The organism is Phaeodactylibacter sp., from assembly GCF_040219495.1.
GTDB lineage: Bacteria > Bacteroidota > Bacteroidia > Chitinophagales > Saprospiraceae > Phaeodactylibacter.
In genome coordinates this window covers 1-52,697 of sequence record NZ_JAVJSK010000059.1, presented here as the reverse complement: position 1 = coordinate 52,697, position 52,697 = coordinate 1, and the positions used below count along the sequence as shown (strand labels likewise).

General features: G+C 50.9%; 35 protein-coding genes and 2 tRNA genes. 14 read left to right on the top strand and 23 right to left on the bottom strand.

Translation table 11 applies throughout. The annotated features are described in order from the left end of the window. Positions 1 to 652 precede the first annotated feature (652 nt). Genes lepB through RIC19_RS08910 form a run of 3 tightly spaced genes read left to right on the top strand, consistent with a single transcriptional unit; the run spans position 653 to position 4,675 of the window. Complete coding sequence (gene lepB, locus RIC19_RS08920) at positions 653 to 2,263, top strand: signal peptidase I (protein ID WP_350177958.1); 1,611 nt, start codon at positions 653 to 655, stop codon at positions 2,261 to 2,263. Between the two features lie 9 nt (positions 2,264 to 2,272). Then, positions 2,273 to 3,907, top strand: a complete 1,635-nt coding sequence (locus RIC19_RS08915) for an aspartate:alanine exchanger family transporter (protein ID WP_350177957.1) — start codon at positions 2,273 to 2,275, stop codon at positions 3,905 to 3,907. Positions 3,908 to 3,919: 12 nt separating this feature from the next. Next, positions 3,920 to 4,675 carry an SDR family NAD(P)-dependent oxidoreductase gene (locus RIC19_RS08910; RefSeq protein ID WP_350177956.1) on the top strand — a complete coding sequence of 252 codons (756 nt, stop codon included), beginning with the start codon at positions 3,920 to 3,922 and terminating at the stop codon, positions 4,673 to 4,675. A 67-nt stretch (positions 4,676 to 4,742) separates the two neighbouring features. On the opposite strand, the gene RIC19_RS08905 is transcribed toward RIC19_RS08910, so the two are convergent. Beyond that, positions 4,743 to 6,020 carry a hypothetical protein gene (locus RIC19_RS08905; RefSeq protein WP_350177955.1) on the bottom strand — a complete coding sequence of 426 codons (1,278 nt, stop codon included), beginning with the start codon at positions 6,018 to 6,020 and terminating at the stop codon, positions 4,743 to 4,745. Positions 6,021 to 6,392: 372 nt separating this feature from the next. Between RIC19_RS08905 and RIC19_RS08900 the strand changes: the two genes are divergently transcribed. Beyond that, a complete protein-coding gene (locus RIC19_RS08900) occupies positions 6,393 to 8,537 on the top strand; it encodes a beta-helix domain-containing protein (protein ID WP_350177954.1) in 2,145 nt (714 codons plus the stop codon). Positions 8,538 to 8,638: 101 nt separating this feature from the next. Here RIC19_RS08900 and RIC19_RS08895 read toward each other — a convergent pair whose 3' ends face one another. The 6 genes from RIC19_RS08895 to RIC19_RS08870 all read right to left on the bottom strand — a co-directional run bounded on the left by RIC19_RS08895 (position 8,639) and on the right by RIC19_RS08870 (position 15,801). Beyond that, positions 8,639 to 9,316 carry a DNA alkylation repair protein gene (locus RIC19_RS08895; RefSeq protein ID WP_350177953.1) on the bottom strand — a complete coding sequence of 226 codons (678 nt, stop codon included), beginning with the start codon at positions 9,314 to 9,316 and terminating at the stop codon, positions 8,639 to 8,641. Beyond that, positions 9,313 to 10,200: a hypothetical protein gene (locus tag RIC19_RS08890; protein ID WP_350177952.1), complete on the bottom strand. Its 888-nt coding sequence runs from the start codon at positions 10,198 to 10,200 to the stop codon at positions 9,313 to 9,315. Before RIC19_RS08890 ends, RIC19_RS08895 begins: the two co-directional genes overlap by 4 nt. 427 nt (positions 10,201 to 10,627) lie before the next feature. Next, positions 10,628 to 11,770: a PKD domain-containing protein gene (locus RIC19_RS08885; protein WP_350177951.1), complete on the bottom strand. Its 1,143-nt coding sequence runs from the start codon at positions 11,768 to 11,770 to the stop codon at positions 10,628 to 10,630. Further along, the gene (locus tag RIC19_RS08880; RefSeq protein WP_350177950.1) at positions 11,764 to 13,032 is read right to left on the bottom strand and encodes a hypothetical protein; all 1,269 of its coding nucleotides are present in this window, start codon (positions 13,030 to 13,032) and stop codon (positions 11,764 to 11,766) included. Before RIC19_RS08880 ends, RIC19_RS08885 begins: the two co-directional genes overlap by 7 nt. After that, the gene (locus tag RIC19_RS08875; protein ID WP_350177949.1) at positions 13,029 to 13,592 is read right to left on the bottom strand and encodes an RNA polymerase sigma factor; all 564 of its coding nucleotides are present in this window, start codon (positions 13,590 to 13,592) and stop codon (positions 13,029 to 13,031) included. Before RIC19_RS08875 ends, RIC19_RS08880 begins: the two co-directional genes overlap by 4 nt. Positions 13,593 to 13,680: 88 nt before the next feature. Beyond that, positions 13,681 to 15,801, bottom strand: a complete 2,121-nt coding sequence (locus RIC19_RS08870) for a T9SS type A sorting domain-containing protein (RefSeq protein ID WP_350177948.1) — start codon at positions 15,799 to 15,801, stop codon at positions 13,681 to 13,683. A 116-nt stretch (positions 15,802 to 15,917) separates the two neighbouring features. On the opposite strand from RIC19_RS08870, the gene RIC19_RS08865 reads away from it, so the two are divergent. Both RIC19_RS08865 and RIC19_RS08860 read left to right on the top strand, forming a co-directional pair. Then, positions 15,918 to 17,192 (top strand): replication-associated recombination protein A, encoded by a 1,275-nt coding sequence (locus RIC19_RS08865; protein ID WP_350177947.1) that lies wholly within the window; start codon positions 15,918 to 15,920, stop codon positions 17,190 to 17,192. Between the two features lie 328 nt (positions 17,193 to 17,520). Further along, entirely contained in the window at positions 17,521 to 17,733 is a 213-nt protein-coding gene (locus RIC19_RS08860) for a hypothetical protein (RefSeq protein WP_350177946.1), read from the top strand. 115 nt (positions 17,734 to 17,848) lie between these two features. Here RIC19_RS08860 and RIC19_RS08855 read toward each other — a convergent pair whose 3' ends face one another. Continuing rightward, positions 17,849 to 20,362 carry an Ig-like domain-containing protein gene (locus tag RIC19_RS08855; RefSeq protein ID WP_350177945.1) on the bottom strand — a complete coding sequence of 838 codons (2,514 nt, stop codon included), beginning with the start codon at positions 20,360 to 20,362 and terminating at the stop codon, positions 17,849 to 17,851. A gap of 304 nt (positions 20,363 to 20,666) precedes the next feature. Between RIC19_RS08855 and RIC19_RS08850 the strand changes: the two genes are divergently transcribed. After that, positions 20,667 to 22,091 (top strand): hypothetical protein, encoded by a 1,425-nt coding sequence (locus RIC19_RS08850; RefSeq protein ID WP_350177944.1) that lies wholly within the window; start codon positions 20,667 to 20,669, stop codon positions 22,089 to 22,091. On the opposite strand, the gene RIC19_RS08845 is transcribed toward RIC19_RS08850, so the two are convergent. The 3 genes from RIC19_RS08845 to RIC19_RS08835 form a co-directional block, all read right to left on the bottom strand. Then, entirely contained in the window at positions 22,088 to 22,975 is an 888-nt protein-coding gene (locus RIC19_RS08845; protein ID WP_350177943.1) for a dimethylarginine dimethylaminohydrolase family protein, read from the bottom strand. The genes RIC19_RS08850 and RIC19_RS08845 overlap by 4 nt on opposite strands. Beyond that, complete coding sequence (locus RIC19_RS08840; RefSeq protein ID WP_350177942.1) at positions 22,972 to 24,438, bottom strand: pyridoxal-phosphate dependent enzyme; 1,467 nt, start codon at positions 24,436 to 24,438, stop codon at positions 22,972 to 22,974. The genes RIC19_RS08845 and RIC19_RS08840 overlap by 4 nt, the downstream gene beginning before the upstream one ends. Before the next feature lie 284 nt (positions 24,439 to 24,722). Further along, a tRNA-Met gene (locus RIC19_RS08835) sits at positions 24,723 to 24,795 on the bottom strand. A 369-nt stretch (positions 24,796 to 25,164) separates the two neighbouring features. On the opposite strand from RIC19_RS08835, the gene RIC19_RS08830 reads away from it, so the two are divergent. Then, the gene (locus tag RIC19_RS08830; RefSeq protein WP_350177941.1) at positions 25,165 to 27,549 is read left to right on the top strand and encodes a lysyl oxidase family protein; all 2,385 of its coding nucleotides are present in this window, start codon (positions 25,165 to 25,167) and stop codon (positions 27,547 to 27,549) included. A gap of 90 nt (positions 27,550 to 27,639) precedes the next feature. Here RIC19_RS08830 and RIC19_RS08825 read toward each other — a convergent pair whose 3' ends face one another. Then, complete coding sequence (locus RIC19_RS08825; protein ID WP_350177940.1) at positions 27,640 to 30,852, bottom strand: M4 family metallopeptidase; 3,213 nt, start codon at positions 30,850 to 30,852, stop codon at positions 27,640 to 27,642. 183 nt (positions 30,853 to 31,035) lie between these two features. Between RIC19_RS08825 and RIC19_RS08820 the strand changes: the two genes are divergently transcribed. Beyond that, complete coding sequence (locus RIC19_RS08820; protein ID WP_350177939.1) at positions 31,036 to 34,104, top strand: response regulator; 3,069 nt, start codon at positions 31,036 to 31,038, stop codon at positions 34,102 to 34,104. Between the two features lie 207 nt (positions 34,105 to 34,311). On the opposite strand, the gene RIC19_RS08815 is transcribed toward RIC19_RS08820, so the two are convergent. The 3 genes from RIC19_RS08815 to RIC19_RS08805 form a co-directional block, all read right to left on the bottom strand. Beyond that, positions 34,312 to 36,879 carry an adenosylcobalamin-dependent ribonucleoside-diphosphate reductase gene (locus RIC19_RS08815; RefSeq protein WP_350177938.1) on the bottom strand — a complete coding sequence of 856 codons (2,568 nt, stop codon included), beginning with the start codon at positions 36,877 to 36,879 and terminating at the stop codon, positions 34,312 to 34,314. 320 nt (positions 36,880 to 37,199) lie between these two features. Continuing rightward, a complete protein-coding gene (locus RIC19_RS08810; RefSeq protein ID WP_350177937.1) occupies positions 37,200 to 37,421 on the bottom strand; it encodes a DUF2905 domain-containing protein in 222 nt (73 codons plus the stop codon). A 57-nt stretch (positions 37,422 to 37,478) separates the two neighbouring features. Beyond that, positions 37,479 to 37,553, bottom strand: a tRNA-Val gene (locus tag RIC19_RS08805). 131 nt (positions 37,554 to 37,684) lie between these two features. Between RIC19_RS08805 and RIC19_RS08800 the strand changes: the two genes are divergently transcribed. After that, complete coding sequence (locus RIC19_RS08800; protein ID WP_350177936.1) at positions 37,685 to 38,233, top strand: SPOR domain-containing protein; 549 nt, start codon at positions 37,685 to 37,687, stop codon at positions 38,231 to 38,233. Between the two features lie 71 nt (positions 38,234 to 38,304). Here the strand turns inward: RIC19_RS08800 and RIC19_RS08795 are convergent, their stop codons facing one another. The 4 genes from RIC19_RS08795 to RIC19_RS08780 form a co-directional block, all read right to left on the bottom strand. Beyond that, the gene (locus tag RIC19_RS08795) at positions 38,305 to 39,447 is read right to left on the bottom strand and encodes a cysteine desulfurase family protein (RefSeq protein ID WP_350177935.1); all 1,143 of its coding nucleotides are present in this window, start codon (positions 39,445 to 39,447) and stop codon (positions 38,305 to 38,307) included. A gap of 4 nt (positions 39,448 to 39,451) precedes the next feature. Then, positions 39,452 to 40,948 (bottom strand): aminotransferase class V-fold PLP-dependent enzyme, encoded by a 1,497-nt coding sequence (locus tag RIC19_RS08790; RefSeq protein WP_350177934.1) that lies wholly within the window; start codon positions 40,946 to 40,948, stop codon positions 39,452 to 39,454. An 8-nt stretch (positions 40,949 to 40,956) separates the two neighbouring features. Further along, positions 40,957 to 42,339: a phosphoglucosamine mutase gene (glmM, locus tag RIC19_RS08785; protein WP_350177933.1), complete on the bottom strand. Its 1,383-nt coding sequence runs from the start codon at positions 42,337 to 42,339 to the stop codon at positions 40,957 to 40,959. A gap of 270 nt (positions 42,340 to 42,609) precedes the next feature. Beyond that, on the bottom strand, positions 42,610 to 44,100 hold the full coding sequence (locus RIC19_RS08780) for a glycosyltransferase family 39 protein (protein WP_350177932.1): 1,491 nt from the start codon (positions 44,098 to 44,100) through the stop codon (positions 42,610 to 42,612). A 120-nt stretch (positions 44,101 to 44,220) separates the two neighbouring features. On the opposite strand from RIC19_RS08780, the gene RIC19_RS08775 reads away from it, so the two are divergent. Then, entirely contained in the window at positions 44,221 to 44,862 is a 642-nt protein-coding gene (locus RIC19_RS08775; RefSeq protein WP_350177931.1) for a WbqC family protein, read from the top strand. Then, positions 44,859 to 46,613, top strand: a complete 1,755-nt coding sequence (locus tag RIC19_RS08770) for a dynamin family protein (RefSeq protein ID WP_350177930.1) — start codon at positions 44,859 to 44,861, stop codon at positions 46,611 to 46,613. Before RIC19_RS08775 ends, RIC19_RS08770 begins: the two co-directional genes overlap by 4 nt. 2 nt (positions 46,614 to 46,615) lie before the next feature. Here the strand turns inward: RIC19_RS08770 and RIC19_RS08765 are convergent, their stop codons facing one another. From RIC19_RS08765 to RIC19_RS08755, 3 genes are all read right to left on the bottom strand, one after another. Then, on the bottom strand, positions 46,616 to 47,191 hold the full coding sequence (locus tag RIC19_RS08765; protein WP_350177929.1) for a Maf family protein: 576 nt from the start codon (positions 47,189 to 47,191) through the stop codon (positions 46,616 to 46,618). A gap of 115 nt (positions 47,192 to 47,306) precedes the next feature. Further along, on the bottom strand, positions 47,307 to 48,245 hold the full coding sequence (locus RIC19_RS08760; protein ID WP_350177928.1) for a geranylgeranylglycerol-phosphate geranylgeranyltransferase: 939 nt from the start codon (positions 48,243 to 48,245) through the stop codon (positions 47,307 to 47,309). A gap of 3 nt (positions 48,246 to 48,248) precedes the next feature. Further along, entirely contained in the window at positions 48,249 to 48,752 is a 504-nt protein-coding gene (locus RIC19_RS08755; RefSeq protein WP_350177927.1) for a KdsC family phosphatase, read from the bottom strand. Positions 48,753 to 48,891: 139 nt separating this feature from the next. Here RIC19_RS08755 and RIC19_RS08750 point away from each other — a divergent pair, with 139 nt between their 5' ends. Beyond that, a complete protein-coding gene (locus RIC19_RS08750) occupies positions 48,892 to 50,277 on the top strand; it encodes an aminopeptidase P family protein (RefSeq protein ID WP_350177926.1) in 1,386 nt (461 codons plus the stop codon). A gap of 73 nt (positions 50,278 to 50,350) precedes the next feature. Here RIC19_RS08750 and RIC19_RS08745 read toward each other — a convergent pair whose 3' ends face one another. Continuing rightward, positions 50,351 to 50,758 (bottom strand): hypothetical protein, encoded by a 408-nt coding sequence (locus tag RIC19_RS08745; protein WP_350177925.1) that lies wholly within the window; start codon positions 50,756 to 50,758, stop codon positions 50,351 to 50,353. Between the two features lie 152 nt (positions 50,759 to 50,910). Here RIC19_RS08745 and RIC19_RS08740 point away from each other — a divergent pair, with 152 nt between their 5' ends. Further along, positions 50,911 to 52,476 (top strand): M28 family peptidase, encoded by a 1,566-nt coding sequence (locus RIC19_RS08740; protein ID WP_350177924.1) that lies wholly within the window; start codon positions 50,911 to 50,913, stop codon positions 52,474 to 52,476. Positions 52,477 to 52,697 lie beyond the last annotated feature (221 nt).

The following is a 52,697-nucleotide window of genomic DNA, read 5'->3' as shown; positions in this document are numbered from 1 at the left end:
GTCGAAAACTAACAATTTTTTGGTTAGACGAGGCACGAAAACCGGAGTTTAGCCTTAGCTAAATGAGGATTTTCGGGACGAAGTATAAGCAAAAAAGTGTAGTTTGCAGGCCGATTACTAAAGTCCCAACACGCTCTTAGTAGCTACACAAAGAAAGGGCATTAAAGCCCCCCCTTTCTGAAGTCTCGGTTCCGGGCGCTCTTGGATCTGACAAAAAACCTTGATCCATGACCTATACAAAACCTACATTCCTAAATTCTAGTTCAAATTGATACGATACCCATAATAAACACTTTTGCGCTAAGCGGCTACTTTTTTCGACTACCAATAGCTATTTAGCGATTGGCGTAAGCGTAAGCTGACCCGGGGGGCAGTAGCCACTCCTTAATTATAGTCTGACAACCTTCTGCAAGTTGGAGGTCTTCCCGTTTATCTGAATACCCGGCAGATTGGCCCTAAAGAAAACGACCATTCATCCAATTGGTGGCAATGACGGGTGCAGGAATGCGTTTTTCAAAACGGAACGCTCCGGCAATTGCACTGCAAGACCATTAGCAGGGTACTGCACAGCGCCCGATTAGACCATTAATTGGTGTTGCAAACCAAAGCATAAGGAGTATATTTGCGCGTTACCAAAAGTAAATCAACATCCATGGGTTTCTTTCTCTTTTTATTGATTAGCTATATCCTGCTCAGCATCAGCCTTTACTTTCTGTTTCCGAAGGCAGGTGTAGACGGCTGGAAGGGGCTGGTGCCCGGTCTTAATTTCGTTGAGTGGTGCAAGCTCATCGGCCGCAAGGGCAGCCACGCCGCATGGCTGTTGTTCCCGATCGTCAATATTTTCATCTACGCAGGTATGGCGATTGATATGGTGCGGTCTTTCCGGCACTACGGCTTTCTCGACAGCGTGCTGGCCGTGCTTTTTGCGCCTTTTTACTTTTTCTACCTGGCCTTTAAGGAAGGGGAAGCCTACGACGGGCCTACCCTGGTGAAGGAAGCGGAGTATAAACATCAGTTGGCAGAGGCACAGGAAGACAAACAAACCCGCAAGCTGAAAAAGCTACAAAGCAACAATCCTTACCATAAATCTCAGGTCCGGGAATGGGCAGAGGCAGTCATTTTTGCCGTTTTTGCGGCAGCCTTTATCCGTATGTTCCTGATTGAGGCCTATGTAATCCCGACTTCATCGATGGAGGGCTCACTGCTGGTGGGGGATTTCCTCTTTGTGAGCAAAGCCCACTATGGTATCCGTACACCGGAAACGATAGCGATGATCCCGCTGCTGCACAACCGTGCTCCGGTGATCAATTCAGAGTCTTACCTTAAGAAGCCCAAGCTCCCTTATTACCGGCTGCCGGCCCTGGAAAGCATTGACCGCAAGGACCCGATTGTGTTCAACTACCCGGAGGGCGACAGCGTCTACATCTTCCCTGGCCGGACCTGGAGTATCCATGACTACGAGCGGGGCGCCATCCCGCCACAGTACGCCCGGCAAATCAAGAGTGGCAACAAAAAGCTCATCGTCCGCCCAATGGACAAAAAAGACCACTACATCAAACGGGCGATTGCCGTGGGCGGGGACAGCCTGGAAATCAGGGACCGGCAGGTCTATATCAACGGGCAACCGGCAGAAAACCCGGAGTACCTGCAGTACATGTACCAGGTCAACTTCCCCAATACGGCCATCAATACCCGGCAGTTTTCTGACTGGGGTATTTCGGGTGAAGACATCATAGCCCAGCAGGGCAACACCACGTTCATCATTGTGCTCTCCAATGAGCAGAAAGCGAAAATACAGGCCCTGGACGAAAATATCACCATCGAGCCTATGGACATGGGGCAGCTCGACACCAACCCTGAGAAGCTATTCCCCCATGACCCGAAGCATTTCCCTGGCTGGACGGTAGACAACTACGGGCCCGTCTATGTACCACAAAAAGGTGCCACAATAAAAGTAAGCCCAGAGAACATTAGCCTCTACAAACGCATTATTGGGGTGTACGAAGGGAATGACCTGGCCATCCGGGATGGAAAAATCTTCATCAATGGTGAAGCCACTGACGAGTATACCTTCAAAATGAATTATTACTGGGCCATGGGCGACAACCGGCACAACTCGGAAGACAGCCGGGTTTGGGGGTTCGTCCCCGAAGACCATATCGTCGGGAAGCCCATCATCATCTGGTTCTCTACAAAAGAAGGATCTATCGGCAATGGCATCAACTGGAGCCGGATCTTCAAATACGTAGGCAATCTGAAATAAAACAACTCTATGGTTGACGCCTTCATCGAGAACCCTCTATTGCTATTATTCGTAGTAGCTGGCCTGGGCTATGGTGTGGGCAGTATACGCATCAGGGGGAGCAACCTGGGTGTGGCAGCTGTGCTCTTCGTGGGCCTGGGCGTAGGCGGGCTTAGCCCTGACCTTCACATTCCTGACATCATCATTTTTTTGGGGTTGGCCATGTTTGTGTACACCATCGGTTTGAGCAGCGGGCCGAGCTTTTTCGCGACCTTCAGACAGCGGGGATCGAGAGATATTATTTTCGTTATTGTCATGCTCACGCTCTCAGCTTCTATTGCTTTTGGGCTGCACTTTGTGTTTGGTTTTGATGCCAGCACTACCTCCGGGCTTTATGCCGGCAGCACCACCAATACACCGGCCCTTGCCGGTCTTTTAGATGCCATCAGCAATGCTAATTTGGATACTCTGGCTTCTAAATCCATGAGTGAAAAAGCGGTGATCGGCTACTCCCTCTCCTACCCTATGGGCGTGATCGGAGTGATGATCGCCATTAACGTCATGCAGCGGCTGCTCAAGATTGATTACCTCGCAGAAGAACGTGAACTCAAGCAGGAATACCCTGTCCGGCAAACGGTGACCAGTAAGACAGTGGAAATTACCCAGCCTGATGTTACAGGCATCCCGCTCCGGGATTTGAAACGGCAACTCAGTGCAAATGTGGTTTTTGGCCGCTTGGTCCGGGGAGACGAGACCCTGCTGACCAATTACGATACCACCTTGCAGGTTGGTGATCAGGTGGCCCTGGTAGCCGATGAAGAGGAAATCGAGCGGGTCACTCAGCTGCTTGGTAAAAATGTGCCGTTCCGCCTGTCCTCCGATCGGTCAGAATACGACACCCGAAGGATATTTGTCTCCAATCCGGATATTGCCGGCGAGCGCTTATCTACCCTGAACCTGAATGAACGTTTTGCCGCCATCATTACCCGCGTTAGAAGAGGCGATATTGATTTGCTGGCTAACTCCAAGCTCGTTCTGGAATTAGGCGACCGGGTCCGCTTTGTGGCCCGGCGGCAGGATATCCCAAGGATTTCTAAGCTCTTCGGTGACTCTTATGATGCCCTCAGCCGTATTAATCTGCTGAGTTTTGGCCTGGGCATGGCGCTTGGGCTGCTCTTGGGCATGATCACCTTTCAGTTGCCCGGAGATGCTTCGTTTAAGCTGGGGTTTGCAGGCGGCCCCATCATCGTGGCACTCATTTTAGGCGCACTGCGGCGCACCGGCCCCATTGTATGGACGTTGCCCTACAGCGCTAACCTTACGCTACGGCAAATCGGGCTGATCCTTCTGCTGGCAGGTGTGGGTGTGAATTCAGGGCATACCTTTGTGGATACGGTAGCGCAGGGCGGTGGTGGTATTATTTTCCTGGCCGGAACGATCATCAGTTTCATCACAGCCATTGCCACTTTGTTTATTGGCTACAAGCTCCTGAAAATACCGTTCAGTTTTCTGACCGGCATGGTCGCAAGCCAACCAGCAGTCCTCGATTTTGCCCTGGAAAAAGCAGGCAACAAGCTCCCAAATATTGGCTTCACGCTAATGCTGCCGGTCTCCCTGATCACCAAGATTGTCTACGTTCAATTCCTTTTTGCACTATTGCGGTAAACCCTCCAGTCTATGAATTTCTCAGGCAAACGTGTTTTGATTACAGGTGGATCCAGAGGCATTGGCAAAGCTGCTGCCCAGGCATTTGCAGCAGCAGGCGCACGCGTCGCTATCAACTTCAACAGCAACAAAGCTGCTGCCGGGGCCACCATCGACAGCCTCACCGGTGAAGGCCACTTTGCCGTGAAAGCCAACATCAGCCACCCGGAAGCCGTTGCCGGGATGGTCGACGCCGTTTCTGCGGAAATGGGCGGTATTGACATCCTGGTTAACAATGCCGGCATCTTCATCCCCCATCCGCTCGCCGAAGTAGACTACGAAGAATGGCAGGCTGCCTGGCAACAGACGATGGATACCAACCTCACCGGGGCGGCCAACGTGACGTACTGTGTGGCCCGGCGAATGATTGAACAGGGCGGCGGGCGTATCGTTTTTGTTTCTTCCCGTGGTGCCTTTCGCGGAGAACCCACTCACCCGGCCTATGGTGCTTCCAAGGCGGGGATGAATGCACTGGCGCAGTCGCTGGCGCAAGCCCTGGCTCCGCACAACATCTTCATCGGCACCCTGGCTCCCGGCTTTGTCGAAACAGACATGACCGCCGGGCATCTGCAAGGCGAAAGTGGTGCGGCTATCCGGGGGCAGGTCCCCAACGGCCGGGTCGCCCAACCGGAGGAAATGGCACATTGTATTCTCTTTCTGGCTTCAGAGCAGGCGGCGTATACGACTGGCTGCATTCTAGATGCAAATGGAGGGTCTTACCTGAGGTAAAGGGATCGTCTGCAAGGGATAAGCAGGATGCAGATTTGATTGGGTTCCCTCCCCAAAGCTCAGTAGATCAATTCCCTTGAGCTAGTTTCCCCAGTTCTTGTTGCAGCCACCATTGGTCAAAAAGTGGCCTGACTGTTGTCATTTGCTGCTCAATTTTTTGGTGGCGCCGCTGGTACTGAGCGGTACTAAGATAAGGGCTCCGCTCTTGCAGGTCAGCAATTCGTTTACAGATTTTGAGGAAATTAATGATCGACTTTCGATAGTCTGCCGCCACCTCGCGATTGCGTTGCATTCTGATCTTGCAGGCGTCCAGGAAGTAATGAAAGGAAAAATAGTCTTTTTGGGCCAGGTAGATTTTCAGGAGCATAATACTTCCATTAATATCATAGTATCGGTCAGTAAACTGGACTTCGCGCAAGAGGTCCACCGCCTTGTCATAAGTCTTTGTGGTGTAATAAAACTGTGCTAAGGAGTAATTATAGATATTGTCGGCTTGGACAGGAGACAGGTACTGTCGATAATCCTCCAGAAACTCACGTATCCATGGAAAAGCTTCTAGCTGTAGCCCGAGAGTGATGATATTCTTAAAATCATTAGCAGGAAAAATACCGTCCAGTAAGAATAAGCCACGGTCCAGCTGATGCTGGTAGAGCTTCAACAGGTGTTGTGAAAAATCTCGCTGCCCCCCGTTGATCTGACGAATACAGTAATTCTGTGCATAGCGGTAAATCTCACGCATTTCTTCAGGAGGGAAAGTGGAAGGATGTACCAACAGCAAGTCGACAAATTCCTGGTAATCTTCCATCGAAAAATCCGCTTGTAAACTGCGCCAAACCTGCCAGTAAATCGCAATAGCGGGAACCTCCCGGAATCGGGTTTCCTGTTTAATGACCTTTAATATTTCGGGTAATAAATGCGGCGCATAATCGGCTTGAATAATTCGGTTGCGATTGAGCATTTCGCAGGCAAGCCGTAGTTTTTGTATAATAAAATAATGATCCAACGCATCCGATTGTCGTTGCAAGGCAGGATCATAGCGGCGTTCCTGCTGCCGGCCGAAAAAGCGGTCCTGCTCCTGAGCCAGTAGATAAGTTCTTTCAAAGTATTCCGCATCGCGATAAGGGTACTGCTCCAGGGATTCTTTTGCTGGGTTAAGGAACAATTGAAAATCATGATCAGATTTCCGCTCCTGCAATTGCCTGAGAAACAGCAATTCCTCCCATTGCCGATTAGCTTGTTGCTGCACCAGCCAGTCCTGCAAAGCCACGTAAAGGGCGTTGCACTGTTTGCGCAGATAATTGCCCGAATAGCCTCTGCCCCGAAAGCTTTTTTTAAAAACTGCCATTTTTTCAAGCGCTACTGCGGGAAAATCCGGATGGTACGACAACAGCACAGCCAACAACTTTTGAGGCGCACTGTTACCCGATGGGGATCGGGAAGTTAGCCACTGCGCAAAATCTTTCGCTTCTTTGGGTGAAAGGCTTTGAAGCAAACGTACAACCTTGGTATTATTCAAAGAATTATTTCCCACTAACAATCACTTTATATCACTGATATTCAACTCCTAAGAAAAATATCTTTTCTAAAGATAAGGAATAATTATCAATCAATGTATTTTATTGAATCCTAATAAACCTGCATGTTTGTAATCGTCGATAGAAGGCTCCTCCAACAATGAGCAGCCACCATGACTTTCTAACATCAAAAAATGTGCATTATGCGTTGTAAACTATTCTCCATTCTCTTTACCCTACTGAGCTATTCGTTTCTGCAAGCACAAACGGAAGTCAGTGGTGGCATTTTCGATCCTGTTGTCTGGTCTCAGGCAGGAAGTCCATACCTCGTCACCGGAGATGTAGTGGTCTTCCCGGGTGCAAGCTTAACTATTGAGCCTGGCGTTGAGGTTCAGTTTACTGAAAATACAGGTATTGAACTTCGATCGGGTTCTATATTCGCCAATGGCACAGCAGCTGAACCCTTGTTGTTCACCCTGGCCCCTACTGCACCACAAGAGAGCACCTGGCAAGGCATCTTCAGTACCACCCCTCTATGGACTACCATCGCGATGGAGTTTAGCCACTTTACTATGGAGTTTGCGGAAAAGGGAATAAAATACAATGGTGGGGGTTATCGATTCGTCAATGATGCCACCTTCCAATTCAATACTGTAGCCATCGAGCACGGCGATGAGGGTTACGATTGGCCGACTATGACCAACTGCAACTTCTCTGACAATACTGTAGGGGTGCGCGGGCGAGCGGCCTTCTTTAATTGCAACTTCAGCAATAACGAACGTGCTACCGAAGACCTTTATACTTTTTCGGATGGTAGCGAAGGCGCACGGGTCGTAGATTGTATCTTCACCAATAATGATTTCTGCTTCATCAATAATAACATCGTCATCAACCGGGCTATTATCCGGAACTCTACTTTTCAGGATAACGGTCAGGTAGCCACAGCCCTATTAATCGATGCGGACAGCTCCTCTTTCATTGGCAGTACGGAGTATGGAATTTATGCCTACCGGACCAATATCCGCAACTGTTTTTTTTCGGATAATGCAATTGGCATCCGTACTACTGAGACTTCCCCGGAAAGCAACATAGTCGATAACGTCTTTACCAACAACACCATCGGTATTCAACTGGATGGTCCGGGAGCCATAGTTCGAAACAATACCATATGCGACAATGACAGCATCGGCGTTTATGTCGCTACGCCCAATAATGTCAACATCTCTCAGAATTGCTGGTGCACAACTGAGTTAACAGATGTCCACGATGCTATCTTTGATGCCAACGATGATGTAGCCTCCGGCATTGCCGTTTTCTTACCGCTGGATATGGAATGCCTCGGTCCGCTTTTCTACGCTGGCGACATCAACAGCGATGGGATTGCTAACGCCTGGGACTTGCTCAATATTGGCGTTCATTACGGGCAGGAAGGCCCGGCACATGAGGAACCTAATACCAGCTGGACTGGACTGGAAGTGCCAGACTGGGATGTAACTACCATCAATGGCCTAAACCTTAAGCATGCTGATGCAGATGGTAACGGATTCATTGACGAGGGTGACGCCGAAGTGCTGTCTATCAATTATGACCGTTCTCATAACCATGCCGCCAATCTGCCTCCGGTTTACAATAATGATGGCCCTTACGAGTTACGTTTAGAACTACCTGAAATTATCGCCACTAACCAATCGCTGTCCCTGCCTTTAAGTATAGGCAATATTGGCAATCCGCTACCTGATTTTTACGGTATTGCCTTTGCCATAGCTGCTGATACCAAATTCTTTGAGACTGGTTCCTTTAGCCTTGATTTTACGGATTCCTGGTTAGGTTCAGAAGAAGAGCTGCTGTACATCTTCCAGGAAGCTCCAGACAAAAACCTTATCGAAGTAGCTATCGTCCGCAAGGACGGGCAAGCCGTCAGCGGTGAGGGCCTTATTGCCCAACTTAACTTTGTGATGAGCGAAGACCTGATCATCTCCATTCAGTCGGCTGGATTCGGTAACGAAGTATTACCCTATCTGGATCTGGTCGATGTGGCAGCTATCACTCACGAAGGTATCCATATCAACACCACTTATACGCCTCAGGAAATCACGAACAGTGAGGAACAAACACTAAATCCAACAACCATTTCTCCGTTCCCCAACCCAAGCAGCAATCGTATTTTCCTGCGTGGCGAAGTAGCAGCCATTAAATCCTACCGCTTGCTCAACGCACAGGGACAGGTAGTGCAGGATGGAACACTTCCTGCCAATGGAATCATGGTTGCCGGTCTAACCACTGGACTTTACACGCTGGAATGCTTAACCGAAAAAGGCTTGAGTGTCCATAAAATTATGATTCAATAGAGTTTATTAAGCTGTCCAGGAATCAGATCCCATTCGAACCAGAGCAGGTAATGATCTGCTCTGGTTTTATAAATCAGGAATGACCATGGATAAGGGCGGGGCTAAAGGTGCTTGGTGGCTTCCCGGACGGTAAGCTTGGGCAGGTGAGGGTTTTGGCGGACAAAACCACGGACGCTTTCGGGTGCCGTTCGGGCGTATTGCCGGAGCGCCCAGCCTGCACCTTTCTGCACAAAAAACTCCGTGCTGTCCGCCTGGCGGAGGATGTAGCGGAAAAGGCGATCGGTGTCCGTCTTTTCTTTATAACCCAACTGGAAAATGATGGCGGCGCGTTGAAACCAAAAGTCTTCAGATTCAATCCACCGGTCAGGGTAATCTTTTTGGCAATCCGGGAAGCGCAGCAAGAGCCCACCGGCAATTTTAGGCGAGAGGAAATCGACGGTATCCCACCAACAATTCCGGGGAATTAATTCTTCCACGAGATCCAGAAAATCAGGGGTTAGCCTTCGGAGTGACTTTTGCAGCAAATCGTTGACGGCATATTGCAGCTCCCGGTTCGCATCAGGTTTAAAACACAATCGGCATACAGCTTTTAGCTCCGCTCCTTCTGGCATGCCCACAGAGGCGATATGGTTTTTGACAATAGCTTTGCGCTCCGGAGTTTTGATCCCATAAAACCGGGCGTTGTGTTTCATGTAGGCCTCCATCTGAGCGGCTTGCCCGGGGTTAGTGTTGGCTTGAAAAGCATCCTTTAGCAGGCTTACGTAGGCTTCGGGGGTCATAAATGCTTTATAGATTCGATAATTTCGGCTTCCGCCATGGGTTGCATATAAACGTTCAGCAATTTGTCCGCAGCTTTTTTCAGGTGGGCAGCGCCAAAATGCAGTTGCCCATTCGACATCCCATAAGCGATGACGTGCCCGGAAACCCGCCGCGGAATATTCAAACCACTGAAGTGGCGGTCACTGGGATATAGTTTGGTGATAACATTTGAATCATCCAGCCAAAGGAAGGCCTCTTGGCTTTCAAAACTATTGGTATTGGCTATAATTTTCGCCGTCACCATCACCTTGGCATCCTTTCGGGCAAAAAAATGACCGCATTGGTACCAGGAGCAACGCTGCACCGGGAAGCCAAAATAACGACGGTCTCCTACCTTGCGCACTTCCACCGGAGTTTTGAGCGGGCGCCAGTCGAGAAAGGTATTACTCTTTACAGAACGTACGGTAGGCAGGCTGCGGGCGAAGAGTTTCGCATTGCCTGGAGGATGGGGGCTGTGCGGGCTTACCGGGATCTCCATCATCACCGGCTCGTTGAGTTGCAGAGGGGCACCATCCCTAAATATGTTGAACTGCACCTGGCTGATGGCATCCACCACCCGGTCTTCCGAAGCCGTGGGCCGGGCAGCAAGCAAATACTCAAGCCGACCGCTGATTTCCGTAAGCCGAACCTGAATTTGGTCGTCAATCCGTTGACCGGTGGTAGTGGAAAGTGAATGCGCAGAAAAAGTAAGCCTGGTCCCTTTTTCCCCAACAATAGTGCTGTTGCGGCCGGCATTGATCAGAAAGACCTGCTCGGGCGGACGATGTTTTAAGAAAAACTCTTCCAAAGTCCTATAGGGGCTCCCTGTATAGGTATGCACCCTGGGTACGTGGCCAGGTATCATATTTTTTTTTGTTTTCTCATAGTGAGCCGGCACCAATACTGTTACCGCTCTTGTAATTAGATCGTACTCATAGTTATTGCGCTGCCTGTGTAGAGCAAACGCATTGCAGGAATGTTCAGGGAGGGTAAAGGTCAGAACGCCTGATTCAGCACTTGTCAGGAATAGCTACATCTATGCTCAATAGCGCGGTAAGCACTATTTTCAGTTGTTCTTTCTGCACGAAGGAATAGAAATGTAAGCTATTGACGGGGAGTATATGGAGGGTATGCTATCTAATACGAGACTGCGAATGGAAAGTTACAGTCAGATCACCATTTTTTTCCCTAGGCCAAAGCATTAGGGTTGGTTTTATAGTACCTTTTAAAGATAGGAATAATTTTCTCCTTGCTGATGGGAAGGCAGGCAGAAAAACAACAGTCTAAAATCATCAGTCAGGAACCGCTACTGCAATGGTACCATTGCCTTCAGCTTGCCTCCAGGGTTGGCCCTGCGCGTCAAACAGCTGGCACTGAAAACGAATGCCTAGTTCCAGTGTGGCTTGCCCCTGGCTGTTTTCTTCAAAGGGACCGACGGTTTCAATGGTGAAATCAACAACGCCTGTCTGCTCACCAGTGTCGGAAGCATAAACATTCCCCAGTTCATCTACATAACGGACCACGACTCCGTTGGATAAGCCAGAGGCGACCGTCGAGTCCGTTTCTATCACTACCCCGCCCTCAATGGCATTACTGCATACTGATCCTGCCGATGCTCCCTGTGCCAAAATGACGGTTTGGCAGGTAATGGCACTACATCCCTGGGGAAATAGGCCTTCCAGACAAATGGTGACAGGCTCCTCAAGTTCAGGGAAAAGAAAACTGATGACCTCTCCGGGTATAGAATCCTGCCACAGTAAAAGCTCGGGCTGGGAAGAACCAGGAAGGTAATTCGCCACAATAATGGAGTCGAAGATAAGGGTGGTATCCACATAAAAATCCACTTCACATCCTGGCAATGGAGAAGCAAAAGAAAAGTTTTTTCTGGTATAGCTTAAGCAGTCCTCCTCCGTGATCGTAGTCAGCTCAACTTCATACAAACCCGGACCGGGAATTTCTTTTTCTACCGTAGCCGTATTGACCGTAGAACCATCAAAAAAAGACCACTCGTGGCTGAGTGCCGATCCGCCCGCAGAATGGTTTGAACGGGCAGCAAGGCTCAGCTTGTAAATGGTATCTACCGAAATACTGCCCGGCTGAATAAAGGAAATTGACCCCGGCGCAAAAAAGCTGTCGACTGCCGCCAGGCTTCCGTTAAACTCAAATTGCCAGGACGGTGCGCACCCTGTCGTGCAACCCAACTCTTCCAGCCGGCTCAGCGACCGAAAGTTTCCGTCATTGACAGGAGTAAATGCCGTGTACATAAAATACTGCTCTACTCCTGCCGCCAGGTCAAAGCCCTCCCCTTCCAGGTTACCTTGCAGACGAAACACCGGGTCGCTGTCTAATGGTTCAGGCAGGTCTGCCCTATTGCAGCCCGTAGCGGCAGTAAGGAAAGCTACAAAAAACAATAGGGCCCATTTATAATTTACCATAAGTTGTATTTAATCATCAGGTCAAAGGAAACCGGGGATAAGGCAGGGTTTTCCGGCGCGGTTGCTGCAAATACGGGGGTCAGGTTATATTGAACCCGCCCCGACAAGAGCAGGTTGGGGAACAGTTCGAAAGCATACCCGGCTTGTGCCCTGAACAGCAGTCGGGAAAGCCCTTCTTCGCTAACCCAGCCCTCTGATGCGATAGTGGCAGGCCCGTAATCCAGTTCTGTTTCTGCCTTTTGAGTCTGCTCGAGTTGCCCTCTTGCGCCTATTAGCCCGGACACGCCAGCCCCAGCATGAAACTGATGACGGTTAAACTGATAAGTGGCCCCGGTATTAACATCTGCGTAATGCAGGCTACTGGCCCGCAGGACGTAAGTGTTTTCTGTCACGCCAAATCCATAACTGCGCTGCAAAGATTGCTGTGTAGCTAAATTAGAGATTGGCCGGATCCGGTAAAGCCCTTCGGCGTAAAGCCCCCAGCCGTCATTGCCCGGCCAGCTAAGCCCAAGCCCTAGCACTGCACCCGCCTGAGTCTCCTGTGCAGGCAGGCTGCCCCCCAGGATTGTCGCTACCCCCCAACGCTTACGCACCGGCCAGCATTTTTCGGGCAATGCTGCTTCAAAGCTATCCTGTTGTGCTATCACCCAAAAATCCAGCTGCGGCACCGGGTCCAAAACAGCCACCATAACCCGCTCTGCGCGCTCTTCTTCTTCCTGCCGGGCGATAAGGGGAACAGTGGAGCCCGAACGCTTTGCTTCTGTTGGCGAAGTGCGCTCGTCCCGGGTTGATTCCGGTGCGTTGGATACCACGGGCTGACTACGGTGGGTAGTGCCCGATATTGGTTGCTGCGGTGCTGCTACACCCTTCCGGGCGGAAGGTTGTGCCCCTGTCACCTGTGGATTGGCCCTGGTTTTCCCGGCAACCGCCGTAGTAGCGGACTTTGCTGAACCGGCAGCTGTTTCCACAGTGGGTTTTGCCACCGGTGCTTCCTCCTCATCGCTTTCTGAATAGAGCGTTTTACTTTTGGAAGTAGTATTTTCTGCGACTGCAGGCAAGGGTACGCCGTTCGGGACCAGTACAAATACCAGTACGGCAAGCAGGGTCAGTACCAAGCCAATGCGCCACCACCAGATTGCACCACGCCGTGCGTCCCGGTCATCCAGCAATTGCTGTGCGGCCTCCCAGTGTGCTTCATTAAAGCCCAGCTCCCGTTCTTCCAGTTTCTTTTTGAATAATTCGTCCATTGGTTCCATCATCATACGATCTTTGAAGCATTCATAGCATTGCGCATCATTTCCTGTAACTTTTTTCGGGCGGAAGCCAGATGCCATCTCGAGGTCCCCTCGCTAATCCCCAGCATAGGGCTAATCTCTGTATGCGGGTAGCCATCAATCGCAAACAGGTTGAAAACTTTAGCCGTCATTGGCGGTAGTTGCCGTATAAATGCTTCCAGTTGTTCTGCATCAAACTGCTTATCCGCTTCATTATAATCTACGCCCCCCTGTGCCTCTGGCAAGTCGTGAATCGAAGTGGAGGCGATCAGTTCTTTCACTTTCCGGTTTTTCCGGAAATCATCAATTAAGGTATTGATGGTAATGCGTTTGGCCCAGGCTGCAAATGGTGCCTCATCGGGGCATTTGTCCAGGTTGTCCAGTATCTTCAGGAAAGCCTGATTAAGCATGGCTGCTGCGTCGGGTTCGTTTTTCCGGTAGCGCAGGCAAGTCCCCATCAGCAAAGGGTAGCAGAGCCGGTAGAGCGCAAATTGTGCTTTCCGGTTCCCGCTTCGGCAGTCCTTTATTAGCTTTGGGTCGATTTCCAAGCTGAGCAAATGGGTTGATTCTTCTGTAAAATAGCAAAAAAGGGGCTCAACCGTCAAATTCACGGCTGAGCCCACATAGGAAAAGGTGTTATTGTTTCATCCACTTCCGGGTAAGCAGCTGTCCTTCCACAGCAACTTGCAGGTAATACATACCAGAAGGCAGTGTGCTTACATCGAGAGAGGTGACGGTTGCGCCAAGCTCTATATTCATGCGGCTCAACATCAGTTGGCCCTGGGCATTCCATACCTGTACCGCTCCGAGCCCACTCACGTCTGATACGGTCACCTGCAGGGTGGAAACCGCAGGGTTAGGGAAAATGGACACCCCGGCTTCAGCCTTCCACTCCTCTGTATCCGTAATGCTTTCATCGCCGATCTCAAAGTTGAGCCCTTCTGCCCCGGGGTTTTCTTCACTAAGGGTTACCCAGTAGTACTGCTGCTCGTAGCCGATATGCTCAATGACAACCTTATAGGTGCCATAGGCCAGGCTTGAGAACATAAATTCCCCATTCACATCGGTATAGGTGTAAGCTACCGGGTTTTCCTGCTCGTCCAGCAGTATGATAGAAACGCCTTCCATGGGCGTGTCATCACGGACTTCGATCTCGCCAGGCAGCAGATTGGCGCCATCCGCCACGTACCCACCGATAAAGCCAGGGCCGCCGGGGTTATCTCCGGGAACGAGGGTGAAGTTGAAAGAGCCCCATCCGTTGAACGGAAGGGTAACCGTACTGGCTTCGTCCCACCACAAAGCATTGCTATAATAAGTTGGCAGGTGCTCTTCGTACCCGTTGGAGCCTGGTGCAAGCGCTGCTTTGATCAGGTAGTCACCCGCAGGCTGTGCGTCAAACTCATAGTAAGCAGCACCTCCGAAGGGGAAATTTTCCAGTTCTGCAGTATCTACTGCCGTCAGAGTGCCTTCAGTTTCATCATATACAATCAGGTAAGCCCAGCCTTCCAAAGTACCGCCATTGATGCTGTCCGGAAGGTACACGTAGCCATTGATAATAAATGGTGCACTCGGATCCTCGATAACGATGCAGGCCGAAGAAGAACAACCACTGTCTGTCGTGATGGTCACGCAGTAGTACCCAGGTGTTACATCTTGTAAGGAGGCCGTGTCATCACCTGTATTCCAATGGTAAGTAACCGAGTCCGTTGTCCCTACAACTACTGCTTGCAGCATTGTCCCGTTTTGAAAAGGGATGAGCTCCACAGCGCAGGAATCCACTCCACCCTGATACCAGTAAGTAGCGGTGGACTGGCAGCCGGCGGCATCCGTTACGGTTACGCTATAGAAGGTGATGTTGGGGTCAATATCTGTGGTAGCCACACTGGAGCTGGTATTCCAGCTAAAAGTGAAGGGCGCCTCCCCTTCCGGAATAGCCTGCAGTTCCATACCAAAGGCATCAATCTCTATGCTGACGCCACATGGTGTTGGAAAGTAATCCGTGCAAGCAGTAGCTTCGCAGCCTTCAGCATCCGTTGTGGTCACACAATAGGTGCCAGGCTCAGTCACTGTAATAGCCGGTGTGGTTTCCCCGGTGCTCCATGCATAGGTGATATTGCCCAGGCCAAAGGGTTGAGTTTCGATGATCAGGCCATCATTGGTTTCGAGCGGAAAAAGCGTCACCCAGCAGCTGGAATCCGGGCCTCCGGCCGTTGCATCGTAGCAAGCAGAAGCCACACACCCCACAGCATCGGTTATGGTCACGCAATACTCACCGCTTCCATTTGCAGCAACACTCTGTGTCGTTGCGCCATTATCCCATTCGTAAGCAAACGGGGGCGTACCGATCATCGATGCGGAGATCATGTTTTCATCAAACTCCGGATAAACGTAGGCCAAACAAGAAGACTGCACCTCGCAAAAGGTAAAATCGATAATAATTTCTGTGTCAACCGGGGTCCAGCTTCCATCACCAAAGAGCAGGTTCTGATCACAGTTCGTGATCCAGGCATAAACCAGGCCCTGTGTGTCGGCTTCATCCAGAGGGAGGGTGGCGGTGTACCCCCCGTTAGCATCCGTAAGGGCTACAGCAGAGATAAAACCGCCGCTAATCAGGGAGTCTGTATTTATATTGACCACCATGTCCTCTACCGGAGTGCCATCTGCTAAGGCTACCGTCCCACTGACGGTAATTTCATTTTGAGCGAAGGCAAAAACGCTAATTATCAGCGCTACTGCAGTTGTAATGATACTCTTCATGTTCTTTTTTTTATACTACAAGTTGTTGATTATTCAGCTTTGCAAAGCTTTCAGTTACCTTCACGTCAGTTTTCCAGCTAGCGTTGGGTAAGGCAGAAAAAAATTGAAACTTTTTTATGAAACCATTAGCAGAACGGATGCGCCCCCGGCAATTAGCAGACTATGTTGGGCAGCAACATTTGGCAGGGCCGGGCGCAGTCTTGCGGCAGGCGATAGAGTCTGGTCAGATTCCCTCCTTTATATTATGGGGGCAACCGGGCATCGGTAAGACTACCCTGGCAAAAATCATCGCCAATGAGCTCGACCGCCCTTTCCACACTTTGTCTGCCATTAACTCCGGTGTGAAGGATGTGCGCGAAACGATACAGCGGGCAAAAAGCCAGCGCTTTTTTGACAGCCCCAACCCTATCCTATTCATTGATGAAATCCACCGCTTCAGCAAATCACAACAGGATTCTCTGCTCGGTGCTGTGGAGGAAGGCACCATTACGCTGATAGGGGCCACAACGGAGAACCCCTCCTTTGAGGTCATTCCGGCCCTGCTGTCCCGCTGTCAGGTTTACGTCCTTGAACCGCTCAGCAAAGATGAGCTGATTGGGCTCATCGACCGGGCACTCAAAGAAGATGAGTTTCTGAAGGGGCAAAAGATCACTATTGAAGACTACGATGCTATACTGTTGCATTCTGGTGGCGACGCCCGAAAACTCTACAATATTCTGGAATTGGTGACCAACTACGGGAAGGCATCTGAGGCGATCACCGTGACCAACGAAATGGTGACGCAAAAGCTTCAGCAGAATATCAGCCGGTATGACAAAGGGGGGGAACAGCACTACGACATTATTTCGGCCTTCATCAAGTCCATCCGGGGCAGCGACCCGAATGGAGCAGTCTATTGGCTGGCCCGCATGATTGAAGGAGGGGAAGATGTAAAGTTTATTGCCCGCCGGCTGCTGATTTCAGCTTCAGAAGATATCGGCCTGGCCAATCCCAATGCCCTGCTGATGGCAACCACGACTTTCCAGGCTGTACAAGCGGTTGGCTTACCGGAAAGCCGGATTATTTTGTCGCAGGCGGCGATTTATCTGGCCAGCTCACCAAAGAGCAACTCCGCTTATATGGCCATCAATCAGGCACAACAGCTCGTCCGGCAAACGGGTAGCCTACCGGTGCCGCTGCATTTGCGCAATGCACCAACTAAGCTAATGAAAGACCTGGACTACGGTAAGGACTACCAGTACAGCCATGATTTTCCCGGTAATTTTGTGCAGCAAGACTTCCTGCCCGACGAACTGAAAGGAGAAAAGCTATTTGAGCCACAGGATAATGCTGCAGAACAGAAACTAAGGCGGCAGCTAAAGGATTGGTGGAGTGATTGGTATGGATACTAAAAAAGGCTGTGCGAAAAGCACAGCCTTGGTTTATAATCCCATGAACATATCTAAAAAATCTCACGAATAAGTACATATCCAAACGTAAACGACCTTTGTTTAACCTAGTTGGAAATCGTACTCTTTTATCTTAAGCTGAGATTATAAAAGATAGTGAGCCGTTTCGCTTTAGCAGCGAACGGCTCACTACTAACAAATTATAATCCCATGAACATATTCAAATCTTGATGGTGAGCGTATTTTGTCTTTCATTAAAGACCTTTCTTCTCTCTCACAGTACAAATATTCAACATTATCCAGGGAAGAACAAAGACAAAAACAGGGGTTTGTGAAAACAAGTCAACCAAACCATCCACTTAAAACATCAGTAAAAAAAGGTTCTAAACAGGTTCGCTGTGAAAAAAAAAGGAAAGAAGCAGGCAAAAAAAGGAAAGAAGCAGGCAAAAAAAAGTCGCACATTTCTGTGCGACTCAATAGCAATGATTATAATTCCACGAATGTATATACAATGAATGTATTACCAAATTTGATGCGTTACTAACGCTTTGCAGGTACAAAATAGTATATAATTTTCCTGCATACTTCCCGATATACCCTCTTTTTTCGATGATTTACGAAATGAAAGGCTTAACAGGGAAAGATAATCCGGCATGCTTTTACCGGATCACCTGGAATTTCTTGTTGACCACACCGCGCTCGGTGTAGGCGGACAGGATGTAGATGCCGTTCGCAAAGCTACCGACAGAAATCTGCATGCGGTTGGTTAGCACATTATCAGAATCGAACATCGGGCGGCCAGTCAGATCATGCACCACGATGCGCTCGAAGTCCTGTTGTCCGTTCAGGTGGACGTTGATGAAGTTCCGGTTGGTCGGATTAGGATACAGTTTCAACTGATCAGGATTGAGTGGCTCGTCCTTAGTTTCTTCGTTGAGGCGGATATGTATCGTTGCACCACCAATATTGATGCCATAGGAGCTACCACCGCCATTCATCACAGTAGAAGAACCACCACCAACCTGAAGGGCCAACTCGCCATCATCGTCGCGGAAGCCATCGATATCGTCAATTACGATAAACTTTACACTGCCTATTCTACCATGTCCGTTCGCCGCAATTGCATTGGTACGTGTGAAGCCCGCATTGAGCGTACCCTCCTGATCATCCCGCTGCATATAGAGAATAGGCGAATTATAAGACAGCCAGCTATTGGACTCAAAATCAACAGAAACAGAGCCGGGAACCACCAAATCCGGATTATAGGAGAACGGGAAGGTAAATCCGTAGATATTTTCTGCCGGATCGCCTGCCGTACCCATCTTCATTTTCAATTCTACTAAATCGCCCGGGCTGACATAAAGGTCTCCTTGCAGGACAATTTCATCCTCATAAAATGGAATGACGGAGGCAGTCATAGAGTGTGCATTTCCATAGAAATTGCTAATTGCAGTCGTATCAGCTGCCGTAATGAGACTATCGCCATCCGTATCGAGGTGCTTCAGGTCAATGGGCAAATCCTGAAATGGATCATTCCAGTCATCACCATATTTACCATACCAAAGATCAGGGTTGGCGTCAGCGCGGGGAATCCCGACCTCGCCAATAGCCCAGCCGATGGTGAGCAGGTCTTCCATGTCGACAATGCCATCAAAGTTAGCATCACCGGACCAAATGCAGTCGTCGAAGCACATGGGTGCGGAGCCGTCACCAATATCGAGGATATCGATATCAATTTTAACGGTCTTTTGGTAAGCACAGCTGCCATTGATGTTAACGCAATATTCCAACTCGATCTCATCTACCCCATTGTCTACATCACCGTTGGGCGTGTAAATGATCAGGTTGTACCCGGTAATGTGCTGCCCCAGAATCGTCGTATCTACCGCTCCTTCCAGAAAAACAGTGGTTCCCAAATCACCACTTTCAACAATATCGAAAGAGTAAGATTGGATGGGCACGCTATACCCCACCACAAGTGGCGTAAGCTTTGGCGTACTCATTTGGAAGTTGGTAGCAGACGGTTCGTATTTGCTGACAAAAACATAAACAGTTGCCGTTTCCGACTGACTGCCAGTGCCACCCGGAGGGCAGGTAGAGTAGGTAAACCAATCCACCCCTGTGAAACCGGCAGGTGGTGTATATCGCATGACTCCACGGCCATCCGCCTGTGGATTGTAGGAAGCTGTACCGTATTCAGGCTGTAATTGCAAGCTAACGCAACTTGCATCTGAGCCAAAGGCATCGTTTTCCAGCACGTCGATTTCCACACCTCCTTCAAAAGGGGTCATATGGATTTCATCATCAACGGCAAAGGAGTTGTCTTCCAGGTCCATCACTTCAATTTCGACCACCTTGTCAGCGCCCTGATAATCGAAAGTAATGTAATCTGTTCCAATAAAGTCGGTATTCGGTTCGTAATACGGGATAAACCCATCGTTGGTATAAGTGCCCTCTGTCGGAGATTGAGTCAGCGTGTATTCCTGTGGGATAAAGACCGGAAGCGTGGTATTCTTTTTAGTGAATAACCGCGTAGTGTCGGACTGACCTGCATTTTGCCCCAGCACACTAATACTGACCGTACCATTATCGCAGGTTCCTGTACTGTCACAGGCTACGTAGTTCAGGTAGGCCGTACCCTCAAAGTCGGTACTTGGCGTAAAGGTAACCGTGCCGTCGGCAGTAGAATAGGAAGCGGAACCATTATTGGCAAGCGGAATATTTTTGAGGTAAATCACGCCAGTCGTCGTCAGGTCATTCTGCAGCACATCAATGCTGACCGGCGTATTGACATCGGTGGTAGCGTGATCGTGAAGGCACTCCACCGCTGAAGCCTTAACGACAATGTGAAAATTAACCTGCTCGTAAGAGAAGACATTCTTCCAAACCAGCATCGTGAAATCATCTGTTCCCATCTGGCCGTCTGTACGCGTGTAGGTCAGTTCATAATCGAACGGGCCCACTTCCGTCCAACTCACGGAACCGTGAGCAGGAGGCGAAACCAGAGCCGGGTCGTTAGGCTCTGAGGTAAAGGAAAGCGTTGTGCTGATTTGATTGTAGCCTTGGGATTCGTAAATCGTATCCCTCACCGAATCCTGACTGAGCCCCAAAGCAGGGAGCCCAAGCAGAACAAGGAGCAGGATTAGATTTTGTTTTTGTAAAAATACATTCATGGATTGTGAATTTGTTCCTTTTGTCGTGGACTCAAAAGGACGTGCATTGCTATTGCATGACTAAAATACAACAATTCTAATAATTCTACGCTATTTAGAGAGTACAGTTTCGATACGGGCACTATTTTTTTCTCCTTTGCCCTAATCGTCGTACCCGCTACCTAGCATTTGATGCCAAATAAGGTATCAGTTGTGAAAAAAATATCGTTAATTGTAGGCTCAGACTTTGGAGGGTGTTCGCCTGAGTAGATTTGATGTAGTTTCCTATTCGTTGCTAGTAGCAAATATAGATAATCTGAACGACATGTACAACAGCAAACTGTTTGCAATTTTGCAGCACTTCGACAAGTACGAGCAGAACCGGTGCCGGAAGTATATTCAGTCGCCCTACTTCAACCGGAGTGAAGAGCTGCTCCTGTTGTACGAAGCCTTTCTAAAAGTCATTAACGGCAGCAAACGCAATGGAGGCCTAGACAAACCCTACCTGTGGTCTCTCCTTCAGCCGGGTGCTCCCTATGATGACGTACGGTTTCGTAAATATTGTTCTGATTTATTGAAGCTTGTAGAGGGCTACCTAAGCCAGGAGATCTATGAATCCAGCCTCATTAACAAATCGATCAACCTCATACAATCTGTAGGGCAACGAAGAATCGAAAAACTGTATAACAGTTCTGTAAGATCAGCTAACCGGACGCTTGAGAAATCTGAGTTGCAGTCCTCCTTTTATTACCTGAAAAAATTCGAAGTAGAAAACCGAAGTTATGAACTGGACGAGAACAAACATACGCGTACCCTCAGGAGTAACCTCGATGCACTCAATGACAACTTGGACATTTTCTATTTTGCCGAGAAATTGAGATATTACTGTGCGGCGCTAAGCAATAGATTTGTTACTGAAAAAGACTATAATGTCCGATTTATACATGAGATAATTCAATATATAAAAGAAAACAAAATAGGTGAGGTCCTCCCGATTTCAATCTATTACCGCGTGCTTCTGACTCAACAGAATGAAGAAGAAACAAAGAACTACTATGTTCTCAAAAAGCTCCTGGAGGAACATGCACTTTTGTTTCCTCAATTGGAAGCCATGAACATTTATATCTCAACCATTAATTACTGTGTAAGGCAAATCAATCGTGGTAACCAAGAGTTTTTAAAAGAGATTTTCGAGCTATACGAGGACCTGATCAAAAAAGAGATCATTTTCCTGAATGACGAGCTTTCCCCATGGCACTTCAAAAACCTGGTAGTCGTAGCGCTTAGATTAGGAAAATACGAATGGACGGAACACTTCATCAATACCTATTCAGAAAAGCTGCCCCTGGCCTTTCGGCAAAACGCTATTTCCTATAACCTGGCCCAGGTTTACTTCTACCAGAAAAAGCATGAAAAAGTCATTGAGCTGCTCAGGGAGGTCGAGTACGAAGACGTCGCCTACAACCTCGGCTCCAAAGCCATGCTCCTGGCCACCTACTACGAAACCGACGAGATGGAGCCGCTCTACAGCCTCTTCGAAAGTTTCCGGGCGTACCTCAACCGGCATAAAGACATACCGGTCAACCGGCGCAAAAACTACGGTAACCTCATCCGCTTTACCCGGAAGCTGACCCGGATTATGCCAGGGGATCAGTCGGCTATTGAGAAGTTTAAAAAAGAACTGAAAGAAACGAAAAACGTCGCCAGCCTCAACTGGCTCAAAGAAAAACTCGCCGAGCTGGAAGACTAACCCCCTCCCCGCACCAACGGCAAAGAACAACACCGAAAGGAACCGCCCGTAGCCGGCGCCCCGTCAAAAGGAATACGGATAACCCGCAGGCCGATACCTTCCATTTCCTGATTCACCCGCTCGCAGGCCGGGTGGTCACGGCTGATGACCACCTCGGGGCTAATGCTGAGAACGTTGGTCGCCAGGGCCGCCTGCTCTTCTTTTCGGACCTCGATCCATTGGTAATCTTTTTTTATGGGCACAGGCACTTCGCGGAACCCATCTGGGTAGATCAGGCAGTGGTTTTGACCAACCGGGTTGAAGGTGCAATCAAGGTGCAACACGTTTTCGCCTTCAGAAAGAGGCCGGCAGTGTACCGGAACGACTTCAAATTCCTGCCCGAAGGTGGCCTGCAGGAAAGCCAGGCCAGCTTCATTCGTGCGCTGGGAGATGCCCACCAGCAAGCGTCCTTTGTCTACCATGAGGTCTCCGCCTTCCATCAGGGCAGCGGGGTCATCGGGAATAATCAGATTGGGCTCCTCCCCTACCCGACTAAGAATGAATGGGAATACACCGGCAATTTCGTACCGCCGGCTAAGGCGCGCCATGTTACACATCAAAAACCGCTGCCCTATCGTCACGCCGATATCGCGAGGCGTCAGCTGATCGTAGACCATTTTGCCCACGTAAGCCGGTTCGTAAACCGTAACCCCTTCTGCCTCAAGGGCCGAGCGGAAAGCCTGGAATTCAGACCGCAGGGCGGCTTCATCGGGCAGCCCTTTTTTCTGGTCTTCATTCACAATTTCCTCATAGGCTGAATGCGCCCGGTAGCCTTCGTAACGGCCAATAATCACTTCTCTTAATGGTGCGGTCTCTGCGTATTGCTGGAAAGCGTTCTGTATCATGTGGTAAAAAAGCTATTCATTTGATAAGGTGCCAAAGCAAGGGCGGTCTCTGCCAGATCATAGAATGCCTGTTGTACGGCGGATAAATTAGCGGCAACCACACGGCGCTGCCCGGCCCGGGCTTTCCCGCCGAGCACCGGGCTTTCGCGGCGTTTCCGCCCAATGATTTGCTGTGCAGTACGGAGCAGGCCCGGGTACCCTTTGAGCAGTCTTCGGGTAGTGCCCTGCGCCTTTATGCCGTGCCCGGTGACAATAGCTACGGCAGATTCCCCAAAGCGCAATTTCCGGCGGCTCCTCAGCTGTTCCACCGCGGCCATAGCGATATAGGAGGCCGGCTCCGGCAATACCCCATGCTTCAGCGCCAATCTGCGCTCCCGGTGCAAGAAGCGGACCATCACCTTGCGGATACTGTGCGTCCCTACTTCCACCGCAGTACCCCCGGATTCAAGTACGGCTTTGGCGGCTTCCACCGAGTCATACCCTTCTTCGGCCACGATAATGCTGCCAATTTTTGCATCCTGTTCCTGCAAGCCTGAAAGATCGCACGCAACCGGTACTTCCTGTTCCTGCATCCGGACCGCTTTGCAAATGGGATTGGCATTAGCAATGCCCGCTACCACCATTCGGGGCAGTTTATCTGTTATCCCAAGGTGTTTGAGCTCTTTGAAGCCTTCCCATATGCCCGCCAGGTTGCTGCCGTTGGCGGAGGGCACAATGACGACATCGGGGATCGGTTCATGCATCTGTGATTCCAGCTGCCGGGCGATTTCCACCGCTGTGGTTTTGTCGCCCTGTACCCGGTAGGGATTGCGGACCGCCCAGTTGTCAAAACCGGCTTCCTCGAAGACATTCGCCTCGTTCAGACCTACAAACAGCCGGAAGCCCTCCTCAAAGGACGTGCTTGCTTTACCCAGCACCACAACGTCTGAGCCGCATTTCTGAATGTAGGTGATCTTTTCTGCGTAGGTGTCCCCCGGCACGAAGGTGATGAGTTGCAACCCTTCCTGCCGGGCAAACAATGCCGCGCTGGCTGCCGCATTTCCCGAAGAGTAAATTACCGCTTTTCTTCGCTTGCGCCGCCGGGTATTGAGCAGGCAGGACAAGGTCTCCCGGTCCTTAAAGCAGCCACTTGGATTTTGCCCCTCGTCCTTGATAAACACCTGTACACCAGACTTTTTGCTAAAGGATTTCAGGAGGTGAAGGGGCGTTAGACCGACTTTCAGGTTGATGCCCCCGGCGCATTCCCGGTTGGGCAATAGCGGGTACTGCAACATCCCCCGCTCATCGTCGAAGCAATAATTCTGAAAGGCTGCTTTCACTTCGGCTATTTCCTGCCGGTTGAGCTGGAAGCGAAGCCCAAGGGCGCGGTAGGCATGCGCCGACTCCTCTGCAATGCAGGAGCAGGTATAATTTGCAGTGTTGTTTTCTGACCCGCAGTACAGGCATCGTTTCCACTGGTCCAAAAGGTTGGATTTAGTTAAGAGGGTGTTGGGATTTTAGTAATCGGTCTGCAAACTAGAAGCCCAAAGTCCCAACACGCTCTAAGAATCATTGGCAGCTTCAATCTAACAGAAAAATCGGATTTTCCAACTGCGGAGGTGGGCATTACAACGAAGAGGTATAGGGCGTTGCGCCCATTGGGGTGTACTTTAGAGCTTATTGCCACTGATGGGCAATACGCCCTGACTTTTACGTTTTCAAACAAAAAAAGCGCAACAATTATGACAACTGTTACGCTTTTAATTAGTAGCGGGAGCAGGACTCGAACCTGCGACCTCCGGGTTATGAGCCCGACGAGCTACCTACTGCTCTATCCCGCGATTTTATTGTACACGCTACATCTTTTCGTAGCGGACTGCAAATATAGGAGGGATAAGTCAACTATGCAAGCTTTAATTAAAAAAAATCGTGCACTGCTTGTTAGTGGCTTGATTTCCAGGCACACACAGGCGTCTAATCAACGGTTTGTCGGAAAACCATCAATAAATAAAGCCTGGAAAACACATGAAGTCCTATTTTTGCCCGTAAATTGATAAGTATTCCGTGTCTGAACGAAAGCAGGCAAACCCTGAAGCCGGATGTAAATGCCTCAAGCTGATCCGGTAAAAACTTCAAGGAAGCAAAAATCAGAATCGCTATTTACAATCCATTGAAAAAAGACGACATCAGTTCTTAACAACACCCTAAATATGAAAAAACTCAAGCTACTCCCCTTCTTCCTCCTACTTACTACCATGCTAAGCTATGGGCAGGACCCCTGCGATGCCAGTCAGATTGAGGTGACGGTAGAAGTGCAGACCGATACCTACGGGTACGAAACCGCATGGTCGGTAAAGGACCAAAGCGGTACTACATATGGCTCGGCTGATTTTTTCGACTACGAAAACAATTCTTTTTACCAGGCCTCTTTTTGCGTGCCGGACTCCACCTGTCTGACTTTTCTGATCCAGGATAGTTTTGGGGATGGTATTTTCGCCCCCGGCTTTTACCGGGTTATTGTTGGGCAGGATACGCTCGCTCAGGGAGGGCAACAGTTTTCGGAAAGTGCCGCCCACAGCTTCAACTGCGATCCGGGCGAAGAGTGCGAATCGGCTATTCCCGTTGGGGAAGGCTTCCACACCGCCTACTATGACAACAGCTGGTATACTTTCACCCCGGATTCCGTAGGGACCTACCTCATCTCCACCTGTGGCCTGAATGATTGCGATACCAAAATCTGGGTGTACGATGGCTGCACCGGCACCATCGCCGAAGACAATCAAAGCACCATTTTTTACAATAACGATGAAGGCGACTGTGCGCCGGCTGCCGTTGTGGAAGCCTTTTTTGAACCGGCTTACACTTATTATATCAGGATCGGTGACCATGAAGACGCCTGTGCGGACAGCATCAACTGGGAGCTCACCTATCTCGGGCCCGTGGTTGGCTGCACCGACCCTACATCCTGTAATTACAACCCTCTGGCCACTATTGACGATGGCTCCTGCCTGCCTCAGGGCGACCCCAACTGCCCGGCAGCACCCGACCTCGTGGTGGATCAGGGTGTCCTGTCTTCCTCCATTTTTCTTTCCACGATCAACTCCACCGACCCCTGCCTGATTGAAGAAGGCTGCCTGCATGGCTACGGGCAACGGGATATTGTCCGCTTCACCACCTGGATTGCCAATGATGGTGAGCTGGACTACTTCATCGGGCAGCCCAGTAGCGACAATACTCAATTTACCTATGACAACTGCCACGACCATTTCCACTACGATGGCTACGCAGAGTACATCTTATACCAGGAAGATGGCACAGAAATCCCGATCGGCTTTAAAAACGGCTTTTGCGTAATCGACCTGGGTTGTACTACAGGCTCGCCGCAGTATGGCTGCAACAACATGGGCATTACCGCCGGCTGCCACGATATCTACAGCTCAGCTCTGGAGTGCCAGTGGATTGATGTGACCGATGTACAGGATGGGCGCTACACCTTCGTCACCCGGGTCAACTGGGATAATGCACCGGACAAACTGGGCCGCGTGGAAAAAGATACACTCAACAACTGGGCACAGGTCTGTATCATCCTGGACCGCTCCTCTGGCAGCCTGCAGATGTCACTGGATGAAGACTGCGCACCTTATGTGGATTGTACCGGCGCACCCTACGGTAATACGGTGATCGACTGTGAAGGCAACTGCGGCGGGACTGCTCTGCGCGGAGACCTCGACCAAAACGGCAATCAGGAAACCGCCGATGCCTACGCCTACGTTGGCCACGCACTGGATGGCGACCTGACCCCCACCGACTGTAATGACCTGAATGCCGATGGGCGGATCACCGTTTTCGATGCCAGCCTGCTGTCCAACTGCTACAATTACGGCAACCTGCACCCGCATACCGGGGGCGGCGCTCATGACCACTGCAACTTTCCGGCCGGCGTGCTGAATACCACTGATACCACCCTGCTTACCATTCTTGACACTAACTTTGAGGAGGGCTACGTGGATATCGGGCTGCACAACTCTTCTGCCAGGATCAATGCCTATCAGTTTACGATGGGTGGCATCACCATTCAGCATGTGGAGAACCTGGCCGACGAAGCCATCTACCCCATCAGCCCCTACGGTGCCGGGCAGACGGTCATCGGCCTTTCCTATCAGGACTCTACCCTCGATAAAAGCAATGGTTTTCAGCCCCTCTGCCGGGTCTACTTCAGTGAGGTAACCGAGGATTTTATTTGTATCGAAACCATCGATGAAATCATCAACCTGGATCAGGAGCAGACGGTGACCTATCTGCTGGACCCTTGTGTGGAATACATCGAACCCAGCAGCACCCGGGAATTCTTGCAGGAACTACAGGCACAGGTGGTCCCCAACCCTACATTGGACCAGGCGACGCTTCAGTTCAAAAACCCTGCACAACACATTTATCAGCTAGAGGTGCGCAATGCCAACGGGCAGCTCCTGCTCTCGAGAGCGGTAACTGGCTCTGATGTGGAATTGCCCTGCGAACAATGGCCCGCCGGGCTCTATTTTTACCGCCTGAGCAGCCATCAGCGGCAAGCGAGCGGCAGGTTTAGCGTTCAATAAACCCCAATAAAAAAACCGCCGGCCATTGGTTTGACCGGCGGTTTTTTTATTGTTCCTACAGGGGACTACGGGAAGCCTGCAGATGGCAGCCTACTGTAGTTTAACCCATTTCTGTACGCTACGGTACCCCTTCCCCGAGAGCACAATCTGATACACCCCCGATGGCCAGTCACGAGCATTCAGCGTCAGGCTTTGCGTACCTGCGCCAAGGTCTAATTTTTGACGGGCCACCTCCTGCCCGGCCAGCGCAATAACAGACAGGGTGACTTCCCCCGGCCAGGCGGCACTGATTTCGAGGTTCACCTGTGCTTTCCCGGGATTGGGAAACACCGTCAATTGGTGGGGCGTAATGGGTTGCTCAGGCGTATTGACCAGTGCCTCGCCAATAATAATATTGTCGAGGTGAATATTGTCCCCCCGGTTGAAAGGGTCCTGCGCCTGACTCATGCCGGTCCGGGTTTCAAAGCAAATCTCCACCTGCTGCCCGGCGTAAGAGGCCAGACTCAACTGTCGAGTCTCGAAAGGGCCCGGAATCAACTCTTCTGGCTTGAGCGTCAATGAGGCAGAATCTCCATTAACCAGTACCCTCAGCGAGGAGGCATATGGCGTACTGCCCTGAACCCCATTGCCCAGGAATACCGGCGACCAGCTCTGCTGCAAATCGAACTTCAGTAAGGGGTCTTCCACATTGCCCAGGTCAGCGCAAAAACAGACTCTTGCCCCGTAGTCAGGATTAACCGACCATACATTACTGGCTATCGGAAGAATGTAGTTGCCTTGCTGATAAGCCTCAAAACTATTGGTGCCGGTAATCAAAAGCCCAAACGCCCCGGCAGAGGCTGCACTTTCTGCAAAGCTGACCTGTACAAATGGCCCGGCATCCACAAAGAAGGAATCCTGAGAGACGGCCCCAGCCTCAAAAGTAAGCAAGCCGTATTCTGCTACAGGAATGGGGTTCGAGGCTGGCGCCTGTACCAAAGTATCGTTTTGATTGAGGAAGTCGGAAGAGTACACGACCCAGGCATCAATGGCATTTGCATTTTGGACCGGAATATCCAAGGGTGTTTCGAAGGTATAGAAGAAGCTTTCGCCCCGATAGGTCGTCACCGGCACGGTGCCTGCTTCCGCAAAAACCGTTCCGTCGTTGAGTTGATAATGCATGGTAATCGGTGTACCGGCCTCAATGGAATCGCAGCCGTTGAACTCAACCTCCACTTCCACCGTTTCCTCACCCATAAAGCAGGTGGAAACCGGGGTGCGCACCGATTGTACGCTCAAGTCTGAATTTTGAGCAATGATATTCTCTATCACTGCGGTCAGCGTGTCGTTCACAGCTATATTATCGGGGGCATAGTCCGTCCAAACTTTAACCTCATGCGTAGCAGGCGCTGCTAATGCGGATGCTGGAATACTGAATGTAAAGCTGAGGCTGTCCTGATGTACCAAAGCCTGACCAAGCGTAAGCGTATCCTGTAAAACAGGCCCGTTATTAATTTGAAAAGCCATCGGAATTGAGGTGCCTGCCTCCGCGTCTGTAAAGCAGCTCGTGTAAGCTAATGCTACCGTCAGAAAAGTGGATTCAGAAAGCCCGCAGGATAAGGAATCCAGGCCGATGAGCGACAAAGGCTGCAGGTCTGATTCTGCAAAGCGGTTGCCCACGCCCACTGCGTGCCAGGCATTCGTGACCTGTACCACCGGATCGGAACAAGGCCCGTATAAATCCTTAGCAGACTGAATTGCCCCGAGGCGGGCATCAAAGTGATTAGAGGTCTCGGTAAGGTAATAACGCAGGTTATGGAAAGCTATTAATGCTGCCGTGTCCATTCCCAACCCCATCACGCTAAAGGTATCGAGATTATCATTGACGCCGTCGCCGCCTTCCGTGAGCAGGTAGAACCAGTGGTTCTGAACGCCGCTGTTGGTATGTACGCCCCCGTTATCGCCCGAGCTGGAAAACCATTGGTCCCCCAAATAAGTATCGGGGTGCCCGTCCGCTTTGGGGTCCTGCATATTACGGAAGCCATCGCTTTGCTGATCCGCATCCTCCGCAATGGTCCAGTCTGCAAGCTCCGGTGAAGCATAAAACTCAATGACAGTACCAAAAATATCACTGTAGGACTCATTCAGTGCGCCGCTCTCGTCCTGATAGATCAGGTTGGCGTTGCTTTGGGTGATGCCGTGCATAAACTCATGCGCGACCACGTCTACAGTAGCCAGAGAAGTAAAGCTTGTGCCGTTGCCATCGCCAAAAAGTGCCCAGTCCCCATTCCAGAAAGCATTGATGACGTTTTGATCATAATGAACGTAGCTGATCAACGCCATGCTATCGCCGTCTACACCGATATAGTCAAAGTGCTCAGCGAAGTAGTCGAAGGTAGAAGCTGCGGCCCAGTGTGCATCGGTCGCCACCTCGTCCTGATTAGGATTGAAATTATCCCAGAAATTGTCGTCATCCAGAAAGTCGACGGCTTGCCCGGCATCATCCCTCCGCAGCATATTATAGGTTTCAATACCGTGCCCTCTTGTGGTTTCCACCAACCGGAACTGCCCATTATCCATGGAGTCCGTTATGATGGGCCGCTGACCGCTGTACTTGGTTTCGGCCACGCCCGGTGTATTATGAGTATGCAACAGGTTGATGCGGTTGAGCAGGGCGCCATCTTCCGCACTAATAAAGAGGAGCTCTCGTTTGAGCGGCCGCTGAGCATGTATGGTCATCCGATAAGCCAGCTTTAGGTCCCCTCTGGGCGTGGAACGCTCACCAGTCCACACCAGCTCAGGTGCGGGCTGGTAAGTTGCCTCCGAATTGCGGCGGACTCGTCTGAGCAGGCGCTCCACAGCTTCATTTTCCCAGGCGTACACCTCTGCCGGCACTGCTGCTAAAGCCAAGGCCAGGGCTTCTTCGGGCGAGCGGTTTGGATTGGCCTGAGCATCAGGTAGCTCGTCTGGCCATTTGCCATTTAGCATCGTCACGGCATCATTATCTGTGTGCACATGCAACTGACCGCCCTGAACGGGCACACCCTGATAATATAGCTGATGCAAATAATGCGCTCTACTCCCCTCTTCTTTAATCTCCACACGCTGCCATACCGCACCTTCCGGCCAGTCTTGCAGGGTATTGAAATTGCGCAGGGCTTGCTCCACACTTAGCACGACGCCAGGCCTGACCCGCAGCCAGTCCTTACGCCCCTCAACCGAGATAAAAGGTGCGTCAGACGAATAAATACCAGAAGGCTGCTCCCGGAATCCGGGGCCCAGCAATACGGAGGCGATCAACAAGAAGAAGAGTTGCTTTTTCATACTATAGTTTACATTTCCAAAATACTGCAAAACACCCTAATGTTTTAACATTGAATTCTAAAGAAAGCCAAATTTAAAAAAAATCAGACCCGATCTTTCCGGGTTCCCTTTACTCTAAAGGAAAAAAAGCCTATTTTAACGGCTGAAAGGGGGGTACCCAGCTCCTCCAAACAAATATGCACAATGAATTCTAAGAAGTACCGTCTGACCTTCTTTGTCTCTATTACGTTTATAGGGGCCATGTTCATCTTTTATTCTATTTCCCTTCAAAATGCGCTTCAGCAAAACAAGGACAGTGCGGCTATTATCAATATCGCCGGCAGGCAGCTCATGCTTTCGCAAAAAATCACCCAGCAAACACTGCGCCTTTTTTACGATGCTCCCAGAATTAACAATCGGTCGCCACAGGAACTACTGAACGAGAGCCTTTCCAAATTTAACGAATCTCATCACTTCTTATCAGAATCAGCGGATACGAGTAGCGTCGACATCCCCCTTAATGATTCTTTGACTTTTGCCATATATGCCGCCATAGAAGGGGCCCGAAACCGGCTCGTCAGTAATGCCTACTCGATTGGTTTTGAAGGAGAAAAAGAGCTGTCTCGCCTCAATATGCTATTTGAAGACCAGCGTAAGTTTTTGACCGGTATGGATCAAATTGTGAACCGATATGAGTACAACAGCAGCAATCAAAACAACCGCCTAATCGTACTCAACAGGACGTTGTTGATTATAAGCCTGTCCCTGCTCGTCTTTATTGCCATTTTCATAATATACCCGCTCCTGGGCAAGATCGAATCTTACACTAAAAAACTGCACAGCCTGAACAACCATCTTCGCACCAGTAACGACAATCTGGCAAGAGCACAGGACGAGCTGGTCTTTCAAGTCAATGCCATGGAGTCTATCACTTCGGCATTGAACATGAACGCACTCGTCTCCGAAAGTGACAAACAAGGCGTTATTATTGAGGCTAACCCGAAACTTATGGAAGTTTCCGGCTATTCTAAAACTGAATTATTGGGTCAAAATCATCGGATTCTCAGCTCTGGTCACCACGATAAAGCCTTTTGGGCAGAAATGTGGCAGACCATAAGCAAAGGGGAAATCTGGCGGGGCGTTGTAAAAAACAAAGCCAAAGACGGCTCTTTTTACTGGGTGGACTCCATTATCACCCCCGTTAAGGACAAAAACGGCCAGGTCAAAAAGTACCTTTCCATCCGTCATGAAGTTACGCAGCGCATAAAGTACGAGGAAGCGCTAAAAGCAGCCAAGGAGCGAGCCGAAGCTTCCAATGTAGCGAAGTCTTCCTTTCTGGCCAATATGAGCCATGAAATCCGGACGCCACTCAACAGTGTAATTGGTTTTACGGACTTACTACTCAAAACCCGGCTCAACGACACCCAGCAGCAGTATATGAGCCTTATCCATCAGTCGGGCAATATACTACTGGACCTGATCAATGACATCCTCGACTTTTCTAAAATTGAAGCTGGTAAACTGGAACTGTCGTCTGAGCGTACAGACCTTTGGGAGCTGGCCAGTCAGGTCGCTGATATCGTAAAATATAAAGTCAACGAAAAGGGCATCGAGCTCCTGCTCAATCTGTCCAATAACCTACCCCGCTACGCCTGGGTCGACCCGGTACGTATTCGCCAGATCCTGGTCAACCTGGTTGGGAATGCCGTTAAATTTACCGAAGAGGGCGAAATCGAAATCAGTATCTCCGCATTGCCCGGCAAAGATGAAAATGGCTATCAGAGCCTGCGTTTTATGGTGCGCGATACAGGCATCGGTATTGCCGAAGAACGCAGAGAAAAGATTTTAGAAGCCTTTACCCAAGAGGACAGCTCTACTACCCGCAAATATGGCGGCACAGGCCTCGGGCTAACCATCTCCAATAAATTACTGGAACTGATGGGCGCTAAGCTCGAGATCCAGAGCCGCCTTAACATGGGCAGCACGTTCTCCTTTGTTGCCTATTTCCAAACAGAAGAAGGAGAATACGAGCAGTGGGAAGGCCTTTCGGAAATAGAACACGTCCTTATTGTAGATGACAACCCCAACAATTTGCATATCCTGCGGGAGATGTTACACCTTCAGCACATCCATACTTCTTCGGCCTCCAATGGCATTACTGCCCTGGAAAAGCTTAAGCATGACCACTCCATAGATACTTTGATCACCGATTACCACATGCCGTATATGGATGGCGTTGAGGTCGTCCGCCGTATCCGGGAAGAGCTGGGGCTGGGCAGCGACAAGCTGAAAATCATACTGCTCCACAGCTCCTCAGATGATAAGACCATCAACCGGGCTTGTAAGAAATATAAAATCTTCCAGCAAATCAACAAGCCGATCACTATACAACGCCTGTTTGACTCCTTATCTAAAATGGTACGGGGTACAGAAGAGATGAGTACCCAAATTCCCGCCGGGCAGCCAATATCCCAAAGTAATATCAAGAACAAACCCCGCAAAATCCTAATTGTAGATGACAACAACGTGAATGTCATACTAGCCCGCGAACTCATCCACAACATCATGGATCATGCAGAAACACATATCGCAACCAATGGCAAATCTGCCGTTGATAAGTTCCACGAGGTCAATCCTGATTTGGTCCTAATGGATGTGCAAATGCCTATCATGAACGGGTACCAGGCTACCCAGGCGATCCGGGAATCAGAAAAAAATTCGCACACTCCAATTATTGCGTTAACGGCTGGCACCATCAAAGGGGAACGTGACCGGTGCCTGCAAGCGGGCATGAATGACTACCTCAGTAAGCCGATTACCGCCAACCAACTTCAAGCGATGATCGAAAAATGGTTGGACTCCAATCCGCATCAGGAGGAAGAGGAACCCGGTGCTGCCGCTTCAGTGGAGACAGTAGAAGCCACTATTCCCGTCTTCAACAAGACCAGCCTTTTAGAGCGGTTTGGTGGAAACGAAGCGATTATAGAGGACGTTATCAATGAGATTTGGTCAATTGTACGGGCCGGAGAGCTCCGTAAGGATGCAGATGCCCTCCAATCGGCCCTGGACGCAGAAGCCCCGGAGCATGAGATCAAAGCTCATGCCCACAAAATCAAAGGCACTGGCCTTACCGCCTCATTCGACCGGCTGGCAAAGTATGCTTCAGCGTTAGAAAAGATAACACCTTACAAAACGAAGATGGCTGTAAAGCTGGCTGAAAAAATCAGCATTGAGGTAGATGCCCTGGAAGCAATGGCCAGCAAACCGGCTTAGGGATTGCGCAACGATAACTTACCCATTTAGAGCGTGTTGGGATTTTACACTTCGTGGTTGCCTACAAGCCACACCTTCTGCCCCCACTGCTCAGCGCGAAAAGAATGGGCACTGCCCGCATGAAGGTCAGTGCCCAAAGAATGTATCAGCAAATTAGCCGTTTTATGTTTGGATTATCCAAGCCCTTTTGTGGTGCTCGGTTCCAAATCAGCCACACTCAGAGTACCCGCAGCTCTTGCACATCAGGCACCCTTCCTTATAAATCAACCCATCGTCATCATTGCAGCTGGGGCAGGCACTTTCAGCCGCTTTGGTACCATCCGGCACAAACTGCTTCAGGGCGCGCACCACGCCATTTTTCCAGGTATTGATGTAGTCCTCTTCGACGTTCAGCCCCTCGACCAAATCAACGACGTAGGGAATAGGCATACCGTGGCGCAATACGCCCGAGATAAGCTTCGCGTAGTTCCAGTATTCTTTGTCGAAAGATCGGGACAGCCCCTCTATAGTCACACGGTAGCCCTGTTTGTCCTCAAACTGAAGATCGTAGCGGTTCTCTCCTTCTTCATCCGAATTTTTCATCACCCAGCCTTTGGTAACGTAGCTTGGAATGATGAATATATCTTCAGACTTACCGGTGAATATCTCATAAGGGCGGTTAGCGTAAAGCCCAATGACCGCTATCCAGTCCTCTGCATTATTCTTGAAGCGGACCACCGCTGCATCGAGCACCGCCGGGCGCTTAGGCGGCATCGTTTCCTGGAATTCATTGGCGGCTCCACCTTTCTTCTCCTTATCAGAGACCAATACCCCGGACCGGGAGCCATCCCGGTAAATAGTACAGCCTTTACAGCCTTCTTTCCAGGCCGTTTCGTAGATTTTTTGCACCATTTCAACCGAAGTCTCCTCCGGCACATTGACCGTCACGCTGATTGAGTGGTCTACCCATTTCTGTATAGCCCCCTGCATTTTCACCTTTTGCACCCAGTCCACATCGTTGGCTGTGGCCAGGTGGTAGGGCGATTTTTCAATGATCGGTGTCAGCTCTTCCGAATCCATGCGGCGTACTTTTTCCACATCGTACCCATTGGCACCCAGCCAAACCAGGAATTTATGGTGGAATACATTGTACTCTTCCCAGTGGTCGCCCACTTCATCGATAAAAGTTACATTCGCTTCCTGATCGTTAGGGTTGACCTTCCGGCGGCGCTTGTAGGCAATCAAAAAGGCCGGCTCAATGCCACTTGCTGTTTGTGTCATCAGGCTCGTTGTACCGGTAGGCGCAATGGTCAGCAGGGCAATATTGCGGCGGCCATGGGCCAGCATCTCTTCATATAGTGCAGGGTCAGCCTCCCGAAGGCGGTTGATAAACGGATTGTTGGTTTCCCGCTCTGCATCGTAAACAGGGAACGCCCCCCGCTCCTTCGCCATGATTGCCGAAGAACGATAAGCATTGATCGCTAACGTCCGGTGGACTTCTACCGAGAATTGGATGCCTTTGTCACTGCCGTACCGCAGACCGAGGGACGCAAGCATATCACCTTCAGCCGTAATGCCAACACCGGTGCGGCGGCCCTGAACACAGGTTTTGCGGATTTTCTTCCACAGTTCGTACTCGGTGGCTTTGATATCATCATCCTCCGGGTCCTTTTCGATTTTCTCCAGGATATAGTCAATCTTTTCGATCTCCAGATCGATGATATCATCCATAATGCGCTGTGCCAATTGCACATGCTTGCCAAACTTCTCAAAATTAAAGCGGGCTTCAGCGGTGAAAGGGTTTTCCACATAGCTGTACAAATTGATGGCCAGCAGACGGCAGCTATCGTACGGGCATAGTGGAATCTCACCACAGGGGTTAGTCGAAATCGTCTGATAGCCTAAGTCCGAATAGCAATCCGGCACCGATTCCCGGATGATGGTATCCCAAAACAGCACACCAGGCTCAGCCGACTTCCAGGCGTTGCGGATGATTTTTTTCCAAAGCTTGGAGGCATCCGCCACTTTCTCAAAGGTAGGGTTTGCGGAGCCCACAGGGTACTGCTGCTTATAAGGTTTCCCTTCGATAGCGGCTTCCATAAAGGCGTCATCAATCCGGACGGAAACATTAGCGCCTGTTACTTTGCCCTGTTCCAGTTTCGCATCAATGAAGCCTTCTGCATCCGGATGCCGGCTTGACACGGTGAGCATCAATGCCCCCCGGCGGCCATCCTGTGCGACCTCCCGCGTAGAGTTGGAGTACCGCTCCATAAATGGCACAATACCTGTGGAAGTCAGCGCACTATTCATCACCGGAGAACCCTTGGGGCGCAGGTGAGAAAGGTCTTGCCCAACGCCGCCACGGCGCTTCATCAGTTGCACCTGCTCCTCATCTGATTTGGCGATCCCGCCGTAGGAGTCCGCACCACTGCCAATCACAAAGCAGTTGGACAGGGACGAGATTTGGAAGGGGTTGCCAATGCCTGCCATCGGACTGCCCTGAGGCACGATGTATTTGAAGTCTTTCAGTACCGCATAGATTTCATCTTCCGACAAAGGCTCCGGATAACGGGCCTCAACCCGGGCGATCTCGGCGGCGATACGGCGGTGCATGTCATCCGGGGTGCGCTCATAAATATTGCCGTATGAGTCTTTCAATGCGTATTTATTCACCCAGACGTTGGCGGCGAGGTCATCACCATTAAAGTATTCTACAGAAGCTTGAAAAACCTCTTCGTACGTATACTTTTCGGTGTAAGACTTCACCTTTGGGGTCGAAACTGCTGGCGTCTCCATTTTGATATCTGTTTGGCTGATTTTGGTAATACTATATAATCGATGCCCGGGCAAACTGATGCCCAAGAATGTATGCAATAAAAAAAACTTGAATGGTCGCCATCAAGGCGCTTAAAAGGACCAGAGACTGGCAAAACCACGGTATATCAACTGGCACTCCGGGGGTCTGCAGCCTGGGCCTTCTCTCACTTAGGGTGGTTGCTCTTGATTGAAGTTGGGAACTGTCTTTATCTACGATAAATGTAAGGGCCTTATTTTAAAAATGCATACATGGAATGGTAGTAGTTTTCCACAAAGTGTTGGTAACTAAGTCCGTGCCCTTACAAAAGCCGCTGAATCAGCCGGATGAGCAGGGACAGCAAAACACTAATGAGCAGCATCGTCGTAATCGGAAAATAGAACTTGAGATTTTCACGCTCCACGCGGATATCACCGGGCAAACGGCCCAGCCAGGTCAGTTTATCGCCAAAAAAATAAACCAACAGGCCGATGAGCACGATAAACAGGCCCAGATAAATAATAAGCTTTCCGGTTGAGGGCATAGCGACGAATGAGACAAGCAAAAAAAAGGCCCGGCGACTTACCGGACCTTCAGTTTGTGGGCATTACTGGATTCGAACCAGTGACCTCTGCCCTGTCAAGGCAGCGCTCTAAACCAACTGAGCTAAATGCCCTCTTTTACAAGCGGATGGCAAATATACACATCCTCCGCACTTTTATCCAAAGATCGCCCTAAATTTTATATGAGGAAAAATCAAAAAATCTTGTATAGATTAGTGGTTGGAATGTCTAAAAAAAATCCAATATGAAAATCAAAATCACACTTTTCGTCCTCAGCCTCGGCTTTTTGACCTTTTCCTGCAAATCTTCAGCCGAATTAGCTCAAAAATACGAGACCGCACAACAAAACCTGGACAATTGCCAGGAAAAAGCACAGCGTTACGCTGCCAAAACAGAAGAACTGGGCAGGGAATCCGAGAGTTACCGCGATAAGATGAATGAAATGCAGCAGGAGTACAGTCAGATGCGGAACAAGCTTTCAGAAACCGAAGCAGCCCTGGAATCCGTGACCCGGGAACTACAGGCCACTTCTGACAATTACGGCACTTGGTTCCGTGTGCAGATCGGTGCCTTTGAGGACCCTAAAATCGACAACGATTTAGAGACCAATGAAGAAGGAATGGGCCTCGAAAACGCAAATGACATGCAAAAGATCGTAATTGGCCGGTTCCGCGACTACCAAAAAGCCAAGCAATTGCAGACCCAAATGAAAACCCTGGGCATTCAGGATGCATGGATCGCCTCCTATGAGGATGGAGTCCGTGTACCCATTGAACAAGTGATCGGGAATTAGAACTCCTGCACGCTCAAGCCCCCCGGGGCCCAGCAACAGGCCACTTGTCAAAGCACAGGTGGCCTGTTTTTTTATCCAGCCACGCTCACAGGCAGGATTTCTTTCAACTTAGTGATCACCTGATCAACTTCAGCTTTGGTATTGAAATGAGAAAAGGAAAAACGGATCGTTGTACGTAGCGAATCACCCTGTAGCGCACTGATAACGTGAGAGCCGGCATCAGCTCCGGAACTACAGGCACTACCACCGGAAACACTGATCCCCGAAATATCCAGATTGAGCAGCAACAACTCTGCTTTGGGGGAAGCAGGGAAGCTCACACTGAGCAATTTATAATGCCCGTGCTCCGGATCTCCGTTAAACACCAGATCTTCAAAGCTGCCTTCCAGTTCCTGCCTCAGATAAGCGCGGATACCGGTAATCGTTTCCCGCCGTGCTTCCAGTTCTGTATAAGCCAGTTCCAGTGCCTTAGCCATGCCCAGGATACCGTAGATATTTTCAGTGCCCCCGCGCATATTGCGCTCTTGTGCTCCTCCGTCTATGAAAGGTTTGACCGCATTATCGCCATTGATATAAACGAACCCAACGCCCTTCGGCCCATGGAATTTATGTGCCGCTCCGGTCAGGAAAGCGACCGGCGTTTTGGAAACATCAATCGGATAGTAGCCGATGGCCTGCACCGTGTCCGAATGAAAGAGCGCCCCATATTCCTGACAAAGGCTGGCTACGGCTCCAAAGTCGATCATCGTGCCAATCTCGTTATTGGCATACATAAGGGAGACCAGCGTTTTCTCATTGCTGCCGGACAATAGCGCTTTGAGGTGGTCCATATCTACCCGTCCAGCCTCGTCTACTTTTACTTCCGCACGTTCTATGCCTTCCTGTTTTTCCAGGGCATCAATGGAGTGCAGCACGCAGTGGTGCTCCAAAGGACTGCTAATGATACGTGTAACACCAAGGTCACGGACCGCACATTTCAGGGCCATATTGTTCGACTCCGAGCCGCCTGAGGTAAAGAAGATTTCGCCAATAGAAGCACCCAGCTGCCCGGCAATAGTCCGCCTTGCCTCCTCAATCACCGACCGGGCCGTGCGGCCTTCATTGTGAATAGATGAAGGGTTGCCAAAATAGGTGCTCATGGCTTTAGTCATCACTTCAGCGACCTCAGGGAGCAAGGGAGTGGTTGCAGCGTTGTCGAAATAAATACGGCCCATTTTGTTATACCATTTTTGCACTAAACCAATCGGCTACCCTTTCGGTTTCATCGCCTGTGAAGTCTTTGTGCTGAAATTCGTTAGTGTGCGGATTGTATTCGTAGTCCTGCGCCCAGGCTTCGTGGTGGTCGTGCAAAGCTTCAATAGCATCCAGTATGGCTCCCATCTCAGCATTCGTCATCACGGGGTGTATAGACATGCGGATCCAGCCCGGCTTATGGGTGAGCACGCCCTGACTAATTTCATCAGTAATGGATTTGGAGAACTGCTGATCTACGTTGAGCAGATAGTGCCCGTAGGTGCCTGCACAGGAACATCCGCCCCGGGTTTGCACTCCGAAGCGGTCATTGAGCAGTTTCACCCCCAGGTTGTAATGCAACCCATCGATGTAAAAAGAAATCACGCCAAGGCGGTCCCGTAGATGGGGTGCGAGGATGTGCAGGTTGGGCAGCTTATCCAGCCGGGGCCACACCATATCCAATAGTTCGTGCTCCCGGGCCAGGATTTTATCCACCCCCATTTCTTCTTTGAGCATAATGCAATATGCCACCTTGATGGTCTGCAGGAAAGGCGGCGTGCCTCCATCTTCCCGGGCTTCTATGGCATCTATATATTTATGCCCGCCCCAGGGGTTGGTCCAGTCTACCGTGCCCCCTCCGGGATTATCGGGCACCCGGTTAGTGTACAATTTGGGGTCAAACACCAGAATCCCCGTGGACCCCGGCCCGCCCAGGAATTTATGTGGCGAAAAGTAAATGGCGTCCAGGTGCTGCAAAGGCTCCTCCGGCCGCATGTTGATATTGATATAGGGGGCCGAGCAGGCAAAGTCGACAAAACAGAGCCCACCATGCTCATGCATGATGCCGGCAATCTCGTGGTAAGGCGTCTTCAGCCCGGTGACATTAGAGCAGGAAGTGACGGCTGCAATTTTGGTTTCCCGACCCTTGTACTGCTCCAGCAGTGCCCGCAGGTGCCCCAGATCGACCAGCCCTTCCTCCGTCGGCCTGATCACCTCCACGTCTGCCAGGGTTTCCAGCCAGGACGTCTGATTGGAGTGGTGTTCCATATGCGTACAAAAGATGATCGGCCTCGCTTCCTCTGCCACCTCTACCCTATCACGGAATTTCTCATGGACTTTGAGCCCCAGTATACGCTGAAATTTATTGACGACACCCGTCATACCGGAGTTGGAAGAGATCAGAACATCCTTAGGGCGGGCTCCTACATGTTTTTTGATGACTTCCTTGGCTTTGTGGTACGCCATCGTCATAGAAGTGCCCGTTACCGAAGTTTCGGTATGCGTGTTGGCTACGAATGGCCCAATGTCTTGCATCAGAAGCTCTTCAATAGGCCGGTACAGGCGCCCGCTTGCGGTCCAGTCAGCGTATAAAATCCGCTGGGGGCCATTCGGGGTATCAAAGACATGGTCTTGCCCGATCACATTCCTGCGGTAGGGGGCGAAGTGGGCTTCCAGTGATGTCTTGGTTAGGGTTTCCATCATTCAAAAATTTATCCTCCAATCAATTCTAATGCTGCCGATTTCATACGGTCTGCGAAAGCTTGCGCTGCATCCGGGCTTTTGCCCTCGGCGTACACCCGGATAATGGGCTCGGTATTCGACTTGCGCAAGTGCACCCAGCCCTCTGCAAAATCGATCTTCAATCCGTCAATAGTATGGTAATCTTCAGCCTTAAATTGGTTTTCCAAGTCTTTAAGCAGCTTGTCTACATCAATCTCGGGAGTGAGCTCAATGCGGTCTTTGACCATATGGTATTCCGGGTAGCTGGCCCGCAGTGCGCTGGCTTTTTGTCCGGTCTTAGCCAGGTAGGTCAGGAATATCGCAGCGCCCGCCATAGCGTCCCGCCCGTAGTGCAGTTCTGGTACGATCACTCCTCCGTTGCCTTCGCCACCGATAACGGCGTTCTGGTTTTTCATTTCTGTGACTACGTTCACTTCGCCGACCGCGCTGGCAAAGTACTGCCCTCCGTGGCGCTCCGTGATATCTCTGAGCGCACGGGTGGAGGAAAGGTTGGACACCGTGTTCCCTGGCTTTTGCTGCAGGATGTAATCCGCAACCGCAACCAGGGTGTATTCTTCCCCAAACATACTGCCGTCTTCGCAAACAAACGCCAGCCGGTCCACATCCGGGTCTACAGCAATACCGAGGTGCGCTTTGACTTCAACCACCTCCCGGCTCAGCCCTTTGAGGTGCTTGGGCAGGGGTTCGGGGTTGTGGGCAAAACGGCCGTTTGGCTTTTTATTGAGCAGCTCCACCTCGCAGCCCAGTGCCTTGAGCAAAGGCGGCATCGCTACTGACCCGGAGCTGTTGATACAATCTACGACCACGCGGAATTTCCGGCTTTTCACCAGTTCCACATCTACATAAGGTAAGTCCAGGATCGCCTGTACATGCTTCTTGATGTAGCGGCCATCGTGCAGCACTTTACCGATTTCATTCACACCTGCGTATTCAATATCACCGCTGTCGATGATTTTCAGGAGAGCTTCGCCATCCGCTTTCGAGATAAATTCGCCTTTGCTGTTAAGGAACTTGAGGGCATTCCACTCGCGGGGGTTGTGGCTGGCGGTAATCACAATGCCCGCACCGGCATTTTCCATGGTCACTGCCATTTCCACCGTTGGTGTGGTAGACAAGCCGAGGTCCACCACATCGATGCCCATAGCGCGCAACGTGGCGCTGGCCAGTGCATTGACCACGGCCCCGGATATGCGGCCATCACGGCCGATGACTACTTTGGGGTTTGCCCCATTTTGAAGCAACCACTGACCAAAAGCAGCAGTAGATTCTACGATATCCTGAGGGGTAAGGTTTTCACCGGCTTTGCCACCGATAGTACCCCGGATTCCTGAAATTGATTTGATGAGTGCCAAGAGATAGGTGAGTTTGATTTGTGGGTAAAAATAGAAAAATTAGTGTGCAAATCGCAGCACCTTACTCAAAGTCAGGCGCTCAAAATTTGCGAATCCTGGGCTTAAAGCTTATTTTACCAATCAATATTTCAAAATCTACTAACCAAAACCAAGATACTATGGCACGTTCTAAGAGACAACAAAGAATTGCAAGTAAAGACAAACGAGAGGGCAAGCGAATTCTTAATATTTTCCTAATCTCCACATTGGTGCTATTGGCCCTGATGTACATCATTTTCCAGACCGCATAGCCCGGGCTTCACAGCGGACCCACACCGCAGGTTGCAGCGGCGCGTTCCAGCCGTTGCAAACTGTAGTGTCGGTCTGCAACGTATCCAAATTGGCAGGCAACCAGTCCTGAGGAGCCAGAATAATCGTCTCTGCTCCCTGGGCTTTGATCGCCTCCCGGACCGAGCTATCGCTGCTCAGGACTGCTGTGTTGGTATTGGTATCAAAAGCATACACTGCCGCGCTTGGGAAAGCTGCCTCTCCCCTTCCGACCAAAAACTGACCGGTCGGTTTCGGGAAAGGCCCTTTGTCCTTTACGATTTCCTGAGCCCAATTCCGTTGTGCTTCCAGCAGCGGGCTAAACTGAATCCAGAAAAAGGTGGTCAGTAATATCCCGCTCATGATGGTTCCCAGCCGTACGTAAGAAGCCCGCTGCCCGAGCAGCCCGACTACCGCAATGAAACTCCAGATCCAGTATAACCCTCCGGTAGCCAGCCCGGCCTGAAACCCCAGCCCACGGAATTGCACAAAACTACCGATCATGAAAAGAATCAGGAAACAAGCGGCAGCGACCAGGTGCAGCACCGCCCCCGCCTTCACCAGCCCACGGTAAGGATAGCCTTTGTGGAAATAATTGCGCAACTGCCGCGCGGCAATCATAGCCAGTAGCGGCTGCAGGGCCAGACTGTGGCCAAGGAGCGCAAAAATCAGCGCGCCAACGTACAGCACAGCTTGTTCATCCCGCTTGCCCAGGCGCTGCAGGTGCTCCCAAATCCCGCCCATCACCAATCCTAAAAAGGGCAGAATGCCCAAAAGATTGGCCAACCCAAAACGCCCGGTCCGAAACCCGATGTAAAAAGTATCCCCGTCTATATCCAGCACTTGCAAAGCGTAGAGCCCTCCCGCAGTCAGCAGGCCCATCGCCCAGGGATTGAGCCGGAGTAAACGGCGGCCATCGGCATGCATGAAATAAAGAAAAGCAGCTGTGCCCAGTAGGAAAATCAGGGCCTGCAAGGGTTGTACCCAAATTGCCAGAGCGAACAGGGCATAAAAACTAACCTGCCAGCTCCACTGCGGCTGCTTCAGATAGCGGATCATTGCGGCGTAAGCCAGCCACTGTAACATCATCGCCCATACATCACCGGAGGCGACTTTAGCCAGGTTGGACATCAACAGCGAGGCAGCGGCCAGAGCCAGGGTGTTCAGCACCACTTCAGTGCCAACCAGGCGACGGGCAAAAATGTAATACCCGATCAGCCCCAGTACCACTGCCAGGGCACCGGAAGCCCGCAACAAAAAGGCGTCAAGCGTGCTGCCCATCAGTACACCCGCCAGCTGCTCCTGAAAAGTAGGCCCCGCTGCATCGTGCTGCAGCTGCCAGGCCAACATCGCTTCCGCCCCGTCCCACAAGGTGGTCATACCATTGCCGACCAGCAGGTTGACAACCAGCAGCAGCAGTGCGATAGCGTAGAGGTAAGAGGTTTTGGCAGCCATGTATTCTGTGATTTTCGGGTGCAAAGAAAGCCATCATTTGCCAAACGCGGGAATAAAGATCTGGTTTAAAATTCCATACTTTGTGACCGCATACAGCTGTTCGCGTCAAAATGGAGACTTATGCCTGATCAATTCATAATTATTGAAGCACAATACCTGCCCCCTGTACAGTACTTCACCGTATTGGCACAGGCAGGTACGGTTTACCTCGAAGCGCAGGAGCACTACCAGAAGCGCAGCTACCGCAACCGGGCGCGCCTGGCCGGAGCGAATGGCCCCATGCTGTTGTCCGTGCCCCTGCAAAAAGGCAAACACCAGCAGATGCCCATTCATGAAGTAGAAATAGACTATAAAAAGCCCTGGTTTGGAGAACACTGGCACAGCATCAAATCTGCCTACGGCAAATCTCCTTTTTTCGAATTTTATGCGGAGCCCCTTGAAGCTATTCTCCGTAGCAAACCCGCCAGCCTCTTTGAATTGAACCGCGCCCTGCTGCAACAATTGCTGCAACAACTACAGCTCGATGTGCAAATCCGCGAGACCACAGCCTACGGGCGCGTCCCCGGGGATACAATCGACCTGCGCGAAGCGATTCACCCCAAACACCCCAAGCTGCATTTTGAACCCCGGCCCTACCCTCAGGTGTTTAAAGAACGGCATGGCTTTCTACCTAATTTGAGTATTTTGGACCTGCTTTTCTGCACCGGGCCTCAGGCACCGCTGCTGCTGAAGCAATTTGCAGATCAAAACCCCATCGTGTGACACCACTGATCAATAAACATTTGCAAGCGTACCGGGCACAGGTTGACGAAATCGTCAAAGACCTGCATGAGCTGGCCATACGCATAGGCAGCGAGGAGCTGACCACTACCGTCAGCGACCTGCGCAACCGCATTCACGAGCCTTTTATGTTCGTCATCGTTGGTGAAGTCAAAGCCGGTAAGAGCAGCTTCATCAATGCGCTGCTCGATACGGGCAAGGAGGTGACTAAAGTAGCGCCGCAGCCTATGACGGACACCATTCAGCAGATTCTCTACGGGGAAGAGGCCGAAGAGATACAGGTCAACCCTTACCTCAAAAAAATCCTGCTGCCCGTCGAAATCCTCAAGGAAATTGCCATCGTGGACACGCCGGGCACCAATACCATCGTTGAGCACCATCAGGAGATCACCGAGAGCTTTATCCCGGCTTCTGACCTGATTGTCTTCGTATTCGAGGCCAAGAACCCCTACCGGCAATCGGCCTGGCAATTTTTCGACTACATCCACAGCGACTGGCGCAAGAAGATCATCTTTGTGCTGCAGCAAAAAGACCTCATGCCCGCTGAGGACTTGAAAATCAACACACAGGGCGTCACCGAGTATGCCCAAAAGCAAGGCATTAAAGAGCCGGTGATCTTCAACGTCTCCGCCAAACAGGAACAGGAAGGGCAAAAATTGGAAAGTGGCTTTGCCGAAGTGCGGGCGTACATCAATCAGCACATCACCGGTGGCAAAGCGCCTATTCTCAAGCTGCACAACAACATCGACACCGCTGCCAATATCAACACCCGCATCGCCGATGGTGTCACCCTTCGGCAAAAGCAATATCAGGCTGATACCGAATTCAGAAAAGACATCAAAACTACCCTGGTCCGGCAGGAAGAAAAGAGCCTGAAACAGGTAGATGTCCTGGTGGAGAATATGACCGCCGGGTACGAGCGCATCACACGGGCCAAGGAACAGGAGCTCAGCGACGGGCTTTCTTTTTTCCCGCTGCTGCGGCGCTCCATTGCCTCAATTTTCAGCAAAAAGTCCTCCCTTAAGGAGTGGCTGGAAGACCTGGCGGGAGAGCTGGAGGCCGACCTCAACAAGGAACTCAAAGCCAAGCTCAACGACGGCGTAGTGGATCTGGCCGATAGCATTCAGCAAATGGCTAAGATGATCGACCTGAAGATCCGCAGCAGCGAGACCATCCTGCGGGACGACCACGAGATGTTCAGCGATATTGCCGAAAAGCGCAATAATGTCCTGCGCGAGCTGCAGGAGCAGTTTGCCCGCTTCGTGAGCCGTACCGAAAACTTCACTGATGAGAGCCTTTTCCCCGATAAGAGCTCCGTCTCACCGCGCCTGGCAGCCAGCAGCGGGCTGGCGGTCATCGGGATAGTACTCGCAGCGGTCACACAGGGCGCAGTATTCGATATCACCGGCGGCGTGCTGACCACCGTGGGGCTGATTTTTGCCGGCATCACGACCTCCACCAAGCGAAAGCAGGTACTGCGGGAGTTCCGCAAGGAAATTGAAAAAGGTGGAAAGCGGCTGGAGGAAGAAGTCAGCACCAACCTAAAAACCTACATCACGACCCTGCGCAGCCGGATAGATGAGAACTTTGTCAAATTCGACCTGCTGCTGGAACAGGAAGGCGAACAGATTGAAAAACTGACCACCCGCAGTGCTGATATTACCGCAAGACTGGCGGTCCTGCAAACTTCCGTAGAGGAAGCCACCGCCCCACCGGCCACTGAAGAGGAATAGGATTATAAGAAGTGCTCCAGCTCCTGGTATACCAGGTCTACCGGCAGCCCCATAATATTGGCATAAGTCCCCTCGATCTTATTGATCTTGCAAAGGCCAATCCATTCCTGTATGGCGTAGGCGCCGGCTTTGTCATAGGGCTCGTAACGGTCAATGTAGTAATCGATCTCCTCATCAGAGAGTTTGTCGAAATGGACGCGGGAAAAACCGGAAAAAACGCGCTCTTTTTTGGTATTAGCCAGGCAAACACCTGTGATGACCGTGTGTTCCCGGCCAGACAACTCCCGGAGTATGCGCTGCGCATCGGTACGGTCTTTGGGTTTTTCATAAATCACCCCATCCAGAATGACAACGGAGTCCGCGCCCAGGAGCACGCCCTCTCCTTCCAGGGTATGCATAGACGCCCGGACCTTTTTCTGAGCCAGGAAAGGGGCCACTTCTTCCACCGGCATCTCTTCCGGATAGTCCTCAGGCACATCCTGTGGTTTGATTACAAAATGAAAGCCTGCCTGCTCCAGCAACTGCCGGCGGCGGGGAGATTTGGACACCAGAATGATCGGTAGTTCTAATATTTTCATAGGACAAATCGGGTTTTAGAGCGTGTTGGGACTTTTGTCTTCTAGTGGAAAACTAACATTTTTTTGGTTAGACGAGGTACGAAAACCGAAGTTTAGCCTTAGCCAAATAGCGCTCTTAATTAAATGCAAAAAAAAGTAACAGGATAACCCCGCTGAGCATGATCAGCTTAGTCAGGGTACTCAGGCGGTGGTAATCCACAGGCTGTTTAGCCCGGAACAACAAAAAGAGGCTCAGTCCCAGTGGGCCAATCAATGCAACCGTAACGTATAGATGGCTCATGAGTGAAAAAAATGCCTGCTGATAGGCCGCCATAGTCACAATCAGGACCAGGAGCCCGGTACCGGTAGCTGCTGCCAGCCCTTTTGCTGTACCCATTCCCCAGACGATGGGCACGGTACGGCAACCCGCACTTTTATCGCCTTCCATGTCTTCCATATCCTTGATCAGCTCCCGGTAGAGCGTGGAGCCAAAGGCAAAAAGCAGATACCAGACAATAATCTTAGCAATACCGGCAGCCTGAGCAGGGTCGGTCTCTGCCAGGAGGGTAAACCCCTCGCGCTCGGCAAACCAGACCACCCCGGGCACCCCCGCACAAAACAGGGAGATGAGCAAATTGCCTGACAGGGGCAACTGCTTCAGCCGGAAAGAATACCAAAACAGTAGCCCTACCGCTGCCGGGTAAAGGGCAAGGAGTGGTGGGTTTTGTACACTCAGCGCAAGGTAGAAAGCCAGGAAGAAGCCCAGCAAAATGGTGGAAAAGTAAATCCAGTAGGCGGTCTGCTTACGGATATACCGCCCCAGGACTACCCTTTCGGGCCGGTTTTGAAGGTCTATACGAAAATCAATGATGTCATTGATGACATAACCTGCTGCGGTAATCAATATGGCATCCAGAACAAACAACCAGAACGTTTGCGGCGGCAGGGCCATAGGTATCCCGTATTGACGAAATGCCGGCAGGAGAAGCGCCCCGTAGATCAAATACTGCGTCAGCCCAACGATGAGCAGGTTCGGCAGCCGGATGAGACGGAAAAAGGCGTAAATAACATTCATCACCTAGGATTCTGGCCACTCTCCGTTCAGACGCAATACTTTCTCGATAACATCCCGGGCACACCCGGCACCACCTTTGAGGGGAGAAATATAAGTGGCAACCTCAAAAAGCGCTGGCTCGGCGTCTGTTGGGCAGGTAGGCACCCACACCCGCCGCATCACGGGCAGGTCCGGCAGGTCATCGCCCATGTACAGGATTTTGCGCTCGTCCAGATCGTATTTAAGGATATAGTCCTCATAGGCCGAAAGCTTGTCGCTGATGCCGGTGTAGATGTCTTTGATCCCAAGCCCTTCCAGCCGAAGTCGGACGCCCTCGGAGCGCCCCCCGGTAATCACCGCAACGTTGTAGCCCTGCCGCACGGCTGTTTTCAGGGCAAACCCATCACGTATGCTCATACTGCGCAGCAATTGACCTTCCTCCGTGACCAGGACCTGACTGTTGGTCAGCACACCGTCCACATCAAAAATGAAGGTTTCGATCCCTTTGAATTGTTCCAGTTGATTCATTAGTGGTTTTTCGTTCCTGAATATTACAAATGTACACGAATAGGGCAAGTAAATGAAGAGGATTCAATATATTCCCTGCCTTTCTATTTTGTCATTACCGCAGGCTGCCGGATGTAGCCCTGCGCCAAAACATAAACTTATGTTCAAAGCCAAAATCTACCAGGAACGCCGCAAACAATTGCAGGAAGCTATGCCCGGCGGGCTGTTGCTCTTCCCCGGCAATAACGAAAGCCCAATGAACTGCGCCGACAACGTTTACCCTTTCAGGCAAGACAGCAGTTTTCTTTATTACTTTGGGATCAATCAGCCTGGCCTGACGGGTATTTTGGATGCCGACTCCGGAAAAGCCCTGCTCTTCGCGCCGGAGATGACCGTGGAGCATGTCGTTTGGATGGGCCCACAGCCGGGATTGAAAGACCTGCAGGCCTTATCGGGCACAGATCAGGCGCTGCCTGTGGCAGAAGTTGAGGGTTTCCTAAAAAAAGCAATGTCAGATGGCCGTGATATCCATTTCCTCCCCCCCTACCGCGCGGCGCGCAGCCTGCAACTAAGCGAGTGGCTCGGCGCAGCGGTTGGTGATCTGCAGCCTTCTGAGGCGCTCATTAAGGCAGTAGTCGCCCAGCGTTCCCTAAAAACACCGGAAGAAATTGCCGAAATCGAAGCCGCCCTGGCCATCACCCGGCAGATGCATATTCAGGCTACGCAGACGGCCCGCCCGGGCATGAAAGAAGCCCAACTGGCCGGCCTGGTGGAAGGGATCGCCCTGGCGACCGAGAGCACACTCGCCTACCCCGCCATCCTCACCATCAATGGGCAGACCCTCCACAACCACCACCATGGGAACACTCTGAAGGAAGGCGACCTGGTGCTTTGTGATTTTGGGTCAGCAGCACCGCGCACGGACTACGCCAGCGATATTACCAGAACCTTCCCGGTCAGCAAAACCTTTACGGAGCGGCAAAAAGCCATTTACCAAATTGTGCTCGACGCAGAAGAACAGTCCATTCAGGCCATTAAGCCCGGCGTACCCTACAAGGACATCCACCTGCTGGCTGCTAAAATCATCACCACCGGGCTCCGGGAGTTGGGCCTAATGAAAGGGGATGCCGATGCTGCCGTTGAGGCAGGTGCCCATGCCCTGTTCTTTCCCCACGGCCTGGGGCACATGATGGGCCTTGATGTACACGATATGGAAGACCTGGGTGAAGATCATGTGGGTTATACCGATGAGTTGAAGCGAAGCCCGCAGTTTGGCTTGAAATCACTGCGCCTGGCGCGCCCGCTGGAGGCAGGGTTTGTACTTACAGTAGAACCTGGTATTTACTTCATACCGGAGCTCATCGCGCAGTGGAAAAAGGAAGGGAAGCACGCTGAATTCATTGACTACGACAAAGTGGAAACCTACCTCGATTTCGGCGGTATCCGGATTGAGGACAACATTCTGGTCACTGAAGCGGGCTACCGGGTCCTAGGACCGGCTATTCCAAAGACGGTTGAAGAGATTGAGGCGCTGCGGAAATTCTAGAGCGTGCCTGGCAAATCAGTTTGGCAGGCAGGTTGTCTAAGAGCTTGTTGGGATTTCACCCTTTGGGCTGCTCTTAATCCTTTTTGAACAGGCGCTCAAAAAAGGATTCGTGCTCACCCGACGCCTGGTCCTGCGCCTTTTCAGCCTTATCGGACTTTTTCATCGCCCGCTTTTCGGCCCGGGTGGCGCGGCGCTCTGCCTGAATCGCTTCTTTGCGCAGACGGGCAGCGCGCTCTCTGGCAGCGGCGGCTTTCCGTTCCTTTTTGGAAGCGCGGTAGTCATCCCTGGCCTCCCTATGGTCGGCTTTGAGGTCCTGCTGCTTTGCTTTATTCCCAAAAAGGCGTTCCTTCAGGCTGGCCGGTTGGGCTTCGGCAGGCTGCTGTTCGGTCGTGTCCTTTTTCCGGTTAAAGAGCTGAGCATTGGCGTTGGGCAGGGCCAGGAGAAATACGAAAATGGTCAGCACAAAAATGGGATAGCGCATGGTGTGTGTGTTTTTATTTCCCTCCTAAACGCCTGGCCTATAGCATATCTTGCCTTTTGCAGTTAAAAATATGGATGAGTTGTTTTTTGTGCTCTAACCATAGCTATAAAACTGTAATTTCATCATCAGAAAACCAAATTCATTATCCAGCTATGCTAAAAAACATCTTTTTCCCCACCCTTTGGCTCCTATTGCCAGGCCTATCGGCCTTCACTCAAAATCAACCTCCACTGGTTACCATTCAATCGGTAGAAGTGGATCAGGCCGCGCAGTCTGTTACGGTAACGTATGACCTGGAAGACCCGGAAGAAACCGAGCTCGAGGTCTTCCTGAGGGCCGCCCCTACCGGAAGCCCGAATTTCAACATCAGTGCAGAGAACGTAAGTGGAGCTATTGGCTTCCCGGTCTCACCGGGCACGGGCTTGCAAATCACCTGGAATTACGCTGGTGAGATCGGCAGCGACGACAGTTATGATTTCAAGGTCATTGCGGATGACCGCTACGCTATCCCCATCGAAGAGCTCGTTGCGCAGGTCGACAGCCAAATGCTGCGGGCCCGTATGGAGCACATCACCGGCGTTCGCCATTACATCGCCAATTCGGGGAACCTCAACCGCTGCCGGGATACGCTGGAGCAAGCTTTTTTAGAGTACGGGCTGGAAGCTTACCGGCAAAACTTCCCCAATATAGGCACCACCGCTCATAACATTATCGGTGACCATTGGGGGAAAACCAACAGCAACAACGTCATCATCATAGACGGGCACTACGATACCGTGAGCGACTCCCCCGGTGCAGACGACAACGCCTCCGCAATAGTTGGCGTTTTGGAAGCCGCCCGTATCCTTTCTGCTTACCACTTCCGTAAAAGCCTGCGGTTTATTGGCTTTGACTTTGAAGAAACCGGCCTGGATGGCAGTATCTACTACGTGGACCACCTGTCCAATACCGAAACTATAGAAGGAGTCCTCAATCTGGAAATGATCGGTTATTACAGTGATGCCCCCAACAGTCAGACCTTTCCACAGGGGTTTGAGCTCCTTTTTCCTGAAGCTAACGCAGAACTGGAAGCAGAGGACGGCCGGGGCAATTTCCTTATTAACGTCGGGGCGGGTTTCGGGGCCGACCTTTACCAGGCTTTCAATGAAGCTGCGGCCACCTATGTCCCTGAACTGCGCGTAATCGGGCTCGAAATTGCGAACCCGCTCCTGGCGCCGGTTTTACTGCGCAGCGATCATGCGCCCTTCTGGAATGCCGAGATTCCAGCTCTTATGCTGACGGATGGCGCTGAATTCCGCAACCCCAATTACCACGAGCCATCAGATACGATTGGCACGCTCAATTTCACTTTCATAGCCAATAACGTGAAAGCCGCGATAGCAACGGCCGCCACTATGGCACAGCCTATGCATAGCGGAGAAGCCGTCGCCAGCAACCTTGTCATTACCGATGCATCGCATCATCACGAATTGCCCTGCAGCTATTTCCTTTCCCCCAATCCGGCACAAGAGGTCTTTACCATCCGCTTTGGGGACTGCCAGCCTATGCAATTGCAAATCCGGCTCTTTGATGTGAAAGGGCAACAAATCTGGCAGGGGCAGCACGACAGTACTGCGGGCAGCCTGCAGGTACCGGTGGCCCACTGTGTCCCCGGCGTCTACTGGCTGCAGCTCAGTGATGGGCATGCCTTCAGTTCGCAGCGGGTACTAATCCACTAATGGGTTGTTCCTGAAGGAACTGAGCGGTAAACATTCAGCAAACCCAGGGCTTTCAAGCGTTAAGAGCGTGTTGGGACTTAAGTAATCGGCCTGCAAACTACACTTTTTTGCTTATACTTCGCCCCGAAAATCCTTCCCGGAAACTGCGGGACACGCTATCTAACTCAGGCTAAACTCCAGTTTTCGCACCTAGTATAACCAAAAAATTGTTAGTTCTCGAC

What these genes read in the sequence shown, in the direction of transcription:
- lepB (WP_350177958.1), top strand. Translation starts at nt 653, where the DNA reads ATGGGTTTCTTTCTCTTTTTATTGATTAGCTATATCCTGCTCAGCATC.
- RIC19_RS08915 (WP_350177957.1), top strand. Translation starts at nt 2,273, where the DNA reads ATGGTTGACGCCTTCATCGAGAACCCTCTATTGCTATTATTCGTAGTA.
- RIC19_RS08910 (WP_350177956.1), top strand. Translation starts at nt 3,920, where the DNA reads ATGAATTTCTCAGGCAAACGTGTTTTGATTACAGGTGGATCCAGAGGC.
- RIC19_RS08905 (WP_350177955.1), bottom strand. Translation starts at nt 6,020, where the DNA reads ATGGCAGTTTTTAAAAAAAGCTTTCGGGGCAGAGGCTATTCGGGCAAT.
- RIC19_RS08900 (WP_350177954.1), top strand. Translation starts at nt 6,393, where the DNA reads ATGCGTTGTAAACTATTCTCCATTCTCTTTACCCTACTGAGCTATTCG.
- RIC19_RS08895 (WP_350177953.1), bottom strand. Translation starts at nt 9,316, where the DNA reads ATGACCCCCGAAGCCTACGTAAGCCTGCTAAAGGATGCTTTTCAAGCC.
- RIC19_RS08890 (WP_350177952.1), bottom strand. Translation starts at nt 10,200, where the DNA reads ATGATACCTGGCCACGTACCCAGGGTGCATACCTATACAGGGAGCCCC.
- RIC19_RS08885 (WP_350177951.1), bottom strand. Translation starts at nt 11,770, where the DNA reads ATGGTAAATTATAAATGGGCCCTATTGTTTTTTGTAGCTTTCCTTACT.
- RIC19_RS08880 (WP_350177950.1), bottom strand. Translation starts at nt 13,032, where the DNA reads ATGATGATGGAACCAATGGACGAATTATTCAAAAAGAAACTGGAAGAA.
- RIC19_RS08870 (WP_350177948.1), bottom strand. Translation starts at nt 15,801, where the DNA reads ATGAAGAGTATCATTACAACTGCAGTAGCGCTGATAATTAGCGTTTTT.
- RIC19_RS08865 (WP_350177947.1), top strand. Translation starts at nt 15,918, where the DNA reads ATGAAACCATTAGCAGAACGGATGCGCCCCCGGCAATTAGCAGACTAT.
- RIC19_RS08855 (WP_350177945.1), bottom strand. Translation starts at nt 20,362, where the DNA reads ATGAATGTATTTTTACAAAAACAAAATCTAATCCTGCTCCTTGTTCTG.
- RIC19_RS08850 (WP_350177944.1), top strand. Translation starts at nt 20,667, where the DNA reads ATGTACAACAGCAAACTGTTTGCAATTTTGCAGCACTTCGACAAGTAC.
- RIC19_RS08845 (WP_350177943.1), bottom strand. Translation starts at nt 22,975, where the DNA reads ATGATACAGAACGCTTTCCAGCAATACGCAGAGACCGCACCATTAAGA.
- RIC19_RS08830 (WP_350177941.1), top strand. Translation starts at nt 25,165, where the DNA reads ATGAAAAAACTCAAGCTACTCCCCTTCTTCCTCCTACTTACTACCATG.
- RIC19_RS08825 (WP_350177940.1), bottom strand. Translation starts at nt 30,852, where the DNA reads ATGAAAAAGCAACTCTTCTTCTTGTTGATCGCCTCCGTATTGCTGGGC.
- RIC19_RS08820 (WP_350177939.1), top strand. Translation starts at nt 31,036, where the DNA reads ATGAATTCTAAGAAGTACCGTCTGACCTTCTTTGTCTCTATTACGTTT.
- RIC19_RS08815 (WP_350177938.1), bottom strand. Translation starts at nt 36,879, where the DNA reads ATGGAGACGCCAGCAGTTTCGACCCCAAAGGTGAAGTCTTACACCGAA.
- RIC19_RS08810 (WP_350177937.1), bottom strand. Translation starts at nt 37,421, where the DNA reads ATGCCCTCAACCGGAAAGCTTATTATTTATCTGGGCCTGTTTATCGTG.
- RIC19_RS08800 (WP_350177936.1), top strand. Translation starts at nt 37,685, where the DNA reads ATGAAAATCAAAATCACACTTTTCGTCCTCAGCCTCGGCTTTTTGACC.
- RIC19_RS08795 (WP_350177935.1), bottom strand. Translation starts at nt 39,447, where the DNA reads ATGGGCCGTATTTATTTCGACAACGCTGCAACCACTCCCTTGCTCCCT.
- RIC19_RS08790 (WP_350177934.1), bottom strand. Translation starts at nt 40,948, where the DNA reads ATGATGGAAACCCTAACCAAGACATCACTGGAAGCCCACTTCGCCCCC.
- RIC19_RS08780 (WP_350177932.1), bottom strand. Translation starts at nt 44,100, where the DNA reads ATGGCTGCCAAAACCTCTTACCTCTACGCTATCGCACTGCTGCTGCTG.
- RIC19_RS08775 (WP_350177931.1), top strand. Translation starts at nt 44,221, where the DNA reads ATGCCTGATCAATTCATAATTATTGAAGCACAATACCTGCCCCCTGTA.
- RIC19_RS08765 (WP_350177929.1), bottom strand. Translation starts at nt 47,191, where the DNA reads ATGAAAATATTAGAACTACCGATCATTCTGGTGTCCAAATCTCCCCGC.
- RIC19_RS08760 (WP_350177928.1), bottom strand. Translation starts at nt 48,245, where the DNA reads ATGAATGTTATTTACGCCTTTTTCCGTCTCATCCGGCTGCCGAACCTG.
- RIC19_RS08755 (WP_350177927.1), bottom strand. Translation starts at nt 48,752, where the DNA reads ATGAATCAACTGGAACAATTCAAAGGGATCGAAACCTTCATTTTTGAT.
- RIC19_RS08750 (WP_350177926.1), top strand. Translation starts at nt 48,892, where the DNA reads ATGTTCAAAGCCAAAATCTACCAGGAACGCCGCAAACAATTGCAGGAA.
- RIC19_RS08745 (WP_350177925.1), bottom strand. Translation starts at nt 50,758, where the DNA reads ATGCGCTATCCCATTTTTGTGCTGACCATTTTCGTATTTCTCCTGGCC.
- RIC19_RS08740 (WP_350177924.1), top strand. Translation starts at nt 50,911, where the DNA reads ATGCTAAAAAACATCTTTTTCCCCACCCTTTGGCTCCTATTGCCAGGC.